This window comes from Paraburkholderia sp. BR14312 (genome assembly GCF_040948675.1).
Taxonomy (GTDB): domain Bacteria; phylum Pseudomonadota; class Gammaproteobacteria; order Burkholderiales; family Burkholderiaceae; genus Paraburkholderia; species Paraburkholderia nodosa_A.
This window is the reverse complement of sequence record NZ_JBFPKI010000027.1, coordinates 1-45,917: the sequence shown is the minus strand read 5'-3', so window position 1 is coordinate 45,917 and position 45,917 is coordinate 1. Positions and strand designations below refer to the sequence as shown.

Here is a 45,917-nt window from a genome sequence, read left to right as displayed (position 1 = left end):
TGCAGGTCAAGACGTCATCGACGCGCCCATTGACCGGGCTCGCCACCCTCTGTCTCGATCATCTGATCGCAGACCTGCAGCGGACAAACGATCGGCATCCCCCCTCGGCATAGCAAAGCTTTGCGAATGGCGCAAAGCCAGTTTGTTTGATTTCGAATACGCCAGGAGAACAGAGGCGGTAGAGTGCGCCAACGCTGACATCGCGGGTCACACGCGAAGCGTCTATTCAGTCTGTTCAAATTCACCTGGAGATCACTGTGAGAAAGAGTCTGCTTGCCGGCGCGGCAATGATGTCCTTATTTGGCCACGCCTACGCACAAAGCAGCGTATCGCTGTATGGCATTGTCGATGCGGGCTTCGCTTTCAATAATAATTCCGGCGGTCAAAAGCTCTACACGCTGGCGAGCGGCAACATGCAAGGCAGCCGATGGGGGCTGCGTGGCGTCGAAGACCTCGGCGATGGACTCAAGACGCTGTTCACCGTCGAGAACGGCTTTAGCGTGACCAACGGAAAACTGCTGCAAGGCGGAGACCTGTTCGGTCGCCAGGCCTACGTCGGACTGGCATCGGATCGCTTCGGCTCCGTCACACTGGGCCGCCAGTACGATGCGGTAGTGGATTACACGGCGCGCTTTGAATCCGCTGCACAGTGGGCAACGGGCTATGGCGCGCATCCCGGTGATCTTGACAACCTCCAGAACACCAATCGGGTGAACAACGCAATCAAGTTCAGGAGCGTCGACTACGCAGGCCTGAAATTCGGCGGACTGTACAGCCTGGGTGGCGTTGCCGGCCACCTTGGCACCAACCAGATCTGGTCCCTCGGCGCAGGTTACGACAACGGTCCGCTTTCCCTCGGCGCAGCATACCTGAATGTGCGAGACCCGAACTTCTCGTTCTTCGGCAACAATTCGACGTCCAGCACGACAGCGTCGAACATGACTGCCAGTACCGTCTATTCGGGCTATGCGTCAGCGCGCACGCAGCAGATCATTGCAGCGGGCGCAGCGTATCAGCTGGGTCAGGCCACGCTTGGTGCGATGTACACCAACACCCAGTTCCGGGGACTTGGCGCACTAAGTGCCCTGAATTCGCTGCACTATCATGGCAACGCCGCGTTCCACAATGCTGAGGTCAGCTTCAAGTATCTCGTGACCCCCGCGCTGAATCTGGGTATCTCCTACGACTATACGAAGGGCTACGGCGTCAATCACGCGACCTATCATCAGGTCGACGCAGGTGTCGACTATTTCCTGTCGAAGCGGACTGACGTCTATATTTCCGCGATTTACCAGCATGCGAGGGGAACGGACTCTACTGACAAATCGGCGGTCGCGAACATCACGGGTTTCTCAGCGTCCTCAACGGGTAATCAGTTCGTGGCGGTAACGGGAATCCGGCACAAGTTCTAGGATGTCTTCCGCGGAAGCTGGAGGAATCGACCAGGAATGGCACCATCGGTCGTGAACTCCAGCGCTTTTGCATTTTCGCTCAGACAGATCCCGTTATGCGAAACCTTCTTGGGAAGGTCTGCAAAAGTCCTGGAGTTGATGTCTGGTTGGCCTATCCTGGAAGAACGCGAGTTAAAGGAGTTCCTCGATGACACAGTTCGGCCTTGGTCTGGATCTTTCAACGAAACGCACGCGCAAGCGGGAATTTCTCGATGAGATGAGGCGCGTTGTGCCATGGTCGAAGTTGATTGCGCTGATCGAACCGCACTATCCGAAGGGTAAGACTGGAAGGCCGCCGTTTCCAGTTGCGACGATGCTGCAGATCCACTTTATGCAGCAGTGGTTTGGTCTGTCAGACCCGGCGATGGAAGAGGCGCTTTATGACGTGCCGCTGTATCGTGAGTTTGCGCAGCTGGACGAAGGTATGACGCGTTTGCCGGACGAGAGCACGATTCTGCGGTTCCGGCATCTTCTCGAAACGCACGGTCTGGCCGCGCAGATGCTCGCACTGGTCAATGAGATCCTGAGTGAAAAAGGCTTGATGTTGAAGGCAGGGTCAGCGGTCGACGCGACCTTGATTAGCGCGCCCAGTTCGACAAAGAACGGCTCTGGCAAACGGGACCCGGAGATGCATCAGACGAAGAAAGGGAATCAATGGTACTTCGGGATGAAAGCGCACATCGGCGTGGACGCAGAGTCGGGTCTGGTCCACACCGTCATTGGTACGGCGGCCAACGTTCACGACATCAATGCGGCCGAAGCGTTGTTGCACGGCCAGGAAAAGGATGTGTACGCTGACGCCGGCTATCAGGGTATTGAAAAGCGCTGTCAGGCGAGTCCGGTACGCTGGCATGTTGCGATGCGACCGGGCAAGCGTCGACAACTGGACCTGAACAATCGTCTGGACGCGATATACAACCAGATTGAGCGTCTGAAGGCTGGTGTGCGCGCCACGGTTGAATATCCGTTCCGCGTGCTCAAGCAGCAGTTTGGCTATACGAAGACGCGGTACCGAGGATTGATGAAGAACACCGCGCAGATTACGACACTGTTTGCGCTGGGCAACCTCTGGATGTCGCGCAGGGCTTTAGGCAAAGCGTGAAACGCCCATGGGTTCAGGCCGTGAGTCTCGGCAAACAATGGTCGTCATGTTTGAAAAACCAGACGACCAACGTGCGAGCAAACGCTTACGCCTGATATGCCTAACGCGGAGAAAGATCAGCGCTCTGAAAACGTGTTGTGCAGACCTTCCCTTGCAAACGTCCGAATTGGCGTCCGACTTGGCGCTGGCTTTGCGCTCGTGCTAATCCTTCTTTGCGCGACAGGCTCCGTCGCCCTGTTCCAGACAGCTCGGGTGCACAACGGGGCAGTTCAGTTTGCCGATAGCTGGCTGCCGAAAACATGTGCTTGGGGACATTCGTACATGGGCAAACAACGTTCGCAAGTCAACGCTACGAAGTGTGCTTGAAACGGATCCCGTGCAAAAAGCATCCCAGCGCATCATGAGGGACTTTGCGCTTCGCACACTCGACGCGAAAATCGAAGCATATGGGCGACTCATCTCGTCAGCGAAAGAGGATCAGCTCAACCAGCAAACCCGGAAGGCGTGGAAATCCTATCTGGAGATGGATAACAGACTGCTTTCGCTTTCCGAACAGGGTGAGGGAAGTTTTGCCTCGGCCCGCTCGCTCGCGACGGGAGGGTCTGCCGATGCGTTCACCGCTGTCGCCAAATTGATCGAAGCGGAAGTCCAGCTCACCAGAAGCGGAAGCCAAATTGCTCGAACCACTGAAGCAGAGGACTACCGGCTGGCCGTAGAAGTCACAATTGGGTTGATTGGATTAGCGCTTGCGGCGGGCTCTCTCACGCATTCCTGATCACGAGGACCATTGTCCTTCCCCTGCGCAAGTCAGTCTCCGTGGCGGAGACCGTCGCGTGCGGAGACCTGACCTCACGTATCGAAAGTTACGGCCGGGATGAGGTCGGACGTTTGATGCAATCATTGCGGAAGATGAACAGCCAGCTAGCGAAATTCATCACTGGCATCCACGCGACCACCGATGCAGTAACGGTAACGTCGCGAGAGATCGCTAGTGGTAATGCTGATCTGTCCGCACGTACCGAGGCTCAAGCGGCGTCGCTCGAAGAAACGGCTGCCAGCATGACGCAGCTGACGGAGACAGTCAAACAGAATGCTGACAACGCGTCGCAAGCCAATCATCTCGCAATGAAGGCAGCCGTCATAGCAGACGAGAGCAACGATGCTGTGCAGGATATGGTCCGTGCGATTGGAAAGATGAACAGCAGCTCGATGCAGATTTCGGAAATTACGGCTGTTATAGAAGGGATTGCCTTCCAGACCAATATTCTTGCGCTGAATGCTGCAGTGGAGGCGGCGCGCGCTGGTGAACAAGGTCGGGGCTTCGCCGTCGTTGCGAGTGAGGTGCGCGGCCTTGCGCAGCGTTCGGCTGCAGCCGCGAAGGAAATAAAGGAGTTGATCGATTCATCGGTCCAAGCGATTGACCACGCGGCGAAGCAGGCAAGCGCGGTCGGTGTGACGATGGATGCTGTCAAGCAGGCGATCAAGCAGGTCTCAGGCATCGTCGGTGAAATCGCTATCGCGTCGGAGCAGCAAAGCCGAGGCATCGAGCAGGTGAATCAGGCGGTCCTGCAGATGGACGAGGTTACCCAGCAAAATGCTGCGCTGGTGGAGCAGTCCGCTGCGGCGGCATTTTCCCTCGATGAGCAGGCCACCAGGCTGCAGGACGCCGTGTCGGTATTCAAGATTGCGAGGTGACGTGGATGGTGTTTTTCCGGCGTCATTCGTGCAACAAACCTGCGGTACGCAGGCATTGAAACCGATGCAACCGTATCACCGCGTTCCGCACGAACGCGCTTCTCTTTCGGATGACAAGAGCGAACTATCATGAATCAACGTGAAGAAGCACTCGCACTCGATGCGGCCGACCCTCTCGCACTCTTGCGCGACCAGTTCGCGCTCTCGCCGAACGTCATCTATCTGGACGGCAACTCGCTCGGCGTGCCGCCCGTCGCGGCTGCACAGCGGGCGCAGACCGTCATCGGCGCCGAATGGGGCGAAGGGCTAATCCGCAGCTGGAACGCGGCTGGCTGGTTTTCGCTGCCGCGGCGACTGGGCGACAAGCTTGCGACACTGATCGGTGCAGCGCACAACGAAGTCGTCGTCACCGATACGATTTCGATCAACCTTTTCAAGACGTTGTCGGCGGCTCTGCGGATGCAGGACAAGCGCGACCCGAAGCGCCGCGTGATCGTGTCGGAACGCTCGAATTTTCCGACTGATCTGTATATCGCGCAAGGGCTCATCAAGCAGTTGGATCGCGGCTATGAACTTCGCCTCGTCGACGATCCGTCCGAGCTGTCCGCGGCGATCACCGGCGACGTCGCCGTCGCGATGATCACTCACGTCAACTACCGCACTGGCTACATGCACGACATGGCCGCACTGACGAAGCTGGTTCACGACAGGGGCGCGCTAGTGCTGTGGGATCTCGCGCACTCGGCGGGCGCCGTGCCCGTCGATCTGAACGGTGTCGGCGCCGATTGCGCGGTCGGCTGCACATACAAGTATCTGAACGGCGGTCCCGGTTCGCCTGCGTTCGCGTGGGTGCCGCGTCGTCATCAGAGTGAGTTCGAGCAGCCGCTGTCAGGCTGGTGGGGGCATCGTGCGCCGTTTGTGATGGACCCGACATATATCGCCGACGACGGCATCGGCCGCTTTTTGTGCGGCACGCAGCCGATGGTTTCGATGGCGCTGGTCGAATGTGGACTCGATGTATTCCTGCAAACCGACATGCTGGCGATCCGCCAAAAGTCGCTTGCGCTGACCGACCTTTTCATCGAACTGATCGAGACGCGTTGCAAGGAATTTCCCCTCACGCTTGTCACGCCTCGCGCGCATGCGCAACGCGGATCGCACGCGAGCTTCGAGCATCCGCACGGCTACGAGGTGATGCAGGCGTTGATCGCGCGCGGCGTGATCGGCGACTATCGGGAGCCGCATGTGTTGCGCTTCGGTTTTACACCGCTGTATACGCGCCACGTGGATGTGTGGGATGCCGTTGAGCATCTGCGCCAAGTGCTTACCGAAGAAACCTGGCGTGCGCCTGAATTCGCCACGCGCGGCGCCGTGACCTGAGCGACGGCCACGTCGTCGAGATGATGCCCCCGTAAGAGTTGCATTGCTAAGTCGCGGTGTGAGTGGCGGCACGTCTGCTGTCTTGATGCAGAGACCCTTCGGAAGAGTCGTCAGCGCCCCTCAGCTGAGGTACCAAGCCCCAATTCTTTCTCAAAACCTTCGCCAAAAACGACTGTACGATAAGTATTCTTATCACAATAGTATTGTTTACGTATAAAACTATACGATTTCTAAAATCGCCGGATGCGGTCGCGCGCCCCGCCCTCCGCCGAACCTGCCGGCTTGCCCGGTGTCGGTGAACCCGCAATCCTCAACGCCAGCGAGATGAAAGCGCAGCTCCTGCACTTCGCGTCAGTCCATGCGTTTTCATCTGTCAACCCACGTTCGCCCCGGTCACTCGCGACGGCATTAGAGCCGATATAAAAGAATGGCGGCTCACGAGGCGTAGAATACGCCCCACATCGTAGACCGCATTAAAAATGTCACCGTTGCGACATTAAATGCGCCACTTCACTTCACGCGGGACAGCCGATCCGGTGCAAACTGGACGGCGCAGAGGCGCGGCTGCGGCAATGTTAACACCGACCGAATCTAGTCGAGAGAACGGCTCCGTCTTCGTCGGCGCTTGGTCGCAACCCAAGGCACATCTAGCAAAGCACTCCGACATTTCGGAGATTAAAACGCATGGATCATTATATGGCTAACAAACAAGCGCGAAAGGAAAAATCATCAGATACGCAACGCATGAATGCGATCCGTGGTTGGTTTCTCGATCGAAGATATCGAATAGTCTATTTTGTTCCCTTCGAGAGGGAACCATTGGAGGATGCAAGCATATTTCGCCTGTATTCTGAAAACTTGATGAAGACCTCATTGCTCCACGTACGCGCTGCGGGACTCCCGGCTGATGTGCGGGAGCTATCTTCGGACTGGGAAACCATCTATCGATTTCGACGTGCACGAATAATTGAGAATTTGATTATTCCAATTTATATCGATTCACTCGTCGAGGCGGCTCAAGCCTTCGATGACCGCCCATTTAAGGTCGTATTGACGGACGACGAAACGGCCGATCGAGTAGACGAACTGCTACCAAACACTTCTCTGAAGTGGGTCCACTTGTCGACCTCGCCAGTCCAGAGTGGTCGAATTTCACTTACAGGTCTTACTTGGGCATCATTTCGTGATGCTCTTCGAAATCTCCATTTGACAGAAGGCGCTTTTGAAGGCCCTATGGGACCCTTGATGAGAGTTTTTGACGAGGTGACAAGCTCGACTCCGCCATCTGAGACGGAAGACCTGTTGTATGATCCCACCGCACACAACATAACTTCAATCAACCAAATTTCCGCTTGCTGCTACGGCGTTCGTTCCCGCGAGGTGAAGCCGATATTGATGGAACAGCAGGCATATCGCGACGCAGTCGTAGAGGCGGCAGCTGAGGTTTTTCATCGGCGCGAACAACTCTCCTCTTTTAAAGAGGATGGAGCTCCCCCTTATAGACTGGCCTTGGCTGCTCCATCACTATTAGGACGCTTTTATTCGAATAAATTCACAAAAAACAACGATCTAAAGAAGGCGGACCCGGTATTGCAAAAGTTTGTTTTGGAAACCATTCGCCAAAGCACATATTTCTATAAAACTGATTCCGAAAAGTTACGAGCGTTCATGCGCTCAAAATCAGTTAGATATTTAACGCAGGTCAGTACCGATGAGTTAGCCACGTTCTCAACGTCCCTAACCGTCTTCTCCGCGCGCACACTTACGCCGGTTGTAAGAATTGAGCCTTCTATAAACTCTGTCCGATCGATCCTATCGAAGATTGCTCACTTGGCGCGCGGCAATAACAATCGAAGAAGATTTAAAGTCAATGCGGCTGCAAAAGAAGCGATGCAGCACATGGCGGATTCCATCGCACCTGAGTATCAGCAGCTTCTTATAAATCCGAAACCTGAGTGTCGTGAGGGTATCAAGCTTGTCACGGATCTACCTCTTGAATGGGTACCGGTCGACGATCTACCATTAATGATGGCGTACGAGACTAGCCGAGTGCCGGTGACTCCTGGCAATGTCAATTTGGAGCAGTTGGTTGTGAGCCGAGCTGTACACCTAAAAGTGGAAAATTTCTCGAAGGTGCTCGTCATTCGTTCCTTCGACAAGCATGACCCAATTCGTGGGCTCCTTGAGGCGGCCATCGGGGCAATGGAGCTAGACAATGGTGATTTGCCTGTGTCCACGAAGATCGTGGACGTGGAAACCGTTGAAGATTTCGTTTCTGCGTGGAACGCTTTTGACGGCGCGATCGTCATTTTTGACGGCCATGGCGTTGCTGAAGACGACACTGGCGTCGGTAGTCTTATCATCGGTGGAGCTCGGGTTAATGTTTGGGAGCTACGCGAACGTTTAACTCAAAATCCACCGATCGTAATCACGAGCGCGTGCGACACACACTCAGTAGACAGCGGCCACGCCACAGTAGGAAATGCACTGCTCATGCTTGGCGCGACCTCTGCGATCGCGACGTTTTTGCCGGTCGACGCAAGGTATTCTGCCTCATTTATCGCCCGCCTATTGCTCCGTGTTGCGAATTACGTCCCCGTTGCGGCGAATTTCTCCAACCTCTTTCGACCGCTGACCTGGAGATCAGTGGTCACTGGGATGCAAAGAATGGTGTTTGTGACCGAAATCCTCAAGGAGCTGGAGGCCGCTGGAACAGCGCTCACGAGCGATCAAGTTGCTGACCTCCAGATGGCCGCCAACGTGGACATCAACGCGGAGGTTCAAGATTGGTACAGAAAATTTCTGACCAACCTTTCCGCTTCCGTTGGCGAGAGTGAAGATGCGATTCGTTCGAAGATTAGCACCTGGGCAACCTTGGTTGATGTGATGCTTTACGTCCAGCTCGGTAATCCAGAGTCAATCGTCATTACAAGTGAGTGAAGATGCTGCCATTGCGCCACTCTTCGTAGTTGCGTGTCTCAACGGTGAAGACACCTGGGTTCTCTACGCCGATGTCATTGAATCCGCATGCGGCCGTGGGCTGCGTGATCTCCCGCGTGGAAAAAACCGTGTAGTGAATGCCGTCTGGGGTTCCGATGTCTGACATTGTTGTGCTCCAGTATTTTCGTATCGCTAAGGAAGATTCGACACCGTTGTTGGATATCTATCCCTATCGCTGCCGAAGTGAGCGCCCAGCGTTCCAGAGATCACAACGATGATCGATGTCGGTCCGGCAACCGTTATCTTTGGGTGCGGAAATCTCGTAAATACCTCCCCGAGGTCGACATGTGTATGCGGGTCCGGGCCGCTGAATCCCGGCGTTGAAAAGTCGACCGTTCCAGAGATCGCGACTTGATGCGTAAATGGCACGTTGTACATGATCTCCGTGAGGAGAACGGTAAGGATCGTTTTTTTCCGCGGCGGGATCGTGGGTATGTTGTACGTCAGGCGCAGCTGCTGATTGAAAGAGCTGCTCTGTGTCTGCGACTTAGAAATCTCGAACTTGCTGGCATTCTGGGCTTCGGCTCCGGCTAATCCCGGGATAGGAAATGGAAGGGGAACCTTGATGGTCATCGATTGGTTCACCGTGAAGCTTTGCGTCAGCGTCTGTGACATTGAGGAGGCCCACGTTCGTGTTTCGTCGTACACGACTGAGGTCGCGACATCGGTGTCGTTGGGAAATTCTCGAATCGTAATTGGGATTTCGGGCCCGTATATTGGAGTTACAGCACCATATTGCGCGTCCAATATCGCCGGCTCGCCATCCAGGCCGCCATTGAAGTACCAATTCTTGCCGCAGATCGCCACCGCTCGCTCATCGAGCGCCTTTGTTAAATCAAGGTTATCGGACATCATGTCTCCCCTTTTCGCTGTCAGGAAAGCATAGGGCAGCGTTCAGGGGCGCGAAAGGATTGGGCGTGTTCTGTGTGCGGTACCGAGCATAGCGGCACCTAGCTCCGACGAATCGGATGTCACGCACTGGATTGGGTGGCGCGTGATGTCTGCATTCTTCAAGGGCTATTCATGAGCACTCCGACTCCCATTACCAAACCAGCAATCGACCAGCAGATCAGCTACGTGTCGCCTTTGGCAACCGCACCGCTGCGAGCCAACGTCGTGAGCATCTGGGACGACGGTCCGGTTGACTTGGTCGTGTCGGAATCGGGGGCATTACTTGCCCGGCGCCAAACTCAGGCCTTTCCGTTGCTAGCAAAATCCGTGGTCATGGTTAGCGGAAACTACGAGCGCCAACATCTGCTATCGAGTTGCCTTAGTCGTTTGAATGTCTCGCCAACGCTTCCTACGAACGACTGGAGATGGCCGGATAGCACCTGACGTAACGCGCGAGAGCGGTCATTTGCATGGATGTGTATTCGTCGACCTAACCGCAAAGCGCAGACCTGTCGCTAACGGATAGAGGCCTTTGCGAGGCAGTCTTCCTTTATGAAGAGCGTGTTGCTTGTGGGCGCCGCACACCGGCCGTCCCTCGTTGCGAAGACGCAGTTGCCCAGTAACGATGGCGCCCGCGTCGTCGCCTGGGAAGACGACTGGCGGCATGAGATCGACAATCCCAACGGCGACTTAGCGTAGAGCACATTGATTGTGTCGAAACGTACGGCGCTGAGCACCTCGCCGCAAGGTCGAGCCGGTGACAGGACTATCGAGTTCTACGGCAGGCGACCAGCACATCACCCAGATGATCCCCACGTGCCTCGCGCGCCTGGCTTACGCCAAGCAGGTGCGCCTCGCCGCGCGCCGCCGGGCGGCGGCCGCGGTGGACGCCCTGACGACCGAAGAGACGCGCGAGCAGATGATCGCGATGCAGGATCTGCGATGAACACACTCGCCGCGGCCGCGCAGTGGGCCACGGACAACCTGCCCACCCTCTTCGGCGACATTGAGATCGGGCGCAACGGGCTCGATGCGGTCGCCGAGGTGATGCGCCGCATCAACTACCCGATCAAGTCGGCGCTACCCGGGTGCATGTTCGTGCGCACGAGCGGCGACCTGAAAGACCCGAAGGAGGCGCGCAAGCTCTACCGCAACGTGGCGGCCGGCCTGAAGGAGGACCGCCTGAAACAGCTGCGCCACCCGACCCGCTGCCCGCAGCCGGCGAAGAAGCCCGTGGTCGCGCAGCGGCCCGCGGAGCCCGACCAGACGCTCGATGCGCTCATTGGCAAGCTGCTAGAGCGCTCGCCTCCTGATCAGGAGGAGTGGGCAGTCTGGTGAGATGAGACAATTGCGCGCGCAATGTAATCGAATTCCGGGGACCATAATGAATATGCGACATGCGGCGATCGCCGCGGTGATGCTGGCGAGCTCGGCAAGCGCGCTGGCCTACGGGGAAAGTTGGTCGAACGTGAACAACGAACTGGAGACCTGCAAGGTTTACGGCCAGATGGGCGACCTCTACTGGCGCATGGCAGAGCAGGGCCGGCGGCCCACGCGCCACGACGAAGACTGGATCGAGCCCGTGCGCCAGCACATCGAGGATGAGATCTTCGACCACCACGATGCGTATAGCCAGGAGTCTGTTGCGAGCTTCGCCTTCGCCTACTGCATGGATCGCGTTCCCCCGCTCATTCGCGCGCGCAAGGCGACGATGGGGGGGTGACCATGACGACCTACGAATATGCGTTCATCGTGGCCGAGCCACATGAGCTACTACTGAAACTCACGAAGTCCGCGCCCCTCGCGCACCTGACGCCGGGCGACACGATCTCGATCCCGAAGGACGCGGAGGCAGGAGAAGACGGTGCATATCTGCCGGCGCTTGACTACATCATTCTCGAGATCCAGCAACACGTGTGGCCCGAGCAGCCGGCCGACGAGCAGAAGATCTGGATCATGGTCCGACGCCCCACGTGATACCCGACGCGGGCTCAGGGACGCGCCAGCCGTAGAGCCCGTCATCACCGAAATTGGGAGGACACCCCTGGCGCAAACTGAAACTTCAAGCATGGCAGTGATTGATGCGGCAATAGCCGTGTCACGAGGTATAGGACCAGTAACCAGGCACTTCCAACATTCCTGAGGGTCCGTTTGCACAAATGAAGCAAGGAGTGAATTGCCTCGAATCGATTTATGCATTTTGCATTATGACCAATTCGGGCACATCACCCCGCTCGTTCGTGGCCGACAATACTGTCATGGTCAGCTGGTCACCGATCTCACTTTAGCCTTGGGTTCAGGCCGGGCAAGGCTTCCTCGATTCGAGGCAACATTCCAAGCCGGTACCGTGCGAGATAGATTCAAAAGAACAGAAATAGTCCCTTTCAGGTACCATATATACCATTGACGCTCGCATCGTCTCCGTGAGCCTTCGCGTCGAGCGTTTGCCAGCGAGCGCTGGACAATAGTCACAGCAAAGATAAATGATGGCCGGGGAAGGTATGAGCAAATTGGCGAAGTTCGCAGGTGTTGCGCAGATTGGCAATGAGGGCATAAAGAAGCACTTCAAAAGCATCGAACGGTGGGAGCCCCTCTTCGAATTGGTATGGAACGGGTTTGACGCCAAAGCGAACAGAGTCGATGTGACGCTCGTTGAAAACGACATGCATGCGGTGGACATCGCGAGTGTGCTTGACAACGGTGAAGGTATTGACCACACCACCTTGAAAGAGACGTTTGGTCGCTTCTACGACTCGTCGAAGAAGGCCGATCCCGGCCAGCACGGGGCACATGGACGCGGTCGCCTTGCCTTCCACCGATTGTGCCGAAATGCCGCTTGGTACACTCGCTCCCCTAAAGGCGATGCGGTCATCGAAGTCGATGCGACAGACATTAAGGCCTATTCAGGTGCCCCACTAAAGCCGATCGATCAGCGCGCTGCGTTGCAGACAGCACGGCAAGGAACACTAGTTGAACTAACCAACTTTACCGTCAACTTACCTGGCGTTAGTACGTTGCGTGAGAAATTCTCCACCGAATTTGGGTGGTTTCTTGCAGTTCGACCAGGCAAGGTACTAACAGTTAACGGCATATCCATCAACGTCCCCGCGAACGAAGTTACCCAAAAGCAGCTTGTTGCAGAGAACAATTCCTTTGACGTCCAAGTCATCAGATGGGAGGACAAGCCAACCTCCCAAAAATCATACATTTACCTGATGAATGGCCGAGGGGAACTGATATACAAAACATTGAGTACACTGAACAACAAGCCAAATTTCTTCACCAGTGTATGCATTACATCTTCTTGGGCCGATACATTTTCGGCGAAAGTCAGCCTCTTTGATCCTGAGGCTCATACGCTTACATCCGATACCTGGAAGAAGTTTTGGCGGCAGCTTGGAGCAGTGACAAACTCCATCTACGAAGAGTTTCTTCGGAAGAAGGCAGATGAAGTTGTAAAAAATTACGACGAGAAAGGATATTTCCCTCTATATGAGGGATTGGATGAGCACGAGAGGGCGTGGCGACACGATCATGCTCGCGAGCTGATAAAGCAAATTTACATTGCTGATCCTCAAGTCTTCAACAATGCCAGCAAGAAGCAACTGAAAATCATTATTCGTCTGCTCGATCGGTTGGCAGTTTCTAATGAAAATGACGCATTACTCGATGTTCTCAATGGTGCCCTGGATTTGGACGAGCAGTCCACGAGGCAGCTTGCCGATCAGTTGAAACGAACGACATTGGAGAACATTGTCTCTACCATTGAGGTTCTTCAGCGACGCGCCGTTGCAGTTGACAAACTACGATATGTCATGAATGAGCACTATCGTGACGTACTCGAGACTCCCGATCTCCAGCAGATCATCGAAAACAATACTTGGCTTTTTGGTCCGAAATATGCAATTCTTGGCGCAGAAGAGGACACCTTTACCAAAATTGCGAAGAAATTTCGTGATGAAGCCATGGCGAAGGGTTCGATCAACGAGGAAGACGTTGAGGATCTGATAGATCTGAAAGGCGCGCAAAGGCAGACAGATCTATTTTTGGCTAGACGCACCCCCACTTTCGATTCGAGTGGAAAGCAGATTTACAAGTGTCTCATTATTGAAATAAAGCGCCCAGCAGTCTCGTTAAATAAGAAGCATCTACGTCAGCTAGAGGATTATGCAGACATAATTCGAGGCTTCCCGGAATTCGACGCGGATAATATTTATTTTGAATTAATTGTAGTAGGAAGAAAAATATCCTCAGCCGACAAGCATATCGCGCGAGAACTTCAGAGCCTCAACTCAAAGGGGGAGCCAGGTCTCGTTTCGGATGGCGATCCCAAGATGAAACTCTATGTTCTCAATTGGTATACGCTTTTGAACTCATTCGAGCTTTCAAATAACTTTATGCTGAGTAAATTGAAGCTCAAACGAACTGAGTTTGGCAGTCTTTCCAAGGAACAGTTGATCAGCGATTTGCAGATGACAAACTGATGAGGCGCCGATGCCGAATTCGTGAACGGCCGCCCCGTCAGGGTGGATACGCGTTGAGCAGTTCGTGTGGTCAGCCCAAACGCAATTGGGCAATCACCGGCGGACCAATCACCGTCACGCTGCCTTGCGGTTTGCAGATATCGGTTGAAAAGGAACGAACTCCTTATACCGTCTTGACCAAAGTTTCAGTTCCGTTTCTTGAGCCACCTTCAACGCCTCAGGATTCACTGTCATTCCGAGGTCTTGAATTTCAAAATCGAGCAAGACGGCTTGTGCAAATTGTTGAAGCCGTTCTATGTCGTTGGGACGAACACCCATCTTGTCTAGCCGCGCCACTGCATGCGTGATGGCGACGTAGGCCCGCGTGATGGGCGCGGGGTGTGGCGTGGTCGCGGCCGGGGTTTCATGCGGTTCCCCCCAGGTAAGGTATTCAAATAATCCTCTGACTCCGACTGCGAAAGCCCGGAGATATGTCTCCTGACTCACCTTCCTAAATACTTCGCTTGTATGCATGGCATGGCCTAGAGCGAACTGGGCCCCGTGAATGTCAGCGTCAAGCTCCATGGTTCTGGTTGGTAGCAGCGGATGCACCTTGCAGTCGAACCACGGTTCAAACGACACGGGGTCGCCAGTCCAGTCGGGTGCGGGCAGTTTTCCGTTCTTTTCCTGATAGTCTAGGTGACCGCATACAACATGCGCTGCTTCGTGCCAATACGCCATGATGGTGGCGCACGACATGCACATTCTGTGAAAGAGATCCCGGTTCACATCAAGCGCTGGGGCGTGACGCTTGAAATACGTTTCAATTCCAGGCTCAAGAAAATCAAAACACGGGGCCAGCAGAGCCGGCTTGCTAACTTTGACAAAGTAATAGTCGTCCCCTGGGACTTTTTTTACTTCGGCCAAAAGTTCCGACTCGTCAACCATCGAGATGGTGAATCGAGCAGGCTTAATCAAGCGCTTCACGCCGTCGACAATTAAGGAATATTCGGCGCAATCGCCTAGAAACTGCTCCTTTGTGAAGGGCAGCGGCTTTGCGATGGCGTTTGCAAGATTGGCTTTGAGTTGAAGTGCCTTCAGTTTGATTCTTCGTTTTAGATTTGATGCTTTCATTTTAAGTCCCGCGATATTCCTAGTATGGCGATTTGACTAAATTCTCGTCGTCGATGATCCGCGCGGCTCGTAGGCGAGCCAAACAATTTCGCCTCAACACGGGTCCAAGAACAATTCATGAGAGCAACAGTCCACCGTCAGCCACCCCCGCGACTTGAGAAGTTCCAACTCGCCGTCATTGAATGCATCTCGTCGCATAGCAAGGCAGAGCTGGTGGGAAGGTCGCGTCATCGCCACGTAATGTAACTTCAGACGACCGAGCATGCGCGAGTTTTCCGGTTCTGGCTTACCTCGCAACTTCTTCTTCATTCCGCCAGTCCGCTCGCCCAAAATCCATGGTTTTAACTCGCTTAGGTGATGCTTGTAGAAAAAGCTGTCTAGCACCAGCGTTGCCGTATGAGTTTCACCCTTGACCGAATGGATCGATCCCAAGCGAATGCGGACCTTCGGATCTTGTGGGGGATGACTATAAAAGTTGTCCGACATGACCTCTGTCCCGTCATCATTTGGGTCATGGCTCGGCGGAACGTCCAATCTGGCCAAGAACGCGGAGGCTTCCTGAGTGAGAGCGCGCCCCCCCGTCAGTTGAGTCACGATTCCCATGACTAACGGCAGCGCCTGCTCCCATTCCTCGTCGCTAAACTTACCCTCCGCAAGGAGCGCTCTGTCTAGGAGATCAAGGTAGGCCGCCTCTCCTGCGCTGCCTTCAAGAGATTCTAGGAGCCTGCGATGCGAAGATTTTCGCGCTTGCGTTTTCAACCCTACTGCACCTGCAAGTTCACTCAACCGTGTCAGAGCAGATGCCAAAGCGTTCACCAGCACCTGGGCATTGTCCCTCTCATTCAGTTCGCGCAAGGCCTTCGACAGATATTGGTCGAACGTGCCAGGGACTGCCTCCTTTCGTACCATGATGGGGTTGTAGAAAGGAGCATAGTGCCCCATTGCCCGCGGAACCGGGGTGCTCTTTCCCTCATTCATTTCATGGACGCCTGCGATCGCAGTGAATATCCCTGCGGTCAACTCCTCGGCGCTGAACGCGGTCATCAAATACTCGCCGTATCGAGGCAAGACGTTACGGACGGAGTTGTCGTCAAAGAGGAATAACACTGGCGGTAGTGCATCACGTGTCACGCGGGCCCGTGTAGGTCCAGCACCATTCAAGGCTTGAGGAACAATGCCAAGTCCCTTCGCAGCATCTGCAATTCCCTGGGAAAAGCGGTAGCTCCGAGGCAGATTTTGCGGCGCCATCGAGGGAAAGCGATCCGTCTGCGCCCCGTCTGCACTTGCATGTGCATAGATCGCCTGATTCGAGTCACCAAACCGCTGCCGAATAGACTGCCCGCCCCCTCTACGGAAGATGCGGTACAGCATTGCGGATTGAAGCTCACTGTTGTCCTGCGCTTCGTCGATGAACACTAGAGGAAAGCGCATGCATAGGTCAGTGCCAACCTCCGAACGTAGATCGAGGAGTTCGTTGGCCCATATGAACATCTCATCGAAGCAAAAGTATCCCTCTTCGCTAACGGAACGTGCAGCGGCCTCCATGGCTCGGCAAAGATCCGTATCTCGCGAAAGTGTGCCTTTGTTTGCTCCTGAATAGTCCGGCTTGTCGTACTGAAGCGCATGTATGTCGAGACCGCGCTTTTCCATCGCCATCCGCCATTTCCATTCAAGCTTCTGGTGCCGGCGCTTCAACGCCGTTGACGTATCGATCAGACGTACCGGATTTCCTTTGGAGCGGAGCCAGGGAAGTGCCAGGTACTCGTTGACAAAACCATGAATCGTCCCGATGAAATGCGGGTAGCGAACGAGCGCCGCACCTGGACCGGTCACGCTGAGGCGTTGGTCAATCTCATCACGCGCTGCTGTGGTGTGGGACAGCACACAAATGCCACGCTGTCGATAAGGCCAGCGAGATGCGAGGATCGCGAGCTTGGCAACTAGAAGCGTTGTCTTGCCGCTGCCTGGACAAGCTTCAAAATCACAAGTCTCCAGATTCCGCATAGCTCTGAGGCGACTGTCATCGCCGTCGATCACGGCAAATCCTTCTGCACCCAAGCCCATCAGCTCAGCCGCCCATGCGATCTCATGATCGGTGATGGGAGCCATGTTGAACGTAGTCACGGCATTCATTCCATCGCCGCCACAGGTGCGCGTGACGCCGTAGCGGGCTTCATAAGCGGGTTCGTCACGTAGCCAATCGCGTCGATCACGTAGTCCGGCAGCTTTGAACACAGTCCATCAGGATCCAGCGCTCCCTTCTTAAACGCTTCTTCGAGAAGCTCCGCGAGATACTGAGCACCGACCGCTTTTGAAGCTCCTTCCGCATCGAACTTCGCGTAGACGTGTGAAGCTAACGCCTCCGCATGGAGTCCAGAAAGCGCGGCAAATTCGGTAGCGCGTTCCTTGATAGCGTCGGCGCGAGTCACCTTGCCGTTATGAATACGCTCGTCGGCCAGCGCGAGTACCGCGGCCTCCCAAACCTCTTTTGCCAAGCCCGAGATGGCCAGATCATATTCAAGGGTCCATTCGCCAGCAACGAATGTCTGGACGTTTTGCCCCGACGCCTTGTCGATCCGGCTCTGCCGGCGTTCTGCCAGTTCTGTGCTGGAAAACTCACTTTTGACCCGCCACAGGCGTTTCGACGGTGGGCGCTTTGGGATTTCCTCGCCCGGCTTGACCTTCCCAACGATCGCGGGGGCGCAATCTGGCATGACGTCAATGTCGGTCACGCATGCGACGGGCACGGAAATTTCGCCGTCCGACATTGGATCGGTACGCATGAATATCCTGGCGTAACGCCCAAGGCCCACACCACCGACATTGACAACGGAGACGCCGTACTCGGCGAAGTCTCGATTGAGGAGACGGGCAAGAGCTGGCATCAAGATGTTCTCGGCATCTCCTTCAACGATCATTACCCCGCGAGCAAAGAAGAGATTGGACTTGGTTGCGTCGAGAAACCGCTCAAGAAAACGGTAGTCTGAATTGTCGAGTTTGGTCATCCCCTTTCGCAGAGGGAATGCCCGACTTTGCTCGATGAGGACGAGGCTGTCGAGACACAGATCCGAAGCGATGCTGGGACTGTGGGTAGTCACGATGATCTGGATGTGCTGTCCGTCAGCGCGCACCTTCTTCGCCTGGGCCTGCAAGAACGCCATCAAGCGCAGTTGACGCTGCGGATGGAGATGCGCCTCAGGCTCTTCAATCAGTAGCAAGGGAAAACCGTCGCTCTCTGCCGCCAACAGTAGCAACTCGCAGGCCATGAACAGCAGATTATTTGAACCGAGACCTCGCGTGTGTGCACTACCCTCATCTGTGGCAGCACTAAGTGTCAGTTCCAGCTTTTCCAACAGTTGCCGCAAACGGGCTGCATCATCTCGGCTTCCCGCGACCTCAATGCGAGCACGTAGAAGGTCCTTCGCGAAGGAGAGCGGCTTGAGGTACTCATCGTTGAGTTTGTCGCCAGCCTTCTTAATATCTTGGCTTTCATGAAAGAGGTAATTTGCGAAATCACCCAGGCCCAGAACACTCAAGGTCGTCGGATCCGGATAGGGCATACTATTCCTGTCAAATCCTACCCCGGTGTCCTTGATCTCACTGGTGTGCTGGAGGATCTGCGACAACCTGGAGCCCCTGCCGGCGCTCATGGCTCGTTCAGCATCGCGTAAAGGCCGCAAATACGTCGCGGTCAACAGGGATCGAGCACCGAAGTCAAGCAACGGCCCGTCGCCATTGGCCCCCGTGCGCCACTCGGGCGACACCGCGCGGCGCGATGTACCCGCGGTCGTGCGCTTTACCGTCCAAGTCAGGACAAGGCAGACCTGCCGACTTTCCCCACCCCCCTCGTATGTCAGGAATTCGGCAAAGGCTCCCCGATCGGTCTTGGTCAAATCACGGAACATAAGCCTGATCGTTATCTGATCAGCATGCTTGCTTTCCGACGAACGATGAAAGTCGGTCTCGTCAACGCGCAACTGCTCTTGATCGCGGGTACCCAGTACGTACCGCAGGGCATCGATAACGGCAGTCTTTCCTGCATCGTTTTCACCAACCAGCGCCGTCAAACCTGGGTCTAAAGACAACTTGAAAGCCCGTTCTCCAGAGCCGAACGATCGGAAGTTTTCTATGCGGATCTCGGCTAGATACACGGGACACCCCTAGGCTGTTTGAACTGACCTCAACGCAATCTATGTCAACCGTCTTCAGTCTGCTATGGATTATTGAACTGATCCAACGCAGAGCATACTGGTATCGCCATCGCAAGCCAAGTAATCCCGAGCGGTCGGCCGAACAGACCGAGCTTTGATAGCGCGGCCGCCAGCGAGTGATCGCTCGCCGGCCGACCGGAGACTTTCCAATCAACCGCACAATCCCGCTCTAGCTTGCAGAAATGGCAATCGTGCACATGGTATCGTTCAGTTTCGATGAATCGAGGCACTGCCTCGAATTGATATCTACCTCAAACATGAATGTAATGATGTCCGTCGTCTGCGACACGTGCGATGTCCAGACCAACCTGCGCGTTGGAATGTCGAATCGTGAAGTGCAGCCTTTCCGCTTTTGCTGCCCTTCGTGCGGCTCACCAATCGACTTCACGATTGGCTGGAAGCCTGGCCAAGGAAAAGGTCTGGTCGGGGCACGCGAAATCCCCGCAAGTGGACCTTTCGATGACGAGACGAATTTTGTCGACCTACATCTGGATTTTCCGGTCAAATTCGGGAAGTACGTCATGGGCCACACGCCATTCATGATGGCGGTCAAGCAGATTGGTTCAGACAGGTTCGCTCTTCATAACGAGAGGCTGAACGAGTTAAACCTTGTCTATAAGATGCAGTCCGAGATTCGCAACCTGATCCGGTTGTACTCAGCAAAAGACAAGCAGCTTTTCAGGATAAAGGTCGAGAAATTTCTGAAGACCAAGCTCAAATCGAGCAGACCCGAAGACATCAACGCAGGCTTGTACCTTCTCATCTCGTTCGCCTTCAAACCATTTGTGAATTTTCGCAGCGTGAAGGAGACGGCAGAAGGCTATCCGGATTTCCTGTTCTATCTCGCGAAAAAGGATAAGGCCAAGCTCGATGTCTTCATCGATCATCTGGTTGGCACTCGATTTTTGCGCAACGTTCAGCTTGATGGACTGGAGCTCTATCCGGCGATTCTTGACGCCGAGTTGGCATTGCGCCCCGCACTGATGCTCGATTTCGACGACGAGTACCGAGGCAGTGGTTTATCGCCGGCTCGGGTTTCGACCGACAAGTTCAACCAGTACAAGGATTTATACAAAGACATTGCCGAGGTCATCAACCGGCAATTGGTGATCGTCGCAGGCATCAACAATCTGCTACACCGTGGTGACCACAATGCGTTTTCCGACCTTGGACCCAAGAGGAAGGCTCCGAAGTCGTTGCACGATTACGCGGACGTCTCGCTCGGCTCTAAGCCTGACTGGCTGGACAACTGTTGGTTCTTCTTCGATAAGGATGCAGTCGACAATCAGTTGCGCAATGCAATAGCACATTACAAAGCGGAGTATGACGACACGACGCAATGCATCACGTACTATCCGAAACTGGAGGGTATGGAGCAAGAGAAAGCGCAGACGATGTACTTCCTCGACTTCATGCGTAAGCTGCTCTGTGCTTTTCGAGAGATGCACTACTTGCACCACCTTGTGAAGTCAAACTACTTTTACAGGATATTGATTCAGAAGAAAGGGGATTGACGGGGCGTCATCCGAGAGCCTTCACTCGAACAAGAAGTCCTGCAGTCCGGGCGGTAGAAGCACCATCCTTCATTCTCGCGGGTGGATCGGAAGAATTGCGCTGTCAAGGCGAAGACTGTGTCGACGCTAGCGGTTTGTTGATCATGTCTCAATCATGCTCGACGGATATCGCACAGTCGCCTGTTCTCGCGAGAGGACAGGACGACTGGCCGAGCAGTCGCTAATCTACTCAATTTTCTACGGCTGGAAGATTTCGCGTCCGATGCGAAGTCTGGCTCGTCCGTCGCGCATAACAGTGAGCATAGCCCTTGGGTCACCGGATTCAAGCACATCAAGAAGAATGTGCCAGGCGGAGGGGTGTATTTTTCTCGAATCGTTATATCTATCCGTAACGGAGCGAGCGACGTAAGCCTGTTTTAGAGACCAGCCGAACTGGAGTGTCGTCTCACCGACTCGAGCAGTCAGTTCGGTCATTTGGAGGCCTCGAACTGGCTTGTATCGAGGCGTCCCTCCGATAGCTTCCAGAACGAGCACGAGTAAGTCATCCGCGACGGCTATCGAGGTTTGCTCATCGTCGATAGTACGTCCCTCCCACCATGAATGACTCATCAACCAGAAATCCAATTTTTCCACAGTCGCCGACATGGACATCGTTACTCGCCGGTCCGGAGAGTCCCTTGCCTCGGTAGAGGCTTTCACCCGATGGTCAAACGACGCAACCGCTTCTTGCACCATCGTCGCGTGCGCGGCCTGTTCGACTTCGCGCGTTTCGGTGACGTCTTGCAGCCCTTGCGCCGCGACGCCGTACCGTTGCAGATCACTTGCAGACGAAGGCATCTCAAGATTCGTCTTCATTCCACGCGCGCGCATACTGTCTCGAAGGTAGACAGACCAAAAGTCGCGAAGTGTCTCAGGCTCGTTGGTCTCATTCGACCCAAACCAACCTTCAAGCGCGCCCAGGAGTTTCTCTAGTGTGTGACGTGCCGCCGCTACGTCGTAGATGTCCAGAGCCTGTTTCCAGCGTTCGTATGCACGCAGCACGTCGATCGCATTCTCATTGCTACCACCTGAAAAGGACAACTTTCCAGGTGAGTTTGGCATAGTGACATGTTCGATATGTTGCCCTTTGGGCACGCATGTCCAACAGTCTCGGTTTTCCTTGCGGCAATCGGCCGGGGTCTTGTATTTTTTAGCGTTGCCACGAAGTTGATCAAGGCGGCCGTCAAAGACGACAACCGCCACTGCAGTCCCCGCCTTCGAAGGGAAGGGGACGATTTCGCCGTTGCGTTGGCGCAGTTTGTGTTTCTGAATGTTGAACTTGCCAGCCACCCAACCCAGTTGAGGTAGAGCGCGTTTGCGGCACACTGCAATCGACGAACAGGGTTGCAGATACGTCCACCTCTTGGCCGTTTGATGAAGCGCTAGGTATTGCAGCCCTTCGGTCGACTTGACTTCATAAGCAATTGGCTCTTCGTCGCGGATGACAATGTAGTCGGGCGTCGGAAACTTTCGACCTTCCTCTTCCTCATCATTTGATTCATTCGTGTAAGACTTGATCCGGAAAACCTCAAAGCCGTCTTTTCGCAAAAGCAGGTAGGTCAATATCTCCCCGAAATCACCGAGAGCGGTACCATGCATCCCATCCGCGCACTCCCGATATCGGCCGGTGACGTAGCGCTCAGCGTCGCTCGTAGCGGCGGAGCCATCCAAGCCAAGTGCGGCACATACGGCATCCAAGGAGTGGTCGTCAATATTGATATGCGTGTGAATCCCCGCGGCGGAATACTCAGCATGCCATGGCTCGCCGCCTTGCTGGACCGATCCAAATAACGGAGTATTGATCCGCTTTATCGTGAATATTGCCATTCTAGAAAGTATCTGACGGTGTTGCCCGTGTCCGAGAGGCGGTGAATGGGTACTGGCACGAAGGGTTGAAGATTCGCGAGTTCGTCGCAGTTCGAAGTCGGTGTTGCGATCCCCAACGCGGCTGTCGTTCCATGCGGGAGTCGGCTTCGTAGTCAAACCGTGCACGCAGCAATTAACGGCAATGCGTCCAGCGCTCTTTAGGTTTTTTGAGGGTTTACTGCCCCCGAAGGATCTCAAGCGACTGATGACGACTGATCCCAGCGCGCGGCATTGAGGTGTGTCGCCGCGCCTGCACCGGCAAGATCGTCGGCGTCTCTATTGGCTGAAGGCTGACGCACTCGATTGTGAAGTGGAAGGCGCTGCTGTTGCAGATCGTCAGGTGATCTCCAGGCTTCGTCGTAGTTTCACGCCATTTGACATTTCAGATCTCATGTCACTACGCCGCAACGCTCATACATACAGATTTTCCACGTCCGACCGCTTGCCCCACAACACCCACTATCCCGCTGCTACTGGCTGTCATCGAAGCTGATAACAACGCCCAGGCAGACCGGATGGTTCGTTTCCCGATCACTATGACTCGACGAGAGTAAGTCCATATTCACGCAATAAAGTTGGAAGACCTGTCTCGCCTAAAAGATGCAATGCACCAGCAACCACAAGATTCCGCCCGGGACCTTTGGCCAGTTCCGCGATCTGTGGCGCCCAAGTTATATTACGTTTCGTCAGTACATCATCAATCATCTGAGGCCAATCTTTCCTCCGTTGGTCTAGAAGGTCTTCGAAATATTGAATATCACTACTGCGCCATGCCGAGATCATGTCGACTACCTCGGACAAGCCTGCATCGGCCTGGTTAGCAATATGGCTGAGAAATGAAATCTGTTCATTCGTCGGCGTTCCCGATAGCAGACTTAGCTGATCATTCAATTTCTCAAGGTAACGAATCTCTTTCCCGGCCTTCTCCGCCCGTTCACGGACGATGGTGTCGACACCGAGCGCTACGACATAACCATTACGGGCTGCCTCCAGGAATTGCAGATTTATCCCGACCACAATCGGTCGAAATTTCACCAAATTTTCCTCTGGAAGTCCGAGCCTGCTCCAGTGAGCACGAACACGGCGAAAAAGTTCATTCGGAACGAGGCTGTCGAGCTGTATGCCGGGTGGCAGCATCAGTAGCGACGGATCTGGCGGCAACCTCTGGTCAGCCTCGAGAATCAACCGTGTAGATTCAAAAAACGCGCGCTCCACCACGTCCGGAAGCTGCAGGATCGACGAGTTTGATAGGTGGACCGAGCCGAAAACGTACGTGTTCGAGTCTTTAATTTTCCAGAGCATATTCTTGAAAAGATTCCGGATCAGGTCAGCCTTGGGCCAGCTTTGTGCGAACGACGGCAGATAAACTACCTTCGTAACTGGCCACCAAGTCTTCGTTTTGATAGCACCTCACATCGATATAAAGCACATGCAACGGCTCAATCCCCTGTATGTTTGCACCGCTATATCCGTTTTCCTGTGTGACCCGCGCATTACGTGGGAGCGATTTCTGGGGGGTCTCGCTCGATTGCCTGCGCAATGAAGTTGAGCAGGGATATGGTTCTCAGGCTATTCGAAAGCGTCCCATGATCAGTCGACTCACCGTGCAGGACCATGTGCCGGTTCAGGGCAGAAAAGTCTGGGGGTCGCGACGACTCGGACATCGAGATGGACATATCCGTATCAAGCGGCGCAAGGTACGCCAGCGCCAGTTCTGATCCTGCCCGCACCTTCATCCCCCTGATTGCCTTGTCACGTTTGGCGCGCAAAAAGAACGACGCTTGCAACGCGTCAGCGCAGATGCCATCTACCTGCGTAAGGAGAGCGGGAATCGACAGCGGATACTGGCCACTGGCGTGCGCCGCAAACGCCTGATCCAGAATAGCTCTGCGCGCCGGATAGGCCGCGGCCAGTTCTGCATGAATGTCTCCGCAACGCCGCGTGAAATGTTCGACCATCAGGGCCTCGGCCTCCGCGGTCCGACCGTCATCGATGTATGCCTTAAAAGTACGCGGTCGGCTCACGCCCATCTTGTTGTCGACATACCACCCCTCTCGGCTCATGGTCACTATCTGGTTAGCCGTTTTGGCGGAATCGACCTTGACCACACTCAAGGACTGGATGTGTTGCAGACTGCTGCCTAGGCTTTTGAGAAGGGCGATCGGCTCCAGAACTTTAATCCGCGGCATGTCAAGTAGGTTCTTATACCGTTCCGTCCGCGCGGTTACTTGGTCCAACTGCACCGCAAGCTCGCGGCTAGCCATAAATTCCGGCCCCGCCGCGGTCTCAGCGGAATCCGCCAATTGAGACTGTGTGATTTCATCCATCGTGCTTTCCTATGCTTTCGCCTCAAGCGTACTAACGTTTTTCCGCCCGTTTCGAGCGCCACAGGTGAAAAAACCAAGCCAAAAAAAGGCTAGACAACAGCCGAAGCGTCCCAGGAAGGTGGTTGACGCCGCCATGATGAGAACGCGCCCCCGATCGGCCTATAGACCTTGAGGCCCAGCCATCCGAACACGCGACTGCACCTACAAGAAACGACGTCGTGATCATTGCCGCCACGAACACGGCGATCGTTGGGATCAACGATACTCTCGGAGTCGGCAGGCGCGGTTGCGTAGCCGATCGGCGCGGGCCTGCCGCGTCTCGCGCCGATGGTTCGCCCAACCGCCCTCGCGACTGGAGACCCAATCCGGGCACCGTGGCTTTCTCTACGGCGCCGCGCTCCGCCTTCTCTCCACACCCTTGAATCGAAGACCACTGGAATTCACAGTTCCGACACTGCATGTCACTGTCCGAGTCAACCATACAGCCAGCAAGAATCACTTCTCCACGCTCCTGCCGCTCAAAATCCTCTTCGCTCGGAAATCCAAAAATCAATGGAACCCCTCGCGCTTCGCTCACGCGGGGCAAGCCTGTCGGGTAATGGTCTGCATTGTGCTCTTTGTGCGTTTTCCGCTTAGTCGAAGGAGCCGGCTTTCAGGTCTTTCTCAAAGTCCACGATCCAGTGGCTAACGTGGCCGCCATCGTACAGTCGCGCTGCGTCTTTGCCACGCAGCGCCACCGTCACTTCTCGCCTGATCGGTCCAACCGTGCCACCTGCCGGAAACTGATCTTCGTCCCGAACTTCAAACTCGTCGACCGAACGGTGGTGGTTCTTGCACACAGCGGTAAAACCGTCCTGTTCGTCCTGCCGGAGCTCATGAAGCAGATGGTTTGCCATCGCGACCTCCGTCAATTTTCCGGTGTTCTGCGGATTTATGGCCACCGATCATGGGGAGGGCGCGGAGTGACGTGAGGCCACGATGTCACGCAACTCCTGTTGTTCAATCTTCTCTCCGACGAGAAAGGAAATTCCAGCCCACTTGCGCAACCTCGGCCAAAAGTGCTTTCCCGTCCCGGTCTCCTTCACCGGGACCAATTGCCTTCCATGCTGGCGTGCAAGTTTGAACACGGCGGCTGTGGCAAATCTCCTGCACTGGTACTGGCCTTTGACCTGGATACCTCTCACGTAAATGATCGAATCGCCGGGAAGCATCGTCGTTGCGAATTCCCCCACCGCAGTCCCACCTTGGTCAGAGATCAGATAGTGATATTCCTGATCACCTAACGGGGTCTCCTTCAAACTAACGCGAGGAAGCCGCCATCGGACGCATGCTTCAAACCACAGTGCCAACGTTCCCATAGTGTTGATTAGTCTTTTTTCTCGTTATCTTGAATGTTGCGTCACGCTATCTATAGCGTGACGCAACGTGTCGAATTTTCCGTTGTCTCAGTAGCGGGCCCGGATATCTTCTTCAATTCATCCTACACGTGGCTACTCTTGGCTTCGCTCGTTGTACGGTCAAAGTCGCGCAGCGCTCGCTCTATGGTCATTTGTCTCAGACGTCCAAACTGATCCGTACCTAGGGTTTCTCGGAGTGCGCCCATGAGGGTGTCAAACGCCAGTTCTTTCGTGAGTTGTTCTCCGGACCACTCACCGAACCCCACGAGCATCGAAAAGCTTCTGTACATCCGCTGAATAATCTCGCCGCGGTCCGGCACGCTTGCGGCCAACTCAGGCTTCGTCAGGTGCGCGTCGCCACCCATTTTGAGCATTACGCTCTCAAATTTTTTCAGCGATTCATCGATGTCCGATGTGACCCATAAAATCCACTTCTGGCGCACTTGAGCAAGCAGACCTGAGTGGTGCATAGCTTCTTCGCATGGTCCATTGCGGATAAGTACTATCAGCGCTTTACGATACTCCTCCGCATAGGCTTCGCAAAATTGTACGTAGTTGTCGAAGGCAACCGTCGCCATATGCGAGCCGGCGGAATCGAAGCCGCGTCGGACAGCCTCACGTTCCCGCTCATGTGCGCGGTTCAAGTGTGCTACCCAGAACGCACCTCCAGCAGCCAAGGCAGTACCAGCAAACGAAGCCAACGCTGCCATCAAGGCTGAATAGAAGGTGCTATTTGCCGTCGCTACGATGCCACTTGCAGCGACGGCGCTTGCTACAACCGCTGTAGACGCTGCCATATAGACCCGGTTCTTAATGTTTTAAGTGTTGCTCTAGCAGATGGACTTGCAAATATGGTCACCAGCCGGCGTGCGGTGCTCTCTCGCGCTAGGCGTTTTCCTTGGACTCAACCGTTGTCCGTGATCGCGTAATAGAGGTGCCACCACCAAGCGGTCCGAGTCTCCACCGTGCATTTATTCAAAGCGCTCGGATTTTGTGCCGCAATCCCCGCAACAGTCTCGCGCATGTTCGGGCACATCCCGAGCCAAAGCGCATACCGCTCATTTTCAACCCGCACCAGCGTTTTGCCGAGCACGAAAACCACCGCAAGGAACGAGAGTGAATAGAGTGCGCACGGGCGTTTTTGTTGGCGTCGATATCAGATCACTTTCGAAACCACCTTAACCTCGGCGCGTGCCTGGATCAGATCATCAACCACGCTTCTCGGAAGCCCATTCCAAACCATGAACGGCTCTTCCTCATCCTCCACCGCGTGACGACGACGAACAACAAACACTTGGCGCTCGTAGTCGTGATGACGCAGCGAATCGGACGGAAAGTCGCCCGAGAGCTTGAATGAATGGCGCGAGGTCGCGACGTGGTCGGGAAGGTCGTAGGCCTCTCCGTCTGCAACACCACCAATAAACACATAACTGTCATATACCTAACCCTTGGCGTCGGCTGCCGGCCGATGCGGGACGCTCGCGCGTCGAATGCATTTTCCGTTCTATTAGCTTTGAAGCGGTTCCGAATACCAATGCTCAACGCGATCAAGCCGGAAACGCGCCACCACTTTGTCCACGTCTTTCAGGATGAGAGTAAAGCCGTCATCTATCGCGTCGGTCGCGGGGATTGCCTTCACAGCGTCATCGCCTTTCAGCTTCACATAGACATTGATGGTAGCCACGCCGCTTCTCCTGTCGTTTTCCGATGCATCAGTCATGGTCAGTGACGGCGTAATACAGATGCCACCACCACGCCGTCCGTGTCTGAACGGTCTTCATGCATTTCCATGCATCTTGATTTCCGGCTCGCATATCCTTGAACGTCTGATCCATATTCGGGCACATACCGAGCCAAAGCGCATATCGCTCGTTCTCAACGCGGACCAGTGCCTTCCCTATGGTGAAGACTGCGGCGAGCAGAATCAAGATGAACAGATCGCGCATCGCAGTAATTTCCCGATGCCCGCGGAAGCGGGCGGTTTCTTAGTCAAACAACAGACGGTCGCCGGAACCGTCCTTAAAACGGTCTGCCATAACAGTAATTCGCGCCTGAGCTTCGGAAGGCAACTCCGGCCAGAATTTTGCAAGCGCTTGTGCGTCGGCTTCCCACGCGGGCGCAACATTACTGGCTATGTCAACACCAAGACGGCGCGCAATCTGGTACCAACCGCAGGCGTTTGTTTTTAAGTAAGTCCGTTGGTCTTCTGGTTGCGCGTCATTAGCCGCGCGAATAACAAAACTTCTGGCCAACCACAATGCTGCTTCTTGCGCCTCGCGCTTAACCGCCGCGTACCGTCCCGCGTGGATCACCCGTCGTAAGCCAGTTGTTTGCTTTTCGGTCAGGTAGACCTGCTGACCACGCCAGCGGCTCACACTTGCGGAGGCTAGGTCCCATCCAGAAGCTTGAAACTTGACCGGTATCGCCCGCCCGTCACTCAGTTCTGCCTCGTACGTTCCGGCGAAAACCGGTAGCGTGGTCCCAAACCATGCTGTAGGTTGAAATTGAAAATCCATAACTTTCGATGACGGCTACCGGCCGATGCACGGGGCGCGTCTGGCGCCAGACACATTTGATTGGCTTCCTTCGAATTTTCCTTGGCTCAAATCTTGACGCTAAGGACCGGATGCTCGATCCGCTGTTTCATAATCACCGTACACGCCTTCAAAGCGATGGACGTCCATCGTCCGGTCGTAGGTCTGCGCGACATAGACAAACTGCGGGCCGGTCTGCGCACCAACTACCTTGACCTCACGAACCTTTGCTCCTGGCCGATCATCAGGTCGAGTCCGACGAACACTAGCGTACTGGTCTCCGCCCATTGCGTCATCAATAGCAACAAATACATTCATGATCTGTTCTCGTTTTCCCATGTTGCCAGAAGGCTATTGTCCGGCGGTTTTCGTGGCCTGGTCAATGCGTTGCCAGCTCACGCATCCTTCGTAATGCGAGAATTGCACCTTACAGCTGTCAAACATTGTTCGCCGCAATTGCCTCCATTCTCCAGCAGACGCGTGTCTAATCGATCAGGACTTCAACGACGAGAAACCGAAATCACTTTTCACACGATCATCTCGATTTAACCTACTTTCGCGCGGTGTATGGCATACCAGCGTCATCGATCCGGGATCTGCATCACCTCCTGTCCTGGATGGAACTCAACAAATTTGCCGCCGTCGAAATCAAACGCGCCCGCTGCTGGATAGATTCGTCCGAAACGATACCGCTCAATCCCCTCGATAAGCGCTCTGTTGTCACGTGTACTGCCGACCTCGTTGTCATGCTTGCGAGCTTCATCTCTTTTCAAATAAGACAACGTACTCCAAGACGAGCCTGCTCACCTTGCCTGCCCCAAATACCCGGATATGGAGCGACGACGCAGGCGTGGAAAGTACCTGGGGCAAACATTACCGAATTGACGCCCAGTCCTGTGCAAAGCACACGCTTCCCGACACAGCCATAACAGGTTTGACCAGATCCGAAACGACGGCCATTTGCATTGGAATACCCAGCGGGGAACTCATGGCCACGGTGAGCGAGGGATTGAATTAGCAGCGCTGAAGCCTCGCAGTGGTTTCATTCATCACCCTCTTTCTTGCAATATGCGCTGGCGCTAGCGTATAGATCGCCCCGGTGGCAACGAGACACGCGCAGCGAGTCACTTCACCAGGCCAAATCCATGCGCACAGCCGCCGCGCCAAGGGAAAGAAGATCGCGGTGAACAGCAGCGCGAAGCCGGTGCAATTACAGTTCCCTTTACAGGCCGATGCGCGATCTGCACAGCCCGGCTGGAGCCATCAGAACTGCTACCTAGAAAGCGGCTCAACCTTTCCAGACGGCGGGAACCTCAGTGCCCCCCCCCGGAGCCGCCTCCGGTCTAGCTGGCGGGCTTTGCGTCATTGGCGGCCTGATTGTCCAGATAATCTCGATATGCAGATAATATGGTCCTGGCAAACCGTATGACCTTTTCTCGCTGCTGATCGGACATCGGCCTCATTGGAGCGGGATGCTGACCGTTGTGTCGACCACCTTTTACAGATCCGTCGTTAAACACTTTTCCGAAGTCTGTCCATTCCGCCTTTTTTAGCCCGAGCGCCTTGCAGGCTGACTGACCTTCCTGATCAAATTTCTCGCTTACGGCATCGCGTACGTCGTACAGGTGGCTGATCGCATGTTCATCCGCGCCAAAGGCAAGATTGAAGCTTTCCCAAGCACGGCGAAAAAAATCATCATCTAGATTTTTTGAAAAACTGGCGCTAGCCGCCCGCAGCCTGTCCCGGGTGTCCTGAAGTGCCCGCCGCGCCTTCTCCGCGCTGTCCTGCTGCGCATCGAACGTTATGTTTCCATTCCCATCGTTGACGCGGAAGTTAAGGATGTCGACGCCGATATTGATTTTATGTGGCTCGATATTACTGCTGACGCCGTCCTTCACGAACTCCTCATAGAACATGCTGAACCTGACGCTTCCCGCCAGGTACGTCTGTCGATAGCCACCGAGGGCCTGAACAAGTTGCAGCAGCACAGGTAACTTGTCTTGCCTGAAGCGAGCTAACTCCCCTTCTTCACAGTCGCTCTCTGCGTGCAGCCACGTCGTATCGACGAAGGTGACTTTCCCGTCCTTGTCCGACTGCGGGCTGTACACAGGCACAGGTATCCGGTGCGTGGTCAGTCGCCAGCCGCAAGTCACCAGCCCCGTTTCGGGGATGAGTTCGTCAAAGAAATTGTTGGGATCCGGGCAAGCCCTAACTCTGACATAGCTATTCATCGCACTCTCCTTCGCCTCAGTCACGTTCTTCTGAAGCGCAGGATCATACCGCTATCCAGATCAGCTGGCATCGGCGTGCCTTCGTACCTCATGCAATAGCGCTCGGGCGGATTTCCGTGCTACGCATCGAGCCACCTGCGGCGTCTCGCCCAACCAGTTTTCCTACCTAGCCGGTGAAGTCGAAAACGACCGCCCCTTTGCCAAAGCCGGCGATTTGGTTCAATTCATGTAGCGCGAGATGACCGCAGTTTTTCATTGTGATTCGCGCGCCGCTAGCGGATGCGAACCCGGCCATCTGGTTCAGTTCGGCGACCGAGTATTGATCGGCCGAGACTATGAAGCCGCCGCCGAAGCCGGCGATCTGGTTGAGTTCGTGTGCAGGTCTCATCTAAAGCTCTTCTATCCCGGCTTCCGGCCGTTGCGGAGCACATACGCGCAAGATGTTCTCTGTGTTCGGTTGAAGAGGTCGAATACGGCCAGCTAAGCGTCTTACATCTGCCGCGATTCGCCGTCGTCATTGGTCATCGACGGGGTAACCAAATTCCCAATTTCGATGACACGTTCCCTGGTGAGGTAGCGGAACGCGTAAGCGGTTGAGCCAACCAATTCGATGCAGTCGAAGAAGCCGATCTCTCGACTCCTCCCTTCCAAACTATCGAAACTTGCTGGTTGCTGAACTCCTTGGGCGTCGAGCAGAACATAGACAGTGCCGACACCCTCGGGAGGGGTCCCCTCGATCTTCCGGGCGTTGACTGAAATCTTCTTTCCTGATGCGGTTGCGATTGTTATCTTTTCCATGATCCTGATTCCGTTTCGGCAGACGCCGATCGTTCGCTTCTATTTTCCGCCCTATCCTTGCTTCGATCGCTTCGCGGCCTGACAGACATACTCCAACGTCGTTAACGAGGCGCCGGCGGCCTCATACATATCCCGATCGGCTACGCGCCAGAAGTCATCGAACCGAGCGATTTCCCCATGCGAGAAGTTTCGCGGAGTGCCATTCGGATTGAACGAAACTAGGTCAACAAAGCCGCGGCGGTGCGTTTCGCAATCGAACTGAGCCGTTCCAATCTCGTATGTATCGAGGTGCCCATCAACGAAATAGCGGACCATCATGCTGGAGGTCGCGAGCCCGTTGCTAAGTGGCTGAATTGAGATAGGGACGATGGACTCAGTCGTGACGAGCTTCTCGCCATTAGACGAGGCTGTTGTGACGCTGGATATCTGCTTCCAGTCGTCGATAGGTTGGGCTTGCTGCGCAGATGCAAGCGAAGACGCTGTGGCGAGTAGCGCAACGAATAGCGGCCTATGCATTGGCACAACTCCAGGTAGACGAGACAGCAAGAATTGGTTCATTTGACGACATGGAAAGATAAGTCGTGAGACATCGTTGGTTTCCGTTGCTTTCTACGATCTCAAATCCGCCAGGACCGCGGCATAGGCGTCTGGAGTGTATGCGGCGCCCCAGATGCGTTCACAGCGGCGGATCGCCACCTTCACCACTCTAGAACCACTGCGTCGGCGCCGCGTCTGTTTGCTCCTGACACGTTCGCTTTCGGTGACGATCGAGGTGACCGCCTCCGCCTGCTCAGGCGTCCATTGCTTGCCCATCAGCACATCCATCATCTTCGCATCAGTTGGATTCGACATGTTCGCCTCCCCCCTGTCTTTCCTATTTTCATTCAAACACGCGATGATGGAACTCGAGGTGCAGCTTTGGCGCTTTCGCTTGTAGCTTGGCTCGCCTCCTGCGCATGAAGTGCCGGAAGATCGCCTGCGACCTGTTCCCAACTCCACAAGTTCGCGTCGACGCGTTGCCACTCCCACACCTCGCGGATTGTGATATCCGCACCATCCAGCACGACGAAAGTGGGGACCTGCCCATCCACCCAAGCGTGGATCGCTCGGATGCCCCATACACGGTTCATCCTGTCGCGGGCACCGACTGGCCCGTACGCTTCCTTCAGCGCGAGCAGTGCCTCGTTGGGATTGGCCGCGAATCGCGCAAGCTGCGCGCTATCCATGCGCCTGCGCACGGGCGAGTCGGGCAGGAGCAACGCGCCTCCGTACGATGGATCAAAGTTCATGACCCGGCCGGGATCCAGCGCGACCCGGCAGCGATACAACAGGGGGGTGGCTGTGCCGTTCGCCCGAGCGTCGTATTTCGCGTACTTTTCCGCGCCCCGGCACGAGGGTGTCAGGTAGTGACCCCGACCGTGGGACTCCCCTTCTCCCGAACCGCAGTACCGATTGTCAAACTGCGTGAACCGCCGCCCGGATCCATGCCACACGTCCACATGGACGAGCTGCTGCCCTTGCGAATGGGTTTCCCAGTCATAGAGGTCGCCGGACGCATCATGAACGGGAAACCTGTTAAGGCTTACTTTTCCCTCCGGGCCCTGCGTTGCGGCGGCCACGCCTGCCTGAAAGTTTTCGACTTGCGACATCGCTCTTCCTAATTTCCGATTTACTTATCTGACTGCGTGTTCCAGAAACGGTCTGGGTCGCTGCGGGTCATCCGTAGCGCCCGCGAGCGCTTGATTCCACGCAACACTCGAAAACGCTGCCGTTTCGTGCCAGTTGGCGTTTTCAGCGTGAGCTTGAGAGTACGGTACTCGTCCGTCCGCATCGGATCGGTAGGAAAGTCTTCCGGCGAATGGTAGCGAATGGCCGTCACCGTGGCCGTTCCCACAGGCAATTCGTGTCCGTGAAGATGACCACCGACGAACAGGCGCTTGCGTTGCGGCGTGTTATCCATATTTGTTTTCCTATGCGTCTATCGCGCGAGACGTCAACTCGTGGCGCCTCGTGAACCGTCCGTGATGGACGGTTGCAAATTGTCCAGATCGCGCTTATCCAAGCGAGCGCTTTCGGTGGCTGCCGCAGACTCCAGAACTGGCCATAGCATCCTAGGAAGTCGAGCCCCGTGAAGGCCATACCTCATGCCTATGGCGAGAAGCTGATCACCCAAGGAGGTGATCATATGAAAGGCCACATGTTCGACGCAAAAATAGGTGCTCTGGATTGTCAAGTATTCGCCGCCCCGCACTTCAATCGGAAGCTCCGCAGTTTGACAGGAGCTAGCTCCAGCAAAACTCGCGTCGGTCATGCGACCGATCGATACGCGACAACCGGGTGGCATAGTCCCATCCCTCAACCGCGTCCGCTGCAACTGTGTTGTCCGCAGCATCCGCGCATTGCACTCGAAGTTTATAGACACCATTAGCGCCCAACGCGAGACGGCATTTCGCTGCGCGTCGGTAAGCTCAGGCCATTTGCCGTCAGCGAGTTCTTTGACTACGGATTTGGCTTCGTTTTGCAACCTGCTCATCCATCCGTTATTGCACTCGTCGCAAACGTTCATGACTACCTTGTCGTAAGGCGCCTTCGTCGAGCGCTCGCTTTCGCTATGAAACGGTACCTCCGTCCAGAATTCAATACGCTCGGGGCGAGAAAGCGAGTGACACGTCCCTCTGTAGCGGGATGGGTAGTACTTTTTAAGCCATTTCCCGAATATGTGTTCTTCGCTAAACCTACGAATTTTTCGACAATAGATGCAAGGGCCTGACTTGAGCCGTTTCGCGGTTCCATATCGTAGATCGAATTTGCATCGAGCGCAAAACGGTTTGCTCGGGTCGGTATCCAGCCCACAATTCGGACATCGCGGTGGGTGATACGGTTGCACAACTTCCTGGTTGAGCATGTAAAGATCCGCTTGGTTTTCCTATACTTTTCGCTGGCGAAGGAGTGCGATGTCTCGCTCGTCGCGAGCAATTCCACGTCGGGCTTCCTCGACGCCAGCAGCATTCCACTCGCCAGCCGCAATGCGACCTTCGGTCGACGCTATCGCTACCTGCTTGATTCGGATCATATCGTCGAGATTCGGGACGCGCAGTACGAGCTTCTGCCAGGCGACCTCGTCCGCGGCACCGTACGTTTCATCAAACGATAAGTCTCCGATCGACGTCAGGATGTCAATCTCGGGATCTCGCTCGCTCGGAATTGGCACGCGAATATTTGGCTCCCGTAGGCGTTCGCGAAACACATCGGGCGCACCGCAAAACCTCTTCAAGGTTACAAAGACGCTCTCGACTGTCGGCTCGTCCCGAGATACCCAAATGTCAACATCGACTGTGTCCCTTTCGATGCCAAGAGCTTGCATGGCTTTCCCACCGATCACGAGAAATCGCGCACCCGAGCTTGCAAGATCGCGAATGAAAAGACCCTGCATCTTAGGGAGATCGATCGACGTCTGAGATTTCACATCCCGCCGGTTGTGCGATAGCACCGATGCCTGAGCACTACGCTGACGACGACTTCGACTCGAAACTTTCACGGTCCTATACCTCGTCGCCCGAAGCGTAGTCAGCCACGAGCAGAAACGCCTCCCCGAGCTCATTCAGATCGAGCCTGAGGCGGTAGCAATCGACCTCCCCAGCTGAATTGGCATACGGGTAAACGTCGCCCTCCTCCAGGAATCTAGCCGAGGCCGCAGATGGCTCGCCGTACAGGTCATAATACTCTTCGTCGACCGTCGAGACTGCCCAGGGGAACAGCGCCTCGGCCAGGGCTTTCATGTTGTACCCGGTGAAATATTGCAGCCATTCCTGCCGCAACGTTTCGTTTCCCTGATGATCGTGAACGAAGACCTGTACGGTACTTCGCCCGAGGCTCTTGTGTATCCAGTCTTCCAGCTCAACGGACACCTTTCCGCCGTTACTTACGTGCCGCATGAGTGGCTCGTCGATCACCAACTTTCGCATGCGCTGCTGTGCCGGGGTACCGTCGAATACATCCGTCAGCGAGGCGCGCGTACCTGCGCCCAGCCGGTTTACTTTGGGAATCTCGATAGTCCATGATTTGCCGGTGCGCTTTACCCGGCTCGCCTCGACCTGCACCCAGTATGTCTCGCCCTTCTCGATGAGATGGGCGACGAGGATGACCGGCAGAGAGTGATTCGTCCAGTAGTCGAGGTGCGTCAGCGATCCGCGATAGATGTACCCTCCCGCCTTCTCGACGAAGTGGCTCGGACCGGTCTTGATCTGGACAGCGATAAGCTTTCCCGTCGGCTGCCGGTCGACTAGCTCGATATGGGCGTCGATACCCATGTCGATTACCGGCTGTTCGCGGAAAATCCAACGCAGCTCGTTCAGCACGATCTGTTGAACAGCATTCACCCCGATCTGTTCCGTTGGGTCAAAGCGCCCCATCCGCCCTCCGCTCTGTGTTTTCCAGTGCCGGCGGCACCGGCGAAATTTACCGATGCTCAATGGACTCGGTTTAGCCGATCTGAGACGAAGGTGCAAGCTCATTCAGGAGCCGGATGATCTCCGCACCGACCTTCTGGCGCCCTGTCTCAATCTGATTTTGAATGTCTGCGGCGACTCTTGCGACTTTGGCATGATCTTGGAGAATGATCGTCGGATTGCGCCGCAAAGTATCCAAATACTCTTTCGTCGTGTTCACTGCTTCCTTGATGAGCGTTACGCCTTCCACTGCGCCGACGGTCACCAACTCAAGCATTGGAATCTGCTGAAGGACGCGAAAAGCTTCCTCGAAGGCGATTGCGTTGTAGCTCGCGACGTAGCGCTCAGCAATGCGGCGATCAAAAAGCGCACCAACTGCGTCGCCAACAATATTGACTGCGTGCTCAGTGATCCGCCGAACGGCAGCGAGCTTGCCCGAGCGCCGCATGACGTCCAGACGATTCGCCTCGCGTCGCTGGCTTGAGGCGATACTGAGCGCATAGAAGACCGCGCCGACGGACCCGAAAGCTTGGACCCAACCCGCGTAGTCTGCGCTCGTGGCAGGCGGGTGAAGAATGAAGGCGATGACCAGCGCTCCAAAGAGAAAGGCGAACCAAAATTTCTTCACGGCCGTTACGGCGATCCCGCCAGACTGTTGGCCAACCGGTTGATTCATCTCGCTTCCCTTGTTTTCCTATGCGTCACGCCAGTTCTCAAGAACCGTAGCGCGACACAAGTACATTGCCCGAAGAAGCCGCGAACATCATCGTTTCCATAGTTGCTTGTTCTCAAGGTAAAACACCGCAGGAGATCAGATGTGCCTTCTGCCCGCAGACGAACGCGTAACAGAGGTTGTCGTGCATCGCAATTACTTCGAGCATCCCGATTTGAAAATTTACCTCCCCGATTGCTCGGTCCCACGCCTGCTGATGCGTCAGTGGCGGATTCAGGGCCGCTTCAATCGACCGAAGCACCTGCGCTATCGCGTTATCAACGTCAACTGAGAGAGGCCGGTTCGCGCGCCGCCAGTCTAGAAAGTCGAACTTGATGCGGTGCAGCGCTGACGCATAACTAGTGGCATGGGATGGAAGCAACAGTGACATCTCCGTTTACCTATCGCTTTCCCAGCTGGCAGATAACGACGAACAGCACCAGTGCGACAAGCCACGCACCTCTATACAGAGCGCGGTCTCGCGACGTTCGTGTTTGACGCTCTTGCATATGGCTTTTTCCTATGGCGAAGGCGTCAGCGGCGACGGATCGCGCCCACCTTCTCGTTTTCGTCTTTGTTGATGATGTCGTAGACCAGTACCGATCGCCCCTGATAGACAATCGTCCGCGAGCACACCATCACATCTTCGGCTGGCAACCAGAGCGCACTGTCGATGTTATCGCCCGCCATTACTTCGTAGACAGCGCCAGACTGCATGATTAGGTACGTGCCGTCATTATCTTTACTCTGCAACGTGTCTTCGTCGCACGAATCTGCTCGCGCCGAAACGCATGCGGAAGCAAGCAAACATGAGACAGCAAAGGTCAGCAAGCGAGTCATCTTGTTCTCCGTGCGATGGATACCGCATCGCGTTTTCCTATTGAGGATAGCCCCACTTCGGCCCTAACTCAGCCGTACAAGACTCAGATGCTTTCTGTACGAACGGCCGGAGAACGTCCATGTCTTTCGATTGAAGAAATCTGCCAAGATCTTCAACCGACAGCGAATCCACGGTACGATTCATTGCACACTGGCAGTATTCCTGCAACTGCTCCTGCGTCAATTCCCGCGCCAAGGAATCCCGTTCCTGTTGCGCGACGCACGTCGCCACACCGTGCGAAACGATGTCCTGTCGTTGCTCCGGCGTCAACGATGTTCCGGCTGTCGCCACGGTAACTAATCCCAGCAGGTTGATGAGAAATGCGAACTTCACCAGCTGCGAACAGTGCGTTTGCCGCGAGTCCATGATCGCTCCGAGTGCGTTTTCCTGTTTCGCGCGCGCGAAAATCACCGCGTAATTTTCCTATGCCGTTCGCTTGATCGCGAACAGGCGCTTGAGCACCTCATCTAGGTTGCCAAGAAGCTCGAACGCACTCTTCGCAAGTACGCGCTGATTCGGCCTCTCGGCCTTTACACCTTGCGCGTTTGCCCGAGTATGACGCGCAAGCCCATAGTTGGTAAGGTCCGGCAGTCGGCAACCCGGCTCGGCGCCGAACCAACGGTACTCCTTTATCTCAAGATCGTCCGTGACTGCGAGCCAAATCACGCACCCGCTTGGCGCGTGCGCTAGCCGCTGGTTGATGGAGACGTCACCGCGCGAGCCATCGACCAATGAGGCTTTGAACTGGACGTGTCGCATCAACTCGCCGCAACACATAACCAGGTCGTAGCCGCTTGCGTCGAACTCCGCACGAAGCACCTCAACGTCCGTCACCCCGAGTTGCCAAAGACGCCGCATAGCGTCGCCTATGAAGACATGTTCGACGATTCTCTCGCGGAGAACAGAATGTGTTGCATGCTTCGCCCTAACAACGTCACCGCTTAACGATTCGGCTTCCACTCTGCCCTCCGGCGCTCCCCTTTTCGCTACTTCAAACGCTCTACTTTTGCTCGACCTCGATCCGCTGATTGGGCTCAGCCCTCAATTCCGGGCGCTTGAGCATAGGATCGCCGGGCTGCAGACAATAGAACTCGATCTCTGCCTCACCGCAGCCCCCATGCAGCGCGCATTCGCTTGATTGCTCATGCTGGAGCAGTATCTCTCTGTTTTGCGTCGAGCAGAATGCGTTTGCTTCCTGCAGCGCTTGACCCTTTGCGGACGCCGGCCCACCAAGGGGCACGCGCGTCGAGATGGCGTAAGTGTCCGGGCCAATCTTGATCGGCCCGGTGTCGGTGCAAGCCGTTAGCGTCAAAGCGAGGCTGCACAGCGTGATCGATTTTGTTAGCACGTTCGGTTTCTACTATGCGAATTGGATATTGAAATATGCTGCGGTGAACTACGCTGCGGAGTACGGTGGACGCGCCATCTGGCGTAACAATCCAACAGATCGCTTTCATCGTCTAGTTCTACCGTTACAGGTCTACTGCACCGTTATCGGCCGCCAGCCGCCGTATCTTTAATGATCCGGTCAATCTCCCAAATCAATTGCTCCAATTGCATCCCGCTGCTCGCGTGCAGTGATGTCCACGTATGGTGCGACATGATCAAGATGCGAATGCCCAAGGAGGATCTGAACGGTCTCAAGCGAGTGCCCCTGGGCGACAAGTCGGCTGGCGAATGTCCTTCTCCCTGAATGGCTGCTGTACCCTGCTCCGAGGCCAGCGGAGCGATACAGACTCGTCACGTAACTCTGCAGGCTGTCGGCAGCCAGATACTCGACAGCTTCGCCTTCGATATTGACACGACGCTTCACACTCAGCTCGAACGGGCCACCCTTCTGCGTGAGGATGAGTCGTGAGTGAGGCATGAGGCCGCGATACTCGCACTTGTCTAGCAAGACGCCATCAGCACGTATGTACCGCCACTCGACATATCGATCGAAGGCTTCGAGCGCCATGGGATGTGAGAGGAAGACGCAGCGCGGCCGGCACCCCTTGGTGATAGATCCCGCAAGGCGATTTCTTCGCGACGCGCGCCCGAACGTGTGAGCGCGTGAGTAACCTCCAGTCGTGCGATCTCGGTCACCCGCATACCACAGGTGACGCCGAGTAGCAGGATCAACGTGTCACGTTCAGGGAAGCGGCTCGTCGCTTCCGTGACGCGCAAAAGGTGGCGGAATTTCGCGGGGGTGAGCACTTTGGCGTGTCTTGGTTCCATGCTTTCCTTCCTCGTAATACGCTCGTTTTCGAGCCCTGTTACGAGAGAGAAATCGGTGGACGCTCCTTTCCAATGTAACCCGCGTCGAGCCTCACTTCCTCGGAAAAATGCCGGATGCGGTGACCCTTGACGAGATGGACGCCCGGCACGAGGCAAGCGGCCACGCCGCCGGTCCTACTGAGCGGGGTCACGCGCCGGGAACCGGCGCTGCCGGATTTCGGCCGCAGACAGTTAGTTGCGTAACGAAATGGAAGCCGCGCGGTCGATTGCCCGCGCAACAACCCGTCAGCTCTGCCCTCGGCGACGGAAATCCGAGCGATTGGGATTGAAGGCCCTCCAGCGGAAAAGGACCTTGGGACGCCGTGTCCACTCTCCCTGGGGTGATGCGCCGTACGGCGTGAACGCGCCAGCCCTGCAAATTGCAAACGGGGAGTTCATCGTCTGTCGTTCGCCTCTGGACTCCGCCCGCCGTTCATGCGGCCGCTACGCCGGGGAGGCGCAGATTTCGGAGCGCGATATCTCTTCGCCATTGACGGGAATCCAAACGGCACCGCGCTGGTGGCAATGTCATCCACGCAAATATCCATCGAGACAAACCTCATCGAGACTGCGACAGGCCCAATAGAAAAATCCCGACGCTTCGGGACACGACGTGTCCGAATGCGGCCCCATCATGCGCTCATCACCATTGCATGGGGAAGTGAATGACAGCATCTTCATACGGCCACCGGAGTCTCGCCGACATGTCCGCCAACGAACTTGTTGCGATCCGCATGCTCAACAACAGCCTCTCGAAAGCCGAATACTGGATTCGTCGACACTCCGCGACCTTGCGTGGCGAAGCAGGTCCGTCGAAAGGGAATGGACGTTTCTCGTCGGGTTTGCCCGATCTTCGCGTCGACGTTTTCTGCATCCTGCATGAATCCGATCCGTGCTTCGATCCCACCGGCGAAAACCTGGTGGCGACGCTCGATGGTCTTTCCGTCCTGGCGTCGGCCACAGAAACACCCGAAGAACGTTGCCTCGACGAATGCGAGCCGCTGCGGCACGCGTTGTCGGACATGCACATGTTCCGCCTTTTTCGAGACCTATGCGAACATGGTATTGCGTGCAATTGGGAAGAACTGGTCCGCATCGGGGAGATATCTGTGCAGATCTCGCCGGGACAGACTGCGAGGCTGCGTCGTGGCGCGTAGTACGGCAGACTCTGTGCCTGACCCTACGCAAAAAGCAGCAGCGCCCTGTTTGCCGAGCCCTTACACCGTCCGGAATCTCGACGCCGCGATTGCCCATCTCGAGCGCGTAATCTGCGCTGACGCGCTGGCCATTTTCGGTCACCAGTATTGGCGCTCACGCATCACGCAGGTCGCGGCGACACACCGGTCTCAGCCACCCGCAATCTCGACGGTTGCGTGCGCTAGCGGAACGCCTCGATCGTGCGTCGGCAAATACGGATGACGGAGTCGCAAGCGCTGCAACACGACAAAGAGAATCACATCGCTCGGGAGACTCGCTATGGACAGCACGTTGGCCGGATCGGCTTGCCGGTACGCGCGACGAACCTTAACTGCCTTGCGAAGGGGACAGCCGTAGTGTCAGGCACTGGGACTCGGAATGGAGTACGGTCGTCAGTGCGCACGCAACGGTCGACGCATTCGAGAACGTGCAGGTGGGCGCCGGATCTTTCGACGCTTACAATATTGTGAATGCTATCTTAAGAACTCCAGAATAATTAGAGCCGACTTATGGAGCCGAGTTGTACTCCATCAAATGATGGATGCGCAACAGTCTATTTATTTTCTACACTACATGGATCCAGATAAATGCGTCAGCGCAGGACACGTTTGCGCGCCCATCTCATTGCGCAGTGGTCGCCGCCTGTCGCGGCCATGATTCCAGTTCCCGCCTTCCGGAACTACGCCCCGCGATATCAGGCAGGAATCAAGGAGGATCTACCATGACTTCAAGTACTGGCCGTCGGCATCATGCGGGGCCACCCCGGTTTCAGCAGGGGCCACTTACTACGGCGCTGCAACTCGGCGCACTCGCGTCGCTGGTAGGGAGCTGGACTGGGAGTGGTTTCAACGCGATCTGGCGGCCCGACAACACCCAGCCGCCGGAAAACAGCGCGATCCACCGGTTCCTGGAGCTCAATCTGACGAGTGAAAGCTTCCACTTTCAGGTCATCCCGGGAGTGGTACCCAACCGCGGGTTCAACACCCAAGCTGACCTTAATCTTTACGGCCTGCACTACCTACAGCGGGTGACCGACGCGGACCCAGCGCCGGGCCCCAAAGTACTACCGCCAGGGTACTCTCAAACTGCCGGCCAAGCGTTGCATATCGAGCCTGGGCTGTTCATGAGAGTGCCAGGCAGCGAGGCTACCCAAAACCAAGCCTCGATCGTGCGTATGGCAAGCATACCGCATGGGGTTACAGTACTGATGCAGGGGCCAGACCCAGGTACCACGCCAACCCCTGGCGCGCCGAATATCCCTGTGCTCATCCCTTTCGAGGGCTACCCAGGCCTCCAGCCCTTCGACCCTCTCGTTCCTCCGCCGCCTGTTCCTCCAGGACCCAACCCTCCGGGCGTTGGAATCCAGCCAATCGCTCCCGACGGCAGTGAGCACAAGGTCCCGGAGATTGACATCCCTCAGGATACGCTGGCGCCCGGCTCGCAGAGCACAGGCCCGTACCCGGACGCCTTCCAGGGTTTCGTGAACGATCCCAACTCGGTCCTGCGTGATGCGATTGCTGATCAGGATATTCTGGGTACCATCACGATAAATCTCACCACAGACACCCAGTCGCTAAATGGACTTCCAACACTCGGCATTGGTAGCGGAATCGAATCCATCAGCAACATCCCATTTCTGGGAGTCGCAAATCCAGAACCGCCACTGCCGCCCCTGCCATACAACCAGCCGCCGCTGCGACGAAACCCGGCACCATTCCCAATGCGTTTGTCTATTCTGCAAGCGCGACCTTCTGGATAGAGTGGGTACGCATTCCGTTCGATGGTCCAGTTCTACCGCATCCGGTGCACCGGCCGCAGAGCAACGACCCGATATGGTCGATCGAACCGTATTGGGGGGAGCAGACCTTCCTGCAGCTGCAGTACTCTCAATTGGTTATCCTTATCTTTAACAATGTTCTATGGCCGCACGTTACGGTGGCGACGCTTATGCTCAATGCTGGCTAGGCCCTGAGTGGGTTGCCCTCACGAAATGCATCCTGGCAGGAAACGCAGCCGCTTGCTGCCAGGGTGCATTCAGTTGCGACGTGCCAAGCCTAGCAGGCAATTCCCTGCACCACGTCTATTGCAATGACCACGGGTCGTGCGCCTATTTCACATAGACTACTTCCAGATACTCGACGACCGCCGGCCTCCTCCCAACCTTGGACGGGTAGTGTGCCTCGACGTTGACCAGAAAGACGTCGCCGGGACGCGCGTTGTGCGGAACCGTTCCGGAGACCGAGAATGACGTCTTTTGGCCGGGCTTGAGCGTCATCCTGTGCGCAGCAACGCCAGCGGTGCGCTCCCCCTCTTCCTCGGAATCGCTCAGATGGATTTTCAACCCCATATCGGCAACTTGTAGATGCGAGCGGATTTCGGGAACGAGGAATAGCGGCATCCGCAGGTTGACGCCGGCGGTGTCCAGCGTTCTCCGCAGTTCCGCAATTGCGCCAACGTGCTCCCACCCAGCCGGAACTCGGGACGCTGTGACGACCACCCTGACGCTCGCCAGTTCGGCTCCTTCAAAGCTCACCTGGAACGGAAATAGCCATCGCGCTCCCTGACCCAGTACCGTCGAATTCGTGTTCCGCCAGGCCGATCCGAAGTGACTTGAACCCGGAGGATGCGCGACGGTTGGGTCGATTACGTCTGTCGCGTTCATCGGATCGACGTTGAAGTAAAGTGACTCCGGATTGGCGATACTCACCGCAACACATTCGTGCTGCCCGGCTCCTCCGCTTAGAAACGGGTTTGCCGAAGAAACCGTGACCGATCCATTCGCAGGAACAGTCGTTACCTGCTCATCGACCTGCGCCCCGGCGGTACCAACGCCGCCAAGGAAATGCCAGAATCTGACTACGGTGTTTGTCGCTGCCACATTGGAGTCGTTGTATATGACAGTCTGGATTCCATAGTACGTGTTTGGAAGCAGAAGTGTATCCCACGCCCCGCCGGGAGCGCCTCCAAGGGGAACAGGATTATTGCTGGGATCCAGCAGGATGATGTCGGGAGACTGGTAGGTGCCGTTGCCAATATAGGGATCCGGAGTCACCAGGTTGGTAGAAACCCTGAAAGCCTCAACCGTACTGAGTGCTGGTGCGCTGAAATTTTGGCCGCCAATGGCATAGATGAGTCCATCGGGGCCCGTATCGGCTGCCAGAAGTCCCTGAGCGGTCAGCAACGAAGGCTCGACTGTCCATGGCCCGTTCGTCGTTGGATCGTAACTATAAACAGTAGCCTGCGGCTCACCATTTCCGCCAATCCCGCCAATGGCATAAATTAACCCATCCGGACCGACTGCGCTCGCCAGCGCCCAACGGGGCGCGGGCAGCGATACGCCGGACACCCATGAGTTACTCACGGGATCGAAGATCTCCATGACATCGACGACGCCGTTCGCGTTTTGACCACCGATGGCGTAGATGAGGCCGTCCGGTCCCGCAACGACGGCCAGATTGGATCGCCCCGTTGGCATCGGCGCGCGGGTAATCCAGTCATTGGCCGACGGGTCATACGCTTCCACGGTAGCAAGGTAAGCGCCATTAAAACCGCCGATGGCATAGATGCGTCCATCACGGCCGGTAGCAGCGCCCAACGCGTCGCGCGCGGTCGGAAGCGACGGCGCCGCCGACCAGGTGTCCGCGGCCAGGTCGTAAATCTCGTGAGTCGCCAAAGGGCCGCCTCCGTCCGATCCACCGATCGCGTAGACGCGACCCGGGCTCGAGGCAATGGCGAGATTCAACCGCACCGTGTTCATCGAATTGACCGTCTTCCAATTCTTGGCTAGCGTGTCGTAGGACTCGACCGTTGCGACCGCTTCGTTCCCGTCGCTGCCTCCGACGGCATAGATTCGGTATCCAGACCCTGGGGCGGAAGCGTCGGCCGTAACGGCCGCGAGGCCATTCCGGGCATCGCCAAGAGAGGGTTCGTTTGTCCACGCCATGATCGTTCCTTTCCAATCGCTCTCCGTACCGGAACTGGATGGTGAGCTGTCGACACACTTCTTACTATATTGTCCAGAACAGGATGAAACATCCATCATTTGGTGGAGAGCTGATCCCTGCTTCTCGAAGACGTCGATTATGCAAATGGCATTTCAAGGATGGCGCATTAGGCAGAATGAGAAAGCACTTCAGTGATTAACTCAATACGGGCGGGAGCTAAAATTTCCAGCGGTGTGTGGGTGAGCATGACCGTCGTTCCAAGCACAATGCAGTGGCGCGTCGCGACCGCCCGATACGCTTGCAGTCCCACGGTCGTTTACCTAGCAGGCTGTTGAAATACCTCCCGCATACGTCATCCGGGCGGGAGGGGTAAACGTTGAAACAAAGATTCGGACAACACTGAGACTGAAGCGATGCGCGGAGCGGACGGCTATACCGAGTCGATGT

Annotated in this window: 44 protein-coding genes and 2 pseudogenes; 16 read left to right on the top strand and 30 right to left on the bottom strand. The window is 55.8% G+C overall.

The annotated features are described in order from the left end of the window. Positions 1-257: 257 nt before the first annotated feature. From AB3X98_RS40570 to AB3X98_RS40550, 5 genes and pseudogenes are all read left to right on the top strand, one after another. Entirely contained in the window at positions 258-1,412 is a 1,155-nt protein-coding gene (locus AB3X98_RS40570; RefSeq protein WP_368606655.1) for a porin, read from the top strand. A gap of 187 nt (positions 1,413-1,599) precedes the next feature. Further along, entirely contained in the window at positions 1,600-2,553 is a 954-nt protein-coding gene (locus AB3X98_RS40565) for an IS5 family transposase (RefSeq protein ID WP_368606656.1), read from the top strand. A 96-nt stretch (positions 2,554-2,649) separates the two neighbouring features. Then, a pseudogene (locus AB3X98_RS40560) lies at positions 2,650-4,248 on the top strand (methyl-accepting chemotaxis protein). A gap of 129 nt (positions 4,249-4,377) precedes the next feature. Further along, complete coding sequence (kynU, locus tag AB3X98_RS40555) at positions 4,378-5,628, top strand: kynureninase (protein WP_368606657.1); 1,251 nt, start codon at positions 4,378-4,380, stop codon at positions 5,626-5,628. Positions 5,629-6,312: 684 nt separating this feature from the next. Next, positions 6,313-8,568, top strand: coding sequence for a CHAT domain-containing protein (locus AB3X98_RS40550; RefSeq protein ID WP_368610431.1), 2,256 nt, complete (start codon positions 6,313-6,315; stop codon positions 8,566-8,568). On the opposite strand, the gene AB3X98_RS40545 is transcribed toward AB3X98_RS40550, so the two are convergent. Together AB3X98_RS40545 and AB3X98_RS40540 are read right to left on the bottom strand one after the other, a co-directional pair. Next, positions 8,555-8,734, bottom strand: a complete 180-nt coding sequence (locus AB3X98_RS40545; RefSeq protein ID WP_368606659.1) for a hypothetical protein — start codon at positions 8,732-8,734, stop codon at positions 8,555-8,557. The genes AB3X98_RS40550 and AB3X98_RS40545 overlap by 14 nt on opposite strands. Positions 8,735-8,760: 26 nt before the next feature. Continuing rightward, positions 8,761-9,483, bottom strand: a complete 723-nt coding sequence (locus AB3X98_RS40540) for a hypothetical protein (RefSeq protein ID WP_368606660.1) — start codon at positions 9,481-9,483, stop codon at positions 8,761-8,763. 841 nt (positions 9,484-10,324) lie between these two features. Here AB3X98_RS40540 and AB3X98_RS40535 point away from each other — a divergent pair. From AB3X98_RS40535 to AB3X98_RS40515, 5 genes are all read left to right on the top strand, one after another. Beyond that, positions 10,325-10,465, top strand: a complete 141-nt coding sequence (locus AB3X98_RS40535; RefSeq protein WP_368610430.1) for a hypothetical protein — start codon at positions 10,325-10,327, stop codon at positions 10,463-10,465. Beyond that, a complete protein-coding gene (locus tag AB3X98_RS40530) occupies positions 10,462-10,857 on the top strand; it encodes a hypothetical protein (protein ID WP_368606662.1) in 396 nt (131 codons plus the stop codon). The genes AB3X98_RS40535 and AB3X98_RS40530 overlap by 4 nt, the downstream gene beginning before the upstream one ends. Positions 10,858-10,903: 46 nt before the next feature. Continuing rightward, positions 10,904-11,242 (top strand): hypothetical protein, encoded by a 339-nt coding sequence (locus tag AB3X98_RS40525; protein ID WP_368606663.1) that lies wholly within the window; start codon positions 10,904-10,906, stop codon positions 11,240-11,242. A gap of 2 nt (positions 11,243-11,244) precedes the next feature. After that, positions 11,245-11,496, top strand: a complete 252-nt coding sequence (locus tag AB3X98_RS40520) for a hypothetical protein (RefSeq protein WP_368606664.1) — start codon at positions 11,245-11,247, stop codon at positions 11,494-11,496. A 506-nt stretch (positions 11,497-12,002) separates the two neighbouring features. Beyond that, a complete protein-coding gene (locus AB3X98_RS40515) occupies positions 12,003-14,003 on the top strand; it encodes an ATP-binding protein (protein WP_368606665.1) in 2,001 nt (666 codons plus the stop codon). 114 nt (positions 14,004-14,117) lie between these two features. Here AB3X98_RS40515 and AB3X98_RS40510 read toward each other — a convergent pair whose 3' ends face one another. The 3 genes from AB3X98_RS40510 to AB3X98_RS40500 form a co-directional block, all read right to left on the bottom strand. Then, complete coding sequence (locus AB3X98_RS40510) at positions 14,118-15,116, bottom strand: hypothetical protein (RefSeq protein ID WP_368606666.1); 999 nt, start codon at positions 15,114-15,116, stop codon at positions 14,118-14,120. A 93-nt stretch (positions 15,117-15,209) separates the two neighbouring features. Then, positions 15,210-17,240, bottom strand: a complete 2,031-nt coding sequence (locus tag AB3X98_RS40505; RefSeq protein ID WP_368606667.1) for a UvrD-helicase domain-containing protein — start codon at positions 17,238-17,240, stop codon at positions 15,210-15,212. A 5-nt stretch (positions 17,241-17,245) separates the two neighbouring features. Beyond that, positions 17,246-19,267: an ATP-dependent endonuclease gene (locus AB3X98_RS40500; protein ID WP_368606668.1), complete on the bottom strand. Its 2,022-nt coding sequence runs from the start codon at positions 19,265-19,267 to the stop codon at positions 17,246-17,248. A gap of 326 nt (positions 19,268-19,593) precedes the next feature. Between AB3X98_RS40500 and AB3X98_RS40495 the strand changes: the two genes are divergently transcribed. Then, complete coding sequence (locus tag AB3X98_RS40495; RefSeq protein ID WP_368606669.1) at positions 19,594-20,841, top strand: hypothetical protein; 1,248 nt, start codon at positions 19,594-19,596, stop codon at positions 20,839-20,841. Between the two features lie 237 nt (positions 20,842-21,078). Here AB3X98_RS40495 and AB3X98_RS40490 read toward each other — a convergent pair whose 3' ends face one another. The 10 genes from AB3X98_RS40490 to AB3X98_RS40445 all read right to left on the bottom strand — a co-directional run bounded on the left by AB3X98_RS40490 (position 21,079) and on the right by AB3X98_RS40445 (position 29,322). Then, a complete protein-coding gene (locus AB3X98_RS40490) occupies positions 21,079-22,707 on the bottom strand; it encodes a hypothetical protein (RefSeq protein ID WP_368606670.1) in 1,629 nt (542 codons plus the stop codon). A 573-nt stretch (positions 22,708-23,280) separates the two neighbouring features. Then, positions 23,281-24,048, bottom strand: coding sequence for a TraB/GumN family protein (locus AB3X98_RS40485; protein WP_368606671.1), 768 nt, complete (start codon positions 24,046-24,048; stop codon positions 23,281-23,283). Positions 24,049-24,239: 191 nt separating this feature from the next. Next, positions 24,240-25,073, bottom strand: a complete 834-nt coding sequence (locus AB3X98_RS40480) for a hypothetical protein (protein ID WP_368606672.1) — start codon at positions 25,071-25,073, stop codon at positions 24,240-24,242. A gap of 632 nt (positions 25,074-25,705) precedes the next feature. Then, the gene (locus tag AB3X98_RS40475) at positions 25,706-25,969 is read right to left on the bottom strand and encodes a hypothetical protein (protein WP_368606673.1); all 264 of its coding nucleotides are present in this window, start codon (positions 25,967-25,969) and stop codon (positions 25,706-25,708) included. Positions 25,970-26,553: 584 nt separating this feature from the next. After that, positions 26,554-27,267 carry a hypothetical protein gene (locus tag AB3X98_RS40470; RefSeq protein WP_368606674.1) on the bottom strand — a complete coding sequence of 238 codons (714 nt, stop codon included), beginning with the start codon at positions 27,265-27,267 and terminating at the stop codon, positions 26,554-26,556. A gap of 359 nt (positions 27,268-27,626) precedes the next feature. Then, positions 27,627-27,896, bottom strand: a complete 270-nt coding sequence (locus AB3X98_RS40465; RefSeq protein WP_368606675.1) for a hypothetical protein — start codon at positions 27,894-27,896, stop codon at positions 27,627-27,629. An 81-nt stretch (positions 27,897-27,977) separates the two neighbouring features. Next, positions 27,978-28,154, bottom strand: coding sequence for a hypothetical protein (locus AB3X98_RS40460; RefSeq protein ID WP_368606676.1), 177 nt, complete (start codon positions 28,152-28,154; stop codon positions 27,978-27,980). 28 nt (positions 28,155-28,182) lie between these two features. Then, a complete protein-coding gene (locus AB3X98_RS40455) occupies positions 28,183-28,416 on the bottom strand; it encodes a hypothetical protein (protein ID WP_368606677.1) in 234 nt (77 codons plus the stop codon). A gap of 39 nt (positions 28,417-28,455) precedes the next feature. Then, positions 28,456-28,986, bottom strand: coding sequence for a hypothetical protein (locus AB3X98_RS40450; RefSeq protein WP_368606678.1), 531 nt, complete (start codon positions 28,984-28,986; stop codon positions 28,456-28,458). A 99-nt stretch (positions 28,987-29,085) separates the two neighbouring features. After that, positions 29,086-29,322, bottom strand: coding sequence for a hypothetical protein (locus AB3X98_RS40445; RefSeq protein WP_368606679.1), 237 nt, complete (start codon positions 29,320-29,322; stop codon positions 29,086-29,088). Between the two features lie 245 nt (positions 29,323-29,567). On the opposite strand from AB3X98_RS40445, the pseudogene AB3X98_RS40440 reads away from it, so the two are divergent. Together AB3X98_RS40440 and AB3X98_RS40435 are read left to right on the top strand one after the other, a co-directional pair. Continuing rightward, positions 29,568-29,708, top strand: a pseudogene (locus tag AB3X98_RS40440) (hypothetical protein); the annotation flags it as partial. 20 nt (positions 29,709-29,728) lie between these two features. Continuing rightward, complete coding sequence (locus AB3X98_RS40435) at positions 29,729-30,022, top strand: DUF6216 family protein (RefSeq protein WP_368606698.1); 294 nt, start codon at positions 29,729-29,731, stop codon at positions 30,020-30,022. A 325-nt stretch (positions 30,023-30,347) separates the two neighbouring features. On the opposite strand, the gene AB3X98_RS40430 is transcribed toward AB3X98_RS40435, so the two are convergent. The 9 genes from AB3X98_RS40430 to AB3X98_RS40390 form a co-directional block, all read right to left on the bottom strand. Then, on the bottom strand, positions 30,348-31,235 hold the full coding sequence (locus tag AB3X98_RS40430; protein WP_368606680.1) for a hypothetical protein: 888 nt from the start codon (positions 31,233-31,235) through the stop codon (positions 30,348-30,350). A gap of 166 nt (positions 31,236-31,401) precedes the next feature. Then, positions 31,402-31,623 (bottom strand): hypothetical protein, encoded by a 222-nt coding sequence (locus tag AB3X98_RS40425; RefSeq protein ID WP_368606681.1) that lies wholly within the window; start codon positions 31,621-31,623, stop codon positions 31,402-31,404. A 101-nt stretch (positions 31,624-31,724) separates the two neighbouring features. After that, the gene (locus AB3X98_RS40420; RefSeq protein WP_368606682.1) at positions 31,725-32,033 is read right to left on the bottom strand and encodes a hypothetical protein; all 309 of its coding nucleotides are present in this window, start codon (positions 32,031-32,033) and stop codon (positions 31,725-31,727) included. A 609-nt stretch (positions 32,034-32,642) separates the two neighbouring features. Next, a complete protein-coding gene (locus tag AB3X98_RS40415; RefSeq protein WP_368606683.1) occupies positions 32,643-32,885 on the bottom strand; it encodes a hypothetical protein in 243 nt (80 codons plus the stop codon). 32 nt (positions 32,886-32,917) lie between these two features. Then, on the bottom strand, positions 32,918-33,682 hold the full coding sequence (locus tag AB3X98_RS40410; RefSeq protein WP_368606684.1) for a hypothetical protein: 765 nt from the start codon (positions 33,680-33,682) through the stop codon (positions 32,918-32,920). A gap of 20 nt (positions 33,683-33,702) precedes the next feature. Then, on the bottom strand, positions 33,703-33,993 hold the full coding sequence (locus AB3X98_RS40405; protein WP_368606685.1) for a hypothetical protein: 291 nt from the start codon (positions 33,991-33,993) through the stop codon (positions 33,703-33,705). Between the two features lie 966 nt (positions 33,994-34,959). Beyond that, the gene (locus AB3X98_RS40400) at positions 34,960-35,466 is read right to left on the bottom strand and encodes a nucleotidyltransferase (protein WP_368606686.1); all 507 of its coding nucleotides are present in this window, start codon (positions 35,464-35,466) and stop codon (positions 34,960-34,962) included. A gap of 109 nt (positions 35,467-35,575) precedes the next feature. Continuing rightward, entirely contained in the window at positions 35,576-36,445 is an 870-nt protein-coding gene (locus AB3X98_RS40395; protein WP_368606687.1) for a DUF4365 domain-containing protein, read from the bottom strand. A gap of 70 nt (positions 36,446-36,515) precedes the next feature. After that, a complete protein-coding gene (locus AB3X98_RS40390) occupies positions 36,516-37,157 on the bottom strand; it encodes a hypothetical protein (protein ID WP_368606688.1) in 642 nt (213 codons plus the stop codon). A 139-nt stretch (positions 37,158-37,296) separates the two neighbouring features. Here AB3X98_RS40390 and AB3X98_RS40385 point away from each other — a divergent pair, with 139 nt between their 5' ends. Then, positions 37,297-37,485 (top strand): hypothetical protein, encoded by a 189-nt coding sequence (locus tag AB3X98_RS40385; protein WP_368606689.1) that lies wholly within the window; start codon positions 37,297-37,299, stop codon positions 37,483-37,485. 242 nt (positions 37,486-37,727) lie between these two features. Here AB3X98_RS40385 and AB3X98_RS40380 read toward each other — a convergent pair whose 3' ends face one another. From AB3X98_RS40380 to AB3X98_RS40360, 5 genes are all read right to left on the bottom strand, one after another. After that, complete coding sequence (locus AB3X98_RS40380; protein WP_368606690.1) at positions 37,728-38,033, bottom strand: hypothetical protein; 306 nt, start codon at positions 38,031-38,033, stop codon at positions 37,728-37,730. A 37-nt stretch (positions 38,034-38,070) separates the two neighbouring features. Beyond that, positions 38,071-38,484 (bottom strand): hypothetical protein, encoded by a 414-nt coding sequence (locus AB3X98_RS40375; RefSeq protein ID WP_368610429.1) that lies wholly within the window; start codon positions 38,482-38,484, stop codon positions 38,071-38,073. 12 nt (positions 38,485-38,496) lie between these two features. Then, positions 38,497-39,033, bottom strand: coding sequence for a hypothetical protein (locus AB3X98_RS40370; RefSeq protein ID WP_368606692.1), 537 nt, complete (start codon positions 39,031-39,033; stop codon positions 38,497-38,499). Positions 39,034-39,073: 40 nt separating this feature from the next. Beyond that, positions 39,074-39,421 carry a hypothetical protein gene (locus AB3X98_RS40365; protein ID WP_368606693.1) on the bottom strand — a complete coding sequence of 116 codons (348 nt, stop codon included), beginning with the start codon at positions 39,419-39,421 and terminating at the stop codon, positions 39,074-39,076. 180 nt (positions 39,422-39,601) lie between these two features. After that, positions 39,602-40,030, bottom strand: coding sequence for a tyrosine-type recombinase/integrase (locus AB3X98_RS40360; protein WP_368606694.1), 429 nt, complete (start codon positions 40,028-40,030; stop codon positions 39,602-39,604). A gap of 1,003 nt (positions 40,031-41,033) precedes the next feature. On the opposite strand from AB3X98_RS40360, the gene AB3X98_RS40355 reads away from it, so the two are divergent. After that, a complete protein-coding gene (locus AB3X98_RS40355) occupies positions 41,034-41,486 on the top strand; it encodes a hypothetical protein (protein ID WP_368606695.1) in 453 nt (150 codons plus the stop codon). A gap of 761 nt (positions 41,487-42,247) precedes the next feature. After that, complete coding sequence (locus AB3X98_RS40350; RefSeq protein WP_368606696.1) at positions 42,248-43,285, top strand: hypothetical protein; 1,038 nt, start codon at positions 42,248-42,250, stop codon at positions 43,283-43,285. Positions 43,286-43,633: 348 nt separating this feature from the next. Here the strand turns inward: AB3X98_RS40350 and AB3X98_RS40345 are convergent, their stop codons facing one another. Beyond that, positions 43,634-45,469: a Kelch repeat-containing protein gene (locus AB3X98_RS40345; RefSeq protein WP_368606697.1), complete on the bottom strand. Its 1,836-nt coding sequence runs from the start codon at positions 45,467-45,469 to the stop codon at positions 43,634-43,636. Positions 45,470-45,917: the final 448 nt, after the last annotated feature.

Coding starts and splice junctions, on each gene's coding strand:
- AB3X98_RS40565 (WP_368606656.1), top strand. CDS start 1,600: ATGACACAGTTCGGCCTTGGTCTGGATCTTTCAACGAAACGCACGCGC.
- kynU (WP_368606657.1), top strand. CDS start 4,378: ATGAATCAACGTGAAGAAGCACTCGCACTCGATGCGGCCGACCCTCTC.
- AB3X98_RS40550 (WP_368610431.1), top strand. CDS start 6,313: ATGGATCATTATATGGCTAACAAACAAGCGCGAAAGGAAAAATCATCA.
- AB3X98_RS40545 (WP_368606659.1), bottom strand. CDS start 8,734: ATGTCAGACATCGGAACCCCAGACGGCATTCACTACACGGTTTTTTCC.
- AB3X98_RS40540 (WP_368606660.1), bottom strand. CDS start 9,483: ATGATGTCCGATAACCTTGATTTAACAAAGGCGCTCGATGAGCGAGCG.
- AB3X98_RS40535 (WP_368610430.1), top strand. CDS start 10,325: ATGATCCCCACGTGCCTCGCGCGCCTGGCTTACGCCAAGCAGGTGCGC.
- AB3X98_RS40530 (WP_368606662.1), top strand. CDS start 10,462: ATGAACACACTCGCCGCGGCCGCGCAGTGGGCCACGGACAACCTGCCC.
- AB3X98_RS40525 (WP_368606663.1), top strand. CDS start 10,904: ATGAATATGCGACATGCGGCGATCGCCGCGGTGATGCTGGCGAGCTCG.
- AB3X98_RS40520 (WP_368606664.1), top strand. CDS start 11,245: ATGACGACCTACGAATATGCGTTCATCGTGGCCGAGCCACATGAGCTA.
- AB3X98_RS40515 (WP_368606665.1), top strand. CDS start 12,003: ATGATGGCCGGGGAAGGTATGAGCAAATTGGCGAAGTTCGCAGGTGTT.
- AB3X98_RS40510 (WP_368606666.1), bottom strand. CDS start 15,116: ATGAAAGCATCAAATCTAAAACGAAGAATCAAACTGAAGGCACTTCAA.
- AB3X98_RS40495 (WP_368606669.1), top strand. CDS start 19,594: ATGATGTCCGTCGTCTGCGACACGTGCGATGTCCAGACCAACCTGCGC.
- AB3X98_RS40490 (WP_368606670.1), bottom strand. CDS start 22,707: ATGGCAATATTCACGATAAAGCGGATCAATACTCCGTTATTTGGATCG.
- AB3X98_RS40485 (WP_368606671.1), bottom strand. CDS start 24,048: ATGCTCTGGAAAATTAAAGACTCGAACACGTACGTTTTCGGCTCGGTC.
- AB3X98_RS40480 (WP_368606672.1), bottom strand. CDS start 25,073: ATGGATGAAATCACACAGTCTCAATTGGCGGATTCCGCTGAGACCGCG.
- AB3X98_RS40475 (WP_368606673.1), bottom strand. CDS start 25,969: ATGGCAAACCATCTGCTTCATGAGCTCCGGCAGGACGAACAGGACGGT.
- AB3X98_RS40470 (WP_368606674.1), bottom strand. CDS start 27,267: ATGGCAGCGTCTACAGCGGTTGTAGCAAGCGCCGTCGCTGCAAGTGGC.
- AB3X98_RS40455 (WP_368606677.1), bottom strand. CDS start 28,416: ATGCGCGATCTGTTCATCTTGATTCTGCTCGCCGCAGTCTTCACCATA.
- AB3X98_RS40450 (WP_368606678.1), bottom strand. CDS start 28,986: ATGGATTTTCAATTTCAACCTACAGCATGGTTTGGGACCACGCTACCG.
- AB3X98_RS40445 (WP_368606679.1), bottom strand. CDS start 29,322: ATGAATGTATTTGTTGCTATTGATGACGCAATGGGCGGAGACCAGTAC.
- AB3X98_RS40430 (WP_368606680.1), bottom strand. CDS start 31,235: ATGAATAGCTATGTCAGAGTTAGGGCTTGCCCGGATCCCAACAATTTC.
- AB3X98_RS40425 (WP_368606681.1), bottom strand. CDS start 31,623: ATGAGACCTGCACACGAACTCAACCAGATCGCCGGCTTCGGCGGCGGC.
- AB3X98_RS40420 (WP_368606682.1), bottom strand. CDS start 32,033: ATGGAAAAGATAACAATCGCAACCGCATCAGGAAAGAAGATTTCAGTC.
- AB3X98_RS40415 (WP_368606683.1), bottom strand. CDS start 32,885: ATGTCGAATCCAACTGATGCGAAGATGATGGATGTGCTGATGGGCAAG.
- AB3X98_RS40410 (WP_368606684.1), bottom strand. CDS start 33,682: ATGTCGCAAGTCGAAAACTTTCAGGCAGGCGTGGCCGCCGCAACGCAG.
- AB3X98_RS40405 (WP_368606685.1), bottom strand. CDS start 33,993: ATGGATAACACGCCGCAACGCAAGCGCCTGTTCGTCGGTGGTCATCTT.
- AB3X98_RS40400 (WP_368606686.1), bottom strand. CDS start 35,466: ATGCAGGGTCTTTTCATTCGCGATCTTGCAAGCTCGGGTGCGCGATTT.
- AB3X98_RS40395 (WP_368606687.1), bottom strand. CDS start 36,445: ATGGGGCGCTTTGACCCAACGGAACAGATCGGGGTGAATGCTGTTCAA.
- AB3X98_RS40390 (WP_368606688.1), bottom strand. CDS start 37,157: ATGAATCAACCGGTTGGCCAACAGTCTGGCGGGATCGCCGTAACGGCC.
- AB3X98_RS40385 (WP_368606689.1), top strand. CDS start 37,297: ATGTGCCTTCTGCCCGCAGACGAACGCGTAACAGAGGTTGTCGTGCAT.
- AB3X98_RS40380 (WP_368606690.1), bottom strand. CDS start 38,033: ATGACTCGCTTGCTGACCTTTGCTGTCTCATGTTTGCTTGCTTCCGCA.
- AB3X98_RS40360 (WP_368606694.1), bottom strand. CDS start 40,030: ATGGCGCTCGAAGCCTTCGATCGATATGTCGAGTGGCGGTACATACGT.
- AB3X98_RS40355 (WP_368606695.1), top strand. CDS start 41,034: ATGTCCGCCAACGAACTTGTTGCGATCCGCATGCTCAACAACAGCCTC.
- AB3X98_RS40350 (WP_368606696.1), top strand. CDS start 42,248: ATGACTTCAAGTACTGGCCGTCGGCATCATGCGGGGCCACCCCGGTTT.
- AB3X98_RS40345 (WP_368606697.1), bottom strand. CDS start 45,469: ATGGCGTGGACAAACGAACCCTCTCTTGGCGATGCCCGGAATGGCCTC.